59 protein-coding genes and 2 tRNA genes (2 of these 61 cut by a window edge) are annotated in these 57,671 nt (G+C 44.6%); 31 read left to right on the top strand and 30 right to left on the bottom strand.

Annotated elements, in window-relative coordinates:
• Window positions 1-1,162, top strand: partial view of a hypothetical protein gene (locus tag WC777_04240; protein MFA6024393.1) — the 3' portion only. It extends 320 nt beyond the left edge of the window; 1,162 of the gene's 1,482 nt are visible here — the last part of the coding sequence; its start codon lies beyond the left edge, outside the window; the stop codon is at window positions 1,160-1,162.
• Window positions 1,163-1,406: 244 nt separating this feature from the next.
• Window positions 1,407-2,477, top strand: a complete 1,071-nt coding sequence (locus tag WC777_04235) for a hypothetical protein (protein ID MFA6024392.1) — start codon at window positions 1,407-1,409, stop codon at window positions 2,475-2,477.
• Here the strand turns inward: WC777_04235 and WC777_04230 are convergent.
• Window positions 2,474-3,964, bottom strand: coding sequence for a TM0106 family RecB-like putative nuclease (locus tag WC777_04230; protein MFA6024391.1), 1,491 nt, complete (start codon window positions 3,962-3,964; stop codon window positions 2,474-2,476). The genes WC777_04235 and WC777_04230 overlap by 4 nt on opposite strands.
• Before the next feature lie 102 nt (window positions 3,965-4,066).
• Between WC777_04230 and WC777_04225 the strand changes: the two genes are divergently transcribed.
• The 3 genes from WC777_04225 (at window position 4,067) to WC777_04215 (ending at window position 10,713) form a co-directional block, all read left to right on the top strand.
• Complete coding sequence (locus tag WC777_04225) at window positions 4,067-7,159, top strand: type ISP restriction/modification enzyme (GenBank protein MFA6024390.1); 3,093 nt, start codon at window positions 4,067-4,069, stop codon at window positions 7,157-7,159.
• An 11-nt stretch (window positions 7,160-7,170) separates the two neighbouring features.
• Window positions 7,171-9,267, top strand: a complete 2,097-nt coding sequence (locus tag WC777_04220) for an ATP-binding protein (GenBank protein ID MFA6024389.1) — start codon at window positions 7,171-7,173, stop codon at window positions 9,265-9,267.
• Between the two features lie 66 nt (window positions 9,268-9,333).
• Window positions 9,334-10,713 carry a recombinase family protein gene (locus tag WC777_04215; GenBank protein ID MFA6024388.1) on the top strand — a complete coding sequence of 460 codons (1,380 nt, stop codon included), beginning with the start codon at window positions 9,334-9,336 and terminating at the stop codon, window positions 10,711-10,713.
• Between the two features lie 88 nt (window positions 10,714-10,801).
• Here WC777_04215 and WC777_04210 read toward each other — a convergent pair.
• The 3 genes from WC777_04210 to ssb all read right to left on the bottom strand — a co-directional run bounded on the left by WC777_04210 (window position 10,802) and on the right by ssb (window position 12,357).
• A tRNA-Gln gene (locus WC777_04210) sits at window positions 10,802-10,875 on the bottom strand.
• Window positions 10,876-10,915: 40 nt separating this feature from the next.
• Window positions 10,916-11,491, bottom strand: a complete 576-nt coding sequence (gmk, locus tag WC777_04205; protein MFA6024387.1) for a guanylate kinase — start codon at window positions 11,489-11,491, stop codon at window positions 10,916-10,918.
• Between the two features lie 398 nt (window positions 11,492-11,889).
• Complete coding sequence (gene ssb, locus WC777_04200; GenBank protein ID MFA6024386.1) at window positions 11,890-12,357, bottom strand: single-stranded DNA-binding protein; 468 nt, start codon at window positions 12,355-12,357, stop codon at window positions 11,890-11,892.
• A 105-nt stretch (window positions 12,358-12,462) separates the two neighbouring features.
• Between ssb and WC777_04195 the strand changes: the two genes are divergently transcribed.
• Window positions 12,463-13,680, top strand: coding sequence for a DNA methyltransferase (locus WC777_04195; protein MFA6024385.1), 1,218 nt, complete (start codon window positions 12,463-12,465; stop codon window positions 13,678-13,680).
• A 93-nt stretch (window positions 13,681-13,773) separates the two neighbouring features.
• Window positions 13,774-13,848: transfer RNA gene (locus WC777_04190), tRNA-Asn, on the top strand.
• Between the two features lie 1,712 nt (window positions 13,849-15,560).
• On the opposite strand, the gene WC777_04185 is transcribed toward WC777_04190, so the two are convergent.
• Both WC777_04185 and WC777_04180 read right to left on the bottom strand, forming a co-directional pair.
• Complete coding sequence (locus WC777_04185) at window positions 15,561-15,749, bottom strand: hypothetical protein (protein ID MFA6024384.1); 189 nt, start codon at window positions 15,747-15,749, stop codon at window positions 15,561-15,563.
• Window positions 15,750-16,139: 390 nt separating this feature from the next.
• A complete protein-coding gene (locus WC777_04180; protein MFA6024383.1) occupies window positions 16,140-16,355 on the bottom strand; it encodes a helix-turn-helix transcriptional regulator in 216 nt (71 codons plus the stop codon).
• 74 nt (window positions 16,356-16,429) lie between these two features.
• Between WC777_04180 and WC777_04175 the strand changes: the two genes are divergently transcribed.
• The 6 genes from WC777_04175 to WC777_04150 all read left to right on the top strand — a co-directional run bounded on the left by WC777_04175 (window position 16,430) and on the right by WC777_04150 (window position 21,979).
• Complete coding sequence (locus tag WC777_04175; GenBank protein ID MFA6024382.1) at window positions 16,430-16,693, top strand: hypothetical protein; 264 nt, start codon at window positions 16,430-16,432, stop codon at window positions 16,691-16,693.
• Between the two features lie 87 nt (window positions 16,694-16,780).
• Window positions 16,781-18,925 carry an SEC-C metal-binding domain-containing protein gene (locus WC777_04170; GenBank protein ID MFA6024381.1) on the top strand — a complete coding sequence of 715 codons (2,145 nt, stop codon included), beginning with the start codon at window positions 16,781-16,783 and terminating at the stop codon, window positions 18,923-18,925.
• Between the two features lie 111 nt (window positions 18,926-19,036).
• The gene (locus WC777_04165) at window positions 19,037-19,708 is read left to right on the top strand and encodes an ATP-binding protein (protein MFA6024380.1); all 672 of its coding nucleotides are present in this window, start codon (window positions 19,037-19,039) and stop codon (window positions 19,706-19,708) included.
• On the top strand, window positions 19,684-20,427 hold the full coding sequence (locus tag WC777_04160) for a hypothetical protein (GenBank protein ID MFA6024379.1): 744 nt from the start codon (window positions 19,684-19,686) through the stop codon (window positions 20,425-20,427). Before WC777_04165 ends, WC777_04160 begins: the two co-directional genes overlap by 25 nt.
• A 225-nt stretch (window positions 20,428-20,652) precedes the next feature.
• Window positions 20,653-21,144 (top strand): hypothetical protein, encoded by a 492-nt coding sequence (locus WC777_04155; GenBank protein MFA6024378.1) that lies wholly within the window; start codon window positions 20,653-20,655, stop codon window positions 21,142-21,144.
• Window positions 21,145-21,238: 94 nt separating this feature from the next.
• The gene (locus tag WC777_04150) at window positions 21,239-21,979 is read left to right on the top strand and encodes a hypothetical protein (protein MFA6024377.1); all 741 of its coding nucleotides are present in this window, start codon (window positions 21,239-21,241) and stop codon (window positions 21,977-21,979) included.
• Between the two features lie 544 nt (window positions 21,980-22,523).
• On the opposite strand, the gene WC777_04145 is transcribed toward WC777_04150, so the two are convergent.
• A complete protein-coding gene (locus WC777_04145) occupies window positions 22,524-23,345 on the bottom strand; it encodes a hypothetical protein (GenBank protein MFA6024376.1) in 822 nt (273 codons plus the stop codon).
• A 302-nt stretch (window positions 23,346-23,647) separates the two neighbouring features.
• Between WC777_04145 and WC777_04140 the strand changes: the two genes are divergently transcribed.
• Together WC777_04140 and WC777_04135 are read left to right on the top strand one after the other, a co-directional pair.
• Window positions 23,648-24,115: an SET domain-containing protein-lysine N-methyltransferase gene (locus WC777_04140; protein MFA6024375.1), complete on the top strand. Its 468-nt coding sequence runs from the start codon at window positions 23,648-23,650 to the stop codon at window positions 24,113-24,115.
• Window positions 24,116-24,136: 21 nt separating this feature from the next.
• Window positions 24,137-24,775, top strand: a complete 639-nt coding sequence (locus WC777_04135; GenBank protein ID MFA6024374.1) for an HAD family phosphatase — start codon at window positions 24,137-24,139, stop codon at window positions 24,773-24,775.
• A 34-nt stretch (window positions 24,776-24,809) separates the two neighbouring features.
• Here WC777_04135 and WC777_04130 read toward each other — a convergent pair whose 3' ends face one another.
• Window positions 24,810-25,682: a hypothetical protein gene (locus WC777_04130; protein ID MFA6024373.1), complete on the bottom strand. Its 873-nt coding sequence runs from the start codon at window positions 25,680-25,682 to the stop codon at window positions 24,810-24,812.
• A 318-nt stretch (window positions 25,683-26,000) separates the two neighbouring features.
• Here WC777_04130 and WC777_04125 point away from each other — a divergent pair, with 318 nt between their 5' ends.
• The 3 genes from WC777_04125 to WC777_04115 all read left to right on the top strand — a co-directional run bounded on the left by WC777_04125 (window position 26,001) and on the right by WC777_04115 (window position 27,827).
• Entirely contained in the window at window positions 26,001-26,315 is a 315-nt protein-coding gene (locus WC777_04125) for a helix-turn-helix domain-containing protein (protein ID MFA6024372.1), read from the top strand.
• A gap of 21 nt (window positions 26,316-26,336) precedes the next feature.
• Window positions 26,337-26,570 carry a hypothetical protein gene (locus WC777_04120; GenBank protein ID MFA6024371.1) on the top strand — a complete coding sequence of 78 codons (234 nt, stop codon included), beginning with the start codon at window positions 26,337-26,339 and terminating at the stop codon, window positions 26,568-26,570.
• Between the two features lie 246 nt (window positions 26,571-26,816).
• A complete protein-coding gene (locus WC777_04115; GenBank protein MFA6024370.1) occupies window positions 26,817-27,827 on the top strand; it encodes a cyanophycin synthetase in 1,011 nt (336 codons plus the stop codon).
• Window positions 27,828-28,139: 312 nt separating this feature from the next.
• On the opposite strand, the gene WC777_04110 is transcribed toward WC777_04115, so the two are convergent.
• From WC777_04110 to WC777_04070, 9 genes are all read right to left on the bottom strand, one after another.
• Window positions 28,140-28,367 carry an AbrB/MazE/SpoVT family DNA-binding domain-containing protein gene (locus WC777_04110; protein MFA6024369.1) on the bottom strand — a complete coding sequence of 76 codons (228 nt, stop codon included), beginning with the start codon at window positions 28,365-28,367 and terminating at the stop codon, window positions 28,140-28,142.
• Window positions 28,368-28,397: 30 nt separating this feature from the next.
• Window positions 28,398-30,179 carry a hypothetical protein gene (locus WC777_04105; protein ID MFA6024368.1) on the bottom strand — a complete coding sequence of 594 codons (1,782 nt, stop codon included), beginning with the start codon at window positions 30,177-30,179 and terminating at the stop codon, window positions 28,398-28,400.
• Window positions 30,180-30,259: 80 nt separating this feature from the next.
• The gene (locus WC777_04100) at window positions 30,260-31,024 is read right to left on the bottom strand and encodes a helix-turn-helix domain-containing protein (protein ID MFA6024367.1); all 765 of its coding nucleotides are present in this window, start codon (window positions 31,022-31,024) and stop codon (window positions 30,260-30,262) included.
• A gap of 32 nt (window positions 31,025-31,056) precedes the next feature.
• A complete protein-coding gene (locus WC777_04095) occupies window positions 31,057-31,644 on the bottom strand; it encodes a hypothetical protein (protein ID MFA6024366.1) in 588 nt (195 codons plus the stop codon).
• A 2-nt stretch (window positions 31,645-31,646) separates the two neighbouring features.
• Window positions 31,647-32,450, bottom strand: a complete 804-nt coding sequence (locus tag WC777_04090) for a peptidase E (protein ID MFA6024365.1) — start codon at window positions 32,448-32,450, stop codon at window positions 31,647-31,649.
• Between the two features lie 126 nt (window positions 32,451-32,576).
• Window positions 32,577-33,188, bottom strand: a complete 612-nt coding sequence (locus WC777_04085; protein MFA6024364.1) for a hypothetical protein — start codon at window positions 33,186-33,188, stop codon at window positions 32,577-32,579.
• A 25-nt stretch (window positions 33,189-33,213) separates the two neighbouring features.
• Window positions 33,214-34,506: an L-tyrosine/L-tryptophan isonitrile synthase family protein gene (locus tag WC777_04080; protein MFA6024363.1), complete on the bottom strand. Its 1,293-nt coding sequence runs from the start codon at window positions 34,504-34,506 to the stop codon at window positions 33,214-33,216.
• Between the two features lie 35 nt (window positions 34,507-34,541).
• On the bottom strand, window positions 34,542-35,231 hold the full coding sequence (locus tag WC777_04075) for a hypothetical protein (GenBank protein ID MFA6024362.1): 690 nt from the start codon (window positions 35,229-35,231) through the stop codon (window positions 34,542-34,544).
• A 62-nt stretch (window positions 35,232-35,293) separates the two neighbouring features.
• On the bottom strand, window positions 35,294-36,319 hold the full coding sequence (locus WC777_04070) for a hypothetical protein (GenBank protein MFA6024361.1): 1,026 nt from the start codon (window positions 36,317-36,319) through the stop codon (window positions 35,294-35,296).
• Window positions 36,320-36,458: 139 nt separating this feature from the next.
• Between WC777_04070 and WC777_04065 the strand changes: the two genes are divergently transcribed.
• Window positions 36,459-37,559, top strand: a complete 1,101-nt coding sequence (locus tag WC777_04065; protein ID MFA6024360.1) for a hypothetical protein — start codon at window positions 36,459-36,461, stop codon at window positions 37,557-37,559.
• Here the strand turns inward: WC777_04065 and WC777_04060 are convergent.
• Window positions 37,465-38,319 (bottom strand): hypothetical protein, encoded by an 855-nt coding sequence (locus tag WC777_04060; protein MFA6024359.1) that lies wholly within the window; start codon window positions 38,317-38,319, stop codon window positions 37,465-37,467. The genes WC777_04065 and WC777_04060 overlap by 95 nt on opposite strands.
• A gap of 74 nt (window positions 38,320-38,393) precedes the next feature.
• On the opposite strand from WC777_04060, the gene WC777_04055 reads away from it, so the two are divergent.
• From WC777_04055 to WC777_04040, 4 genes are read left to right on the top strand one after another with little or no spacing between them, the layout of a single operon-like run.
• Window positions 38,394-39,185: an ATP-binding cassette domain-containing protein gene (locus WC777_04055; protein MFA6024358.1), complete on the top strand. Its 792-nt coding sequence runs from the start codon at window positions 38,394-38,396 to the stop codon at window positions 39,183-39,185.
• A 29-nt stretch (window positions 39,186-39,214) separates the two neighbouring features.
• On the top strand, window positions 39,215-39,961 hold the full coding sequence (locus tag WC777_04050; GenBank protein MFA6024357.1) for an ABC transporter permease: 747 nt from the start codon (window positions 39,215-39,217) through the stop codon (window positions 39,959-39,961).
• Window positions 39,962-39,977: 16 nt separating this feature from the next.
• The gene (locus tag WC777_04045; GenBank protein ID MFA6024356.1) at window positions 39,978-40,391 is read left to right on the top strand and encodes an SRPBCC family protein; all 414 of its coding nucleotides are present in this window, start codon (window positions 39,978-39,980) and stop codon (window positions 40,389-40,391) included.
• Window positions 40,392-40,399: 8 nt separating this feature from the next.
• Window positions 40,400-42,061 carry a hypothetical protein gene (locus tag WC777_04040; protein ID MFA6024355.1) on the top strand — a complete coding sequence of 554 codons (1,662 nt, stop codon included), beginning with the start codon at window positions 40,400-40,402 and terminating at the stop codon, window positions 42,059-42,061.
• A 15-nt stretch (window positions 42,062-42,076) separates the two neighbouring features.
• On the opposite strand, the gene WC777_04035 is transcribed toward WC777_04040, so the two are convergent.
• From WC777_04035 to WC777_04025, 3 genes are read right to left on the bottom strand one after another with little or no spacing between them, the layout of a single operon-like run.
• Window positions 42,077-42,484, bottom strand: coding sequence for a DUF1428 domain-containing protein (locus WC777_04035; protein ID MFA6024354.1), 408 nt, complete (start codon window positions 42,482-42,484; stop codon window positions 42,077-42,079).
• A 23-nt stretch (window positions 42,485-42,507) separates the two neighbouring features.
• Entirely contained in the window at window positions 42,508-42,951 is a 444-nt protein-coding gene (locus WC777_04030) for an SRPBCC domain-containing protein (GenBank protein ID MFA6024353.1), read from the bottom strand.
• The gene (locus WC777_04025) at window positions 42,839-43,321 is read right to left on the bottom strand and encodes a metalloregulator ArsR/SmtB family transcription factor (protein MFA6024352.1); all 483 of its coding nucleotides are present in this window, start codon (window positions 43,319-43,321) and stop codon (window positions 42,839-42,841) included. The genes WC777_04030 and WC777_04025 overlap by 113 nt, the downstream gene beginning before the upstream one ends.
• 97 nt (window positions 43,322-43,418) lie before the next feature.
• Here WC777_04025 and WC777_04020 point away from each other — a divergent pair, with 97 nt between their 5' ends.
• Together WC777_04020 and WC777_04015 are read left to right on the top strand one after the other, a co-directional pair.
• A complete protein-coding gene (locus WC777_04020; GenBank protein MFA6024351.1) occupies window positions 43,419-43,991 on the top strand; it encodes a hypothetical protein in 573 nt (190 codons plus the stop codon).
• Window positions 43,992-44,021: 30 nt separating this feature from the next.
• Window positions 44,022-44,501 (top strand): VOC family protein, encoded by a 480-nt coding sequence (locus WC777_04015; protein MFA6024350.1) that lies wholly within the window; start codon window positions 44,022-44,024, stop codon window positions 44,499-44,501.
• Here the strand turns inward: WC777_04015 and WC777_04010 are convergent.
• The gene (locus WC777_04010) at window positions 44,396-45,040 is read right to left on the bottom strand and encodes a M23 family metallopeptidase (protein MFA6024349.1); all 645 of its coding nucleotides are present in this window, start codon (window positions 45,038-45,040) and stop codon (window positions 44,396-44,398) included. The two genes, WC777_04015 and WC777_04010, sit on opposite strands and share 106 nt — an antisense overlap.
• A 73-nt stretch (window positions 45,041-45,113) precedes the next feature.
• On the opposite strand from WC777_04010, the gene WC777_04005 reads away from it, so the two are divergent.
• Complete coding sequence (locus tag WC777_04005) at window positions 45,114-46,559, top strand: ATP-binding cassette domain-containing protein (protein ID MFA6024348.1); 1,446 nt, start codon at window positions 45,114-45,116, stop codon at window positions 46,557-46,559.
• 123 nt (window positions 46,560-46,682) lie between these two features.
• Here WC777_04005 and WC777_04000 read toward each other — a convergent pair whose 3' ends face one another.
• A complete protein-coding gene (locus WC777_04000) occupies window positions 46,683-47,327 on the bottom strand; it encodes a CxxC-x17-CxxC domain-containing protein (GenBank protein ID MFA6024347.1) in 645 nt (214 codons plus the stop codon).
• 63 nt (window positions 47,328-47,390) lie between these two features.
• On the opposite strand from WC777_04000, the gene WC777_03995 reads away from it, so the two are divergent.
• The 3 genes from WC777_03995 (at window position 47,391) to WC777_03985 (ending at window position 48,823) form a co-directional block, all read left to right on the top strand.
• On the top strand, window positions 47,391-47,819 hold the full coding sequence (locus WC777_03995) for an NUDIX domain-containing protein (protein ID MFA6024346.1): 429 nt from the start codon (window positions 47,391-47,393) through the stop codon (window positions 47,817-47,819).
• Window positions 47,820-47,915: 96 nt separating this feature from the next.
• On the top strand, window positions 47,916-48,176 hold the full coding sequence (locus WC777_03990; protein ID MFA6024345.1) for a cold shock domain-containing protein: 261 nt from the start codon (window positions 47,916-47,918) through the stop codon (window positions 48,174-48,176).
• A gap of 122 nt (window positions 48,177-48,298) precedes the next feature.
• On the top strand, window positions 48,299-48,823 hold the full coding sequence (locus tag WC777_03985; protein ID MFA6024344.1) for an NYN domain-containing protein: 525 nt from the start codon (window positions 48,299-48,301) through the stop codon (window positions 48,821-48,823).
• A 56-nt stretch (window positions 48,824-48,879) separates the two neighbouring features.
• Here the strand turns inward: WC777_03985 and WC777_03980 are convergent, their stop codons facing one another.
• Window positions 48,880-50,703: a hypothetical protein gene (locus WC777_03980; GenBank protein MFA6024343.1), complete on the bottom strand. Its 1,824-nt coding sequence runs from the start codon at window positions 50,701-50,703 to the stop codon at window positions 48,880-48,882.
• 89 nt (window positions 50,704-50,792) lie between these two features.
• Between WC777_03980 and WC777_03975 the strand changes: the two genes are divergently transcribed.
• The gene (locus tag WC777_03975; GenBank protein MFA6024342.1) at window positions 50,793-51,287 is read left to right on the top strand and encodes a YajQ family cyclic di-GMP-binding protein; all 495 of its coding nucleotides are present in this window, start codon (window positions 50,793-50,795) and stop codon (window positions 51,285-51,287) included.
• A 2-nt stretch (window positions 51,288-51,289) separates the two neighbouring features.
• Window positions 51,290-51,766 carry a peptide-methionine (S)-S-oxide reductase MsrA gene (gene msrA, locus WC777_03970; protein MFA6024341.1) on the top strand — a complete coding sequence of 159 codons (477 nt, stop codon included), beginning with the start codon at window positions 51,290-51,292 and terminating at the stop codon, window positions 51,764-51,766.
• Here the strand turns inward: msrA and WC777_03965 are convergent.
• The 6 genes from WC777_03965 to WC777_03940 form a co-directional block, all read right to left on the bottom strand.
• Window positions 51,763-53,940: a heavy metal translocating P-type ATPase gene (locus WC777_03965; protein MFA6024340.1), complete on the bottom strand. Its 2,178-nt coding sequence runs from the start codon at window positions 53,938-53,940 to the stop codon at window positions 51,763-51,765. The genes msrA and WC777_03965 overlap by 4 nt on opposite strands.
• A 9-nt stretch (window positions 53,941-53,949) precedes the next feature.
• Complete coding sequence (locus WC777_03960; GenBank protein ID MFA6024339.1) at window positions 53,950-54,165, bottom strand: heavy metal-associated domain-containing protein; 216 nt, start codon at window positions 54,163-54,165, stop codon at window positions 53,950-53,952.
• 11 nt (window positions 54,166-54,176) lie between these two features.
• Complete coding sequence (locus WC777_03955) at window positions 54,177-55,532, bottom strand: sulfite exporter TauE/SafE family protein (protein ID MFA6024338.1); 1,356 nt, start codon at window positions 55,530-55,532, stop codon at window positions 54,177-54,179.
• 39 nt (window positions 55,533-55,571) lie between these two features.
• Window positions 55,572-55,895, bottom strand: coding sequence for a hypothetical protein (locus tag WC777_03950; GenBank protein MFA6024337.1), 324 nt, complete (start codon window positions 55,893-55,895; stop codon window positions 55,572-55,574).
• A 288-nt stretch (window positions 55,896-56,183) separates the two neighbouring features.
• Window positions 56,184-56,957, bottom strand: a complete 774-nt coding sequence (locus tag WC777_03945) for an ABC transporter permease (protein MFA6024336.1) — start codon at window positions 56,955-56,957, stop codon at window positions 56,184-56,186.
• Window positions 56,948-57,671, bottom strand: the end of a protein-coding gene (locus WC777_03940) for an efflux RND transporter permease subunit (protein MFA6024335.1). 3,398 nt of this gene lie beyond the right edge of the window; only the last 724 of its 4,122 coding nucleotides appear in the window; its start codon lies beyond the right edge, outside the window; it ends in the stop codon at window positions 56,948-56,950. Before WC777_03940 ends, WC777_03945 begins: the two co-directional genes overlap by 10 nt.

Below are 57,671 nucleotides of genomic sequence, written 5' to 3'. Positions count from 1 at the left end.
ACAGATCGAATTGGAGACGAATGAACTTTTAAAACAAGATCTTGGGCCGTTTAAAATTGAAAAGAATGGTCAGGGTCAAACGTGGTCCAGTACGGACATTGATCTCACTTACTACGGTGCAAGGATAACAATTGTCTCTCAGAATCAGGGCTACCGTGGAATCAAGTTCGGACGCCACCGTCCCGAACTCATCATTTGTGATGACCTTGAAGACGTTGACTCGGTACGATCCCAAGAGATTCGTGACAAAATGTATCAAAAAATACTAGCGGATCTAATGCCAGCGGGACACAACCAAAGGACACGCTTCTTCTTTGTGGGAAATCTTATCCATGACGAGTCCTATCTTCTGAGGCTAAAGCACAACTTGGTGGATAAGGGGAACGAAGGTCTCTTCCTCAAAATTCCACTGCTGGATAAAAATGGAAAATCCCGTTGGCCTGAAAAATTTCCAGACAACAAAATGGAACAAGTCCGATTAAAAGTTGGTGGAACGCTCATGTTCAACAGAGAGTACCTGCTGATACCAAGTTCTGGGTACGACATGATCGTCCAACCAAAATGGATAAAAAGAGAAGATGAGTTGCCGAGTAGAGCTGACTATCACTTGGAGGAAATGGTGATTTCCATAGATCCTGCCTTTTCCTTGAAAGAAAGCGCTGACTTCACGGCCGTAGTAGCCGCCTACGTTTATATCGTTAAGGGGCGATACGAAATACATTTCTTACCAAAATATTTAGAAAGAAGAATTTCTGTACCCGATCTAATCCAAAAATTAAAATGGTTCATCGATAAATACGGTCAAAAACGTACTTTAACGATCAAAATCATCGTAGAATCCAACGGGGCGCAGGACTTGCTTGCAAGCAATATCGAAACGGCGTTGTTTGAGTACGGAGATGTCTCCGTATACAGGGAGAAGAACCTATCGACGGATAAAGTGGGTCGTTTGCAGGCTGCCACCTTCCCGATGGAACAAGGGCACGTGTTTTTCCCACAAAAGTACAATCATCCGCTCCGTCAGCTACTCAACTTCCACGAGGGATTGAAGCATGACGATTTGCCAGACGCCATTTCCATGCTCATCAACGTTACCCACCAGTTCTATGGTGCATTCACCAGAACGAGTGAAGGTGGGAACTTAATTCGCTTTAGGCACTAGCTATTCGCCGTGGTTCTGGCATCTATGTGTTGGGATTTAACCTGATACGGATGCAAAGCCATTCCCAACTGAGGTCGAGTGTTGTAGGATACGCACGCAGTCCCACAATCCATTCTCACACATATTTATATGTCAATTCAGTGCAAGCTGGGGCAACCTACTTGCCCGCTGAATTGACTCTGTGTGAGCCAAGAATGTGGGACTGCCAAGTCAGGTTGTCCCTTTTGTTTTTAAATCAAAAAATATGACTATCATCGTATCTCAATCAGGGAAGAACGCACAAAAAATACAGCAGTCCAACTTCGATCGGGAGGATCACCTGCAACGCTATATTTATGAGAATCCAAGCTCCATTCCGCTATACGACATCAAAGAAGATATTCAACTCCTAATCCTCATTCGTGAGTACCCAACAAACAGTGGACCTATCGACGCTCTAGGCGTGGATGCAGAAGGTAACCTCTACCTAGTGGAAACGAAACTTTATAAAAACGCCGATAAACGCACGGTCGTAGCCCAAGTCCTGGATTACGGTGCTTCCCTTTGGAAGAACGGGAGCAATCTTGCTCAATTCATTTCTGAAATAGATCACGCAAGCAAGCAATTTTTCAACATGCCAGTGGAAGATAAATTGAAAGAATTCTTCGGTTTCGAGCAAGAGGAGGTGGCAAATTTCTGGGACAATGTGAAAAACAACCTCAATGAAGGAAATTTCAAATTCGTAGTGCTCATGGATAAACTCCACCAGAGACTCAAAGACTTGATCGTTTTCTTAAACCAGAACAGTCAATTTGATGTGTATGCGGTAGAGCTGGAGTATTACAAGCACGATGCCTTCGAAATCATTATCCCGAGACTCTTCGGTGCCGAAGTAAAAAAAGACATAACCGTAAAAACATCGAGCGGGGCTAAAAGAGGCTGGAGCATGGAAGAACTCATGATGGATGCTAAACAAAGGTTGAACAAAAATGAGTACGACTGCTTTTTGAAAATTTATGAATTCTTGAAAAGGAATGCGGATGAAATGGAACTTGGAACGGGTGTAAAAGTTGGCTCCATCAAACCCAGATTCTCCTCGATTTCTCCAAGAGCATTCTTCACACTCGGCTCCGATGGCAAGGCGGTCTTCTATTTCAACTACCTCAGCGACAATACTCAAAAACAAAAACTGTACGAAGCGCTAAAGGAGGCAAATGTGACTTCAGTGGTACGGATCAATCCTCAGAGCTTCTCAGACCTCTACCTAAAAACAGACGAAGTCGTTTCCAACTGCGATAAGATCATCAAAGCATTGGAGAACTTCGCCCGAGCTTAGATGCGCTTAAAAAGCTCATCCTTCAATACCAACATGGCGATGCAATCATCTTCGTTATAGTCGAGGATGCGTTGCATCTTGTCTTGAGTTTGATCTTTGTACCATTCGTTGAACCATTGGATGGAGGCAGCCCCAGATGGATTGGCATCTCGCCATTTGAATCCTAAAAATTGAGCGAGTGTTTTGACGGAGTAATTGTATGTAGGCCACTCGGTAAATTTCTTCACATATTCATACAGGTCAATTGAAGCCTCGTTGTCAAAAAAGTGCTCCAATTCTTCCTCTGTAATAACACTCGGGTATTTTGCTCTTAAAGCTCGGAACTGTGTGCGCTCATACTTGCTGTAATAGTAAACGGCATAAGCGTCTGGCAAAGAACGGATGTATGCCCAGAATTCTTCCCAGGCCAAACGTTCATCAGCTTTACTCACTCCTTTTGCAAGGAAAGCGTGGAACTTTGTTTTATCGGGCGCATCCATACGTCTTTCAACCACTCCATGCAAATAAACAAGGTCTTGAGTGGGATCCGTCTCAATATCGAAGTAAAGCTCAATTGGACGCTCTGGCAGGGTAAAAGGTACAAGGATTTGAACTTCCTTCACTCCATCAGCCAAGAGCTGAGCCCTTCTGTGGAATTTCTCCAAAGTAGGCTTTCCAATGCCAGGTAAATCTACTTTCCCATTTGCATCAATGAAGTCTGCAGGGTCTAAATCTGCAAGTTCACGAACCGTAGTGGCAATGGCCTCTAAAGCATCTTGTTTGGCACGACCCAGTTCTGGAATAAGCGAAAGATAATCATCCTGTATACACGTCTTTTTACAGTCGGTGTACCAGACGCACATCTTACAAACGCTCCCGAGAGCGGCCTTTGTGTGAATTGAACCTTTTAGAATATTGCCAGCATGCATGAGGGCTTCTTCGTAAAATTCCCACCACGTTTCTTTTGCTTTCACTCCTCGAGCTTGATCGAGACGATATTCAACCAATTGACCAGTACTATCATAAATTTTTCCAAGGTAGTGAGTGGCAACCCCAAGCCTCCTCAATGCATCCGTGTAGAGTGCCAACTGAAGGGCATAGTGTTTTTTCAGTTTTCCTTCTTCAAAATCATCTCCACCCTCAACTCCCATTCCCGATTTGATATCAATGGCAACGTACTCATTGTTCGGTTGCAACTCCAAAAGGTCAGGTTCTCCTAAAAGCTCATCGACTTCCAAACGACCGTGATAGATAAGGGGCTCTTTCTTAGCCATCGCATCCAATGTTGCCTTTGCTCGGTCATCTTTTGGGACAACGGACAGATCCAAAACCGTACGCTCACCTTTCATCCCATCTAAAACTTGCTGTTCGTATTGAGTCCCTTTCTCCCAAAGAAGCTGAACAAATTCATTCGGATCATCCCTCAGATTTGGATTATCGTGGGCATCTCGCCATACCCGATGTGGGCAAGCGTTGTAGTTGTAGAGGTGGGAAGCGGTGATTTTCATTGAGTTGAGCTTAGCAAAAAAGGTCATTGTTGTGTAGCAAGACTTGATGCGCTTTAAATTCCAGATGATTTGATCTAAAGTACAGGAGCAAACTAAACCAACATGGCTGACTCAAATAAAATAATCCACGAGTATCTTGTTGAGATACAGAAAATACTCCAGTCTGGAGATGCGCGTGAGCATGCTTATAGGCCAGCCTTTCAAAGGTTGATTCAAGGACTGAAGCCAGAAATTCAAGTGATCAATGAGCCAGCCTACACGGGAGGTAACGCTCCCGATTTTTTATTCAAGAGCGGAGCAACTCCAGTAGCCTATGCTGAGTGTAAGGATGTAACGGTTGATATCGCCAATTCAGAAGTTCAGAAACAGGCAAACCGATACGTTGCAGCATTCGGAAGGATTTTGCTTACGAATTATTTTGATTTCCAAATTTTAAGTGAGGAGGGTGAAGTGGTTGCGATTTCCATTGCAGATAAAAACGGTGATCAAATCATAGCCAGACAGTCAGAATTTGAGCGTTTTGCGAACATTATTCAGGACTACATCACTCCGTTTCATCGCACGATTAGATCCGCAAGGAAACTGGCAGAAATCATGGCAAGTAAGGCACGAATTTTGAGAGATAATGCGCTGGCTTCTCTGACTGAAAATCCTGATTCGGACATTTACGCACAGTACAAAACTTTTAAAGAAGTACTTATTAGAGAGCTTTCCGAACAAGAGTTTGCAGACATGTACGCACAGACTCTGGTTTATGGCTTATTCGTAGCTCGATACTACGATTCGACAATCAAAACCTTTTCAAGGCATGAAGCTCAAGACCTATTGCCAGCCTCAAACCCTTTGTTGAAAAAATTCTTCGGACACGTAGCAGGTACGGATTATGACCCAAAAATAGCATGGTTAGTAGATAGTCTAGTCGAAGCATATCTGAGCGCAAATGTGTATGAACTGATGCATAAGGAATTCGCTACGAAGCAAAAAGACCCCGTCCTTCACTTTTACGAAACATTTCTGGCTGAATACGACAAAGGGCTGCGTAAAAATCGAGGAGTCTATTACACCCCAGAGCCTGTTGTTTCGTTCATCGTGAGATCCGTTGATGAAATCTTGAAATCTAAATTCAATTTGCCAAAGGGTTTAGCAGATACAAGTATGATTGACCATCAAGAGAAGCTTCAAGGCGAAGATGCTCGAAGAAAAGATGGGATTAAAAGAAAGAAAAACCAGATTCATAGAGTGCAAGTTCTTGACCCTGCCGTTGGCACAGGAACCTTTTTAAATGAGGTCATCAATGTGATTTTCAAATCTTTCAAAGGCCAAGAAGGTTTGTGGCCGTCCTATGTGAAAGATCATCTGCTCCCACGAATTCATGGCTTTGAGTTGATGATGGCTAGTTACACAATGGCCCATCTGAAATTAGGCGTGACCCTGAAAGAGTTGGGCTACAGTGGAGACGAAAGACTGTCAGTCTGGCTCACCAATAGCTTAGAAGAATCTGTTCACGAAGTCCCAAATCTTTTCATGAGTCAGTGGCTTACAGAAGAATCGCACGAAGCTTCAAAGATAAAATCTGAGATGCCAATCATGGTGGTTTTGGGGAATCCTCCGTACTCTGGTGAAAGTTTTAACAAAAACTATTCAGGTCACGATGTTTACAAGGTTGAACCTGGAGGTCTTGTGAAACTGCAAGAGAAAAACTCAAAATGGATCAACGACGATTATGTGAAGTTCATTCATTTTGCCGAGAATCAAATCCAAAAAACTGGTGAAGGAATCGTGAGTTTTATTACACCGCATGGTTATCTTGATAACCCAACTTTTCGAGGCATGCGTTGGCATTTGATGGAAACCTTCGATGAGATCTACATCTTAGATTTACATGGCAACTTAAACAAAAAAGAGAGAGCTCCTGACGGAGGAAAAGACGGAAATGTTTTTGGAATAAGAACTGGGACGGCAATATTGTTTGCAGTCAAAAATCAGAAATCAGTGAATAAAAAAGCAGAAGTATATCATGCGGATTTTTTTGGACGGCAGGATTTAAAATATGAACTTTTAGATGGAAATAGCTGGGCAGAAATGAAATGGGTACGAATAAATCCCAAGGCACCAAATCTGTATTTCATCCCTTTTAATGATGAAGTTAAGGAGAAATATGATGAGGGCTTCTCTGTCACAGAGCTGTTTCCAATCAATAGTGTCGGGATAGCAACTTTTCGTGACGACTTAACGGTGCACTTTGACAAAGAGGGCTTGGAAAAGGTCGCTGCTGATTTTAGATATATGGAGAAAAAGGATCTTATCGTAAAATATTCTCTTTATGAGACACGAGATTGGAGAATCGATGTCGCAGTAGAAAGTGTGAAATCAGATGAAGGCAGTATTTCAAAATTTTGTTACCGCCCATTTGATACACGCTATACGTTGCTAACGAAATCATCGAAAGGGTTTATTGCATATCCCAGGTACGAAACCATGTCTCATCTCATAGACAAAGACAATGTCGCCCTAGTTTTTGGACGACAAGGAAAAACTGCAAATATTGAGGAATGGGATGTAGCATTTATTTCCGACTCTCCAACAGATTTGAATATATTCAGAAGAGGTGGTGGTCAAACATTCCCACTCTATCTGTACTCTCAAGGGAGTGAACGCGTGACTAATATTAATCAAAATATTTTCAATAAAATTGTTGGAATCGCTGGACAGGTTGCTCCATTAGAAATTTTGGATTACGTCTATGGCGTACTACATGCCCCTCCATACAGGAAGAGATATCTAGATTTTTTAAAAATTGATTTTCCAAAAATACCTTATCCTAAAAATAAAGCGGATTTTCACATGTTTGCAAAAATTGGGAGTGAACTTCGTGAGTTGCATCTTCTCAAATCTAAATTATTGGATCAGTTAAGTACAACTTTTCAGATCACAGGTAACGACATTGTTGAAGACGGATATCCAAAATTTAAAGATAAAAATATTTTCATGAACGATAAGCAGTTCTTTGGAAATATATCTAAAGAAGCTTGGGGATTCTCTATCGGAGGCTATCAGCCACTCCAAAAATGGCTAAAAGATCGCCGTGGAAGATCGCTATCAAGAGAAGACATTGAACACTATCAAAGGATGGCGTCCGCAATTCATGAGACGATCCAACTCATGGAAAAAATGAATAAAACAGGTAGTTTTTAACAGTGTCTTGTATGGAGTTGATCAGAAAATTGCTGAAAAACAGGTTCTTCCTATTTTTTATATTCATCGGAGTTTTCATCGTATCAAATTATTATTTTTCAAAAAGTTTTTTACCAAGCACTCAGACTGAAGATCTTTGGTTTTATTCGGGAATTTTTATGGTTCTCTTTTCAGTTTTATTTATTGAGCCATATTATTCTTCACCAAGAAATGTAATCACAAATGTGATACCACTTTTATTGGTTTTTCTCTCTGTAGAGAGCAACTTTATCAATAAGCCCTTATGGTGGATAGCAGTTGTGATACTTTTACTAGCACTCTCTATATCTCTCATTTCAATTGGGCTTCAAGATGAGAATAAAAGTCCTGACCATATAAGAAATAAAACAGCAGATTTCTTAAAAAATCTGGCGGTTATAATCGGAAAGGGGAAAGTAATCTACTCTGCAGTATTTTTTCTTTTCCTATATGTAAATATAGATGCAGATGGGCTTAGTAAAATTTTTGCGGGGCAGTTCATGTTCTTACTTGTTTTATGGGGGATCATTATGGCTATAGACCCCAATGAGCTGACCAATACTTTTTCTATCAGAAGAAAGGTTAAGGATGCAGACGAAATCGGAGTTATTTTTGGTGTTCAGTCAAAAAAAATGTTTTTGGTAAGATTGCACGAGGATCGCAAATCCATAAAAAAGTTCGACCTGGTCAAATGTAAATACTCAATGCAAGCTTCAAATGAGTATGTTATGTCTGGAATAGTTTTTGATACCTACCTATTGAATCAAGAGAAATGGGCGAAAGTACTGCAGTTAGGAGAGATCGAGGAGAAAAGAAAGAAATCTGATAATAATATCGTTTATAAAATTACTAACGCCGAAGAGAAACAAGCCTTAAGTGAACAGCTGAATATACGGAACTTTGTCGGTGTCATTATAGAGGGGTCAGAGATTGGTCGGATACAGTTCGAGTATTCGAAAAAGGAGGATGACCTACAGGAAGGTGACCTGCTTGAGTTAAAAATTGGAGATAAAAGATTGTTTTATCAGGTTTTTGGTGGACTAACACAAAGAGAACATCTCGAGGGTAGAAATGAAATGGGATATATCAGAGGCGAAGCTATTCAATTAGGTGAATGGCAGTCATCTGACCTGTCTTTTCAAAAATTTGGATGGGTGCCACCGATCAATACACCTGTCTTCAAAGCTGATACTTCAAATATTGATGTGGCGGCACTTCAATACCCAGATTATAAGATCGGCATAATACCAGGAACAACGTTACCGTCGGTATTGGATCTTAACGAAGCTGTAAGTCATCATACGGCATTGTTAGGGGTAACAGGATCTGGTAAGTCTCACTTAGCGCGTAAAATCATTCGAGAGTTGTCTCAAGATACTAAAGTTATTTGTGTTGATTTTACTGGTGAGTGGAAAACAAGCATGTCTAGTTTGAATCCAGTGGCATTAATCGGCACGTCAGATCTGAGTCAACTTGAAGCAGATATCGCACAAAAAGAGACTGAGGCTAGCTCGAGAAATGCGGACAAAACCAAACTTTTAGAGTACAAAAAGAAGATCAATGAAAAACTTGGGGGCTATGTGAAAACGTTTATCGAGTCAAAAGATAAAATTGCACTTTTTGAGCTCCCTGAACTGTCTAATACGATGTTCGTTTTGGAATTCACTCAGTTGTTTTTAGAGGCAGTCTTCTCTTATGCAAAACAGCATCGCGGACAGAAAATATGTATTGTGCTCGAAGAAGCTCACACGATAATACCAGAGACAAACTTCCTAGGAGATTTAGGCGATTATGGTAGCAGTAAAGCACTTGTAAGTAAGATGAGTCAGATTGCATTACAGGGAAGAAAGTATGGTGTTGGATTGCTTGTCATTGCACAACGAACAGCAAACGTTTCCAAAACGGTTTTGACTCAGTGTAACACCGTCATTTGTTTTCAAGCTTTTGATGAAACGAGTTTTACATTTTTAGGAAACTATATCGGACAAAACTTGGTTAAGACACTTCCAAACTTGAAACGGTATCACGCCATCATTACAGGGAAAGCAGTAAGGTCAAATTTGCCTATGATCATTCAGCTTGAGGAATAGGAGTATTCGCTCTAGCTATCACGATCCATTGTGTCATCTATGTGGGTAGGCTTTAACCCACCTACCATGACAGATTTAGATGAACCCCTGAAATACTGCCTTTACGCCAGAAAGTCCTCGGAATCGGACGAAAAACAGGCGATGAGCATAGACTCACAGATTCATGAAATGATGCAGATCGCAGAGCAGGAAAACCTCACGATTGTTGAGGTAAAACAGGAGAGCAAAAGTGCCAAGGCAAAGGGCGTAAGAACAAAGTTTAACGAAATGCTAAAGGAGCTGGACGAAGGCAAATTCAATGCCATTTTAACATGGGCTCCAGACCGCCTAAGCCGTAATGCTGGCGATTTAGGCGATATTGTAGACCTTATGGACGAAGGCAAGCTCGTCAGCATTAGAACTCACGGACAAACCTTCATAAATTCACCCAACGAGAAGTTTCTACTCATGATCTTGTGTAGCCAGGCAAAGCTAGAGAACGACAATCGAGGGAAAAACGTGAAGCGTGGGCTTCGAGCAAAATGCGAACGAGGGAAAAGACCTGGAATCCAACCTTTAGGATATAAATTGTATCGAGATCCAGAAAAACTTTCAGCGGAAAGCAAAATAATCATAGATCCTGAACGTGCCCCGTTCATTAAAAAGATGTTTGACTACCTGACCATCAACGGTTTTAGCGGAAGACAAATAAACGACTTCCTTACGGACGAAGGGTTCAGAACAAGGAAGGGTAAAAAAGTAACACTCAGCATGACCTATAGAATCTTCAAAGATCAATTTTACTACGGTGAGTTCGAATACCCAGAAGGAAGCGGTAACTGGTACGAAGGAACTCATGAGCCGATCATTACAAAAGAACAGTGGGAAGCCGCACAGAAAGCCATTAAAACCTTTGAAAGAAAGAAGTGGGGCAGCAAAAGCTTCTATTTCAGTAAATTGTTCAAGTGCGGAGCCTGTAAGTCTGGGGTTTGTGGCGAAACTCATATCAACAGGCATGGAAAAAGCTACACCTACTACAAATGCACAAAATACGGAGGCACCAAGCGGTGCGATGAAAAATACATCCGTGAAGAGGAGCTTATTGAGAGCATCGCCAAGCTGGTAGATCAGTTCAAAAGCAAGGAGTTACGGATACATAAGAAAATAACTCGGGAAGTCCAAAAAATGAATGAACTGCATGAAATTACGATGGGCGAAGGGGCGAAAAAAATCACGGAACATGAATACATCCACTACATCCTGAAAAGCGGAACTCCAGTAGAGAAAAGGGATTTTCTGGCAACTTTGGCGGGGCAACTCTTTTTGAAAGAAGGGAAAGTTTGGTTCAAAAATGCAGAAAATGAATCAATCACCCCACTACAAGTGCAGATTTCTCCTAATGCCACTGCGCCTCAGGGGAACGGGAATTGAACCCTTTGCTGGACTCATGGGGAAAGATCACCCTAAAACAGGGGTGATTTTTCAGTCTATTAACGAAAATTCGAGTATCTATCGCCATAGCTACTCGGGTCATAGGCCTAAATCACGCACGTATTGGCTGGGGATGAGGGATTCGAACCCCCGGTGGCGGGACCAGAACCCGCTGCCTTACCACTTGGCTAATCCCCAATAGGCTTAAAAAGCATCGGAAGCATACAAAAAAGCCCCCTTAAGATCAAGCGATAGCGGCTTCGGTGTCGGCGATGAGTTTTTCGATCTCCCCTTCTACGCTCACAATCACGGTGTCGCATTCCTCGGCCCATTTCATTTCGTTCATAAAACTGAATCGGCGGCGCTCCAGTTCGTCTTCGGGCAAAGTGCTGCGCTTCAGAATGCGGTGGCGCAGCGTTTCCCACCCATCCACCGTCAAGAAAATGGATCGCAGATTTTCCTTGGGAATCAATTCACGAATCGAGCGGAGTCCCTGCACATCCACTTCACGAATCACGGTTTTTCCTTCTCGTAGCGGCTTCAAAATTTCTTCCTTCAAAGTGCCATAATAATTTTCGCCATGCACCACCGCCCACTCCAAAAATTCGTCATTTTCCATGCGGTGCTGAAACTCCTCCTTCTTTATGAAGTAATACACCTCTCCATCCTGCTCGCCCGGCCTCGGTGCACGAGTGGTACAGGAAACAGGAAACACAAATTCCGGATGATTTTCACGCAAAGCCTTGAGCACGGTCCCTTTGCCCGAGCCAGAGGGGCCAAGAATGAGAAAGAGCTTGCCAGCGAGTTGACTCAAATCGTTCAAAGGAGTATACTATTAAGATTTTTCTGATTCATTCTACAGGATTTGTTCTTTAAAAAAAGGGAACTGTGCAGGTAGAGAAGACTGCTGATCGGCCCTAGACTATGCCAAGATCAACGGTCCTCCCTCTCTGCTCCAACTCAAAAATAAATTCTTTGGGACAAAACAATTCTTCGGAACTGTTTAGCTCACGCCAGAGCTCAAAAGAATTCAAAAACAAAAATAAAAGTACGGAGCTTACGAGGAATTGGTCTTAAAGACTCCTCTCCCTGAATGGCCTAAAAACCACTCAACGGAGCAGCAGAAGTCCTTAATCCAATTATGCAAGAGCGCGGTTCACACCTCTGTTTGGCCTTTAGCGCCGCATGTGTCCCTTGATCCGCGCTTTTGATTTAAAACGGCAAATCATCCAAGGAAACCTCTTCTTCCACAGGAGCGGAGGCGACCACGGCGGAGTCATCTTGTTGACCCTTCACTGCAGAAGAATTGCTCTCTCGATCATAGGTCACTCCGGATTCCGGCGCACCCGATCGATCCAACAAAATCAAATTCTCTGCCACAATTTCGCTGCGGTATCGTTTCACGCCATCTTCCCCATCCCAATCCCGCGTCTGCATGCGACCTTCCACATAAAGTTTGCGGCCTTTTTTTACATAGGCCTGACAAATTTCCGCCAACTTTCCCCAAGCCACCACATTGTGGAATTCCGCCTTCTCCTGCTTTTGCCCCATTTTGTCCACCCAAGTGGAATTGGTGGCAACGGCGAAGGAAGCAACACTCTGTCCCCCACTAGTCTGACGCACTTCAGGATCACGCGTTACATTACCAATAATTTGCGCTCGATTGAGGGAGAAAGCCATAAAAAGGGGTTTAGGGTGAGAACAATTTAACTCGCCAATGGCTCAAGGATCAATACGAAGTGCTTCCACAGAAGCCAGATTGTGGTACTCTACCCATCACAAGTTATGAAAACTCCTTCAAAAACCTATCTCTTTCAAACCGGTCACGGAAAAGGACTCGCTAAAGCTGAAATTGAGGCGGTGGCCAAAAATTTAGGCGAGGGCAAAATTATTGCCGAAGTGGAGGATGGATTTGTGGTGGAAGGCAATATCCCGGATGCGCGCGCCCAATTGAACCGAATGGGCAGCATCGTGCGGATCGGTGAAGTCCTGCAAAGTGGCCCGGCCCACATGCCCCTGAATTTTGAGGAATGGGTGAAAAACGCCCTCGAAGAAAAGTTCAAAGGCTACAAGGGGAAAATGCGTTATGGCCTCAGCATGCATCCCAAAAACGAAGCGACTCTTAAAAAAATTCTCATCGGCGCCAAAAAAGCCGTAAAAGCGCTGGGCAATGTGCGCTTTGTGAACAAGGATTTTCAAAATCTCTCCTCCGTGCAGGCCTGGCACGAACACCTTTTGGAACAAGGCGCAGTGGAATTGCATCTCTTTAAAAGCATGGAAAACGAAGACGAAAAAGGCCGCTGGTATCTGGTGAAAACCTTGGCGATCCAGGATTTTGAATGGTATTCCAAGCGCGATTACGACCGCCCCGCCAAAGACGCAAAAAATGGGATGTTCCCGCCAAAGCTTGCTCAAATTCTCATCAACCTTGCGGAACCCGAACCCGGCAGCACTATTATGGACCCCTTTTGTGGAAGCGGAACCGTGCTGCAGGAAGCTCTGCTCATGGACTACGCGGCTTGGGGCAGCGATCTAGAAAAAGACATGGTGGAAGGCACAAAAACGAACTTGGCCTGGCTCAGTCAAAAGAGTAAAAAGGGCGAGCAATTTGAGTACACCGTGATCCAAGCGGACGCCGGCGCACTCAGCCCCAAAGACCTACCCAGCGGCTCCTTCACCATCGTGAGCGAAACCTGGCTCGGCCCCCGCCTCACCAAACTCCCCTCTCCCCAAGAGCTAGCGAAAATCCAAACCGACGTGGAAGAACTTTTCGAAAACTTTTTGGGCCATCTGAAAACGGTAGTGAAAAGGCCAGTGACCTTGGTGCTCACGGCGCCCTTTCATAAGGAGAAAAATGACCGCCACTTCCTCCCCCACTTGCCCGAAATTTTGGCCAGCCACGGCACCATCATTCCCCTGCAAGCCCGCGAACGCCCCAGCCTCTTCTACGAACGCAAAGACCAAACCGTCGCTCGAGAAATCTGGAAGCTAAAGATTGGCTAAGCCAAGGTAAAATTCATTTGCAGGAAAAAGCTCCCTTCGCTATACTCCCCCTTGCCTTTTATCGTGTGGCGCAAGCCGCCACAACACTTCCATTCCCCTGTAGCTCAGTGGTAGAGCAAGCGACTGTTAATCGCTGGGTCGTTGGTTCGAATCCAACCGGGGGAGCCATTTAGACTTGTACCCAAACATTTAGTAGGCCCAGCACTTCCCTGCTTTTTAGCAATCCCCATTTTAGCCAGTTCATCAAAGGGTTTTTGCCATTCGACCTCAATTTTATCTTTGTAAATAACGAGGTTCGAAGTAAGGGATAAAAGCAGTCCTTTTTTTGGTTCGAAGTCCATTTGAGGACTTAAAATCTCCTTGGCGTCATTGATGACTTGCAGCCGTTGCCATGCTTTTTCGAAATCCTCTTCCATTTCGTCAGCCAGCTTATCAAGACTACTTTTCTTTTCATCGACCTCTTTAAGAACATTATCAATAGCAAACTGAATACCAGGTGGAGGACCTTCAGGTCGGTTCTGCTTCCTGTATAGCTTATCCCTCTCATCCTCTAATTTTTCAATCTTGGCTTTGATCTCCTTTCTTGATTTGGCCTGGTTTTTGTTCTTATCAACCCACAAAGTATAGAGGCGCTTCCTCAAGACATCATACAACGCAGGGGAAATATAAAGGGTGCTTAATGCATCCTTGAGCGCATCAAGGACAAGATCAAATTTAATCGAGTCCTTCTTGGTATTGGCGTCCAAGAGGTGGGAAAACCTCTGCATATGCTCTACAGGAGTTGCATTGCTTACAATGGTGGAACACTCGGGACATGGATTTTTAGCAACAGAGAAGTAGCGATGCCCACAATGGGTGCATTTATAGCGGAACTTTTCTTCATAAATCATAGGAGCACGAGCAATCTCCCCTTTGGCGTTTTTGCGAGTATAAATGCCACTCACCGCCAAGGTTTTGATAATTTCGACAATATCCACGGCCTTATTAAGTTTGGCATGCTTATAACCATTTTTCTCCAGAATCATTTGAGCTTTATCAAACTCTTCTTGAGTAACCATCATAGGGTGCTGCCCTTCCCTCCATTCCTCCACACCTGACCGTTTATCACTCCAAAGAACTTTCGCCATATAGTAAGGATTGGAAAGCATATAGCGAATCGTCTGGCTTTTTGGGAAGTCCCTACGGCCATGAGCAATGTAAGTAAGGCCTATATCACGAGCATGATCTCTTAAGGCATCAATGGTATAGTTCCCCATAAAGAAAAGGTCCCAAATTTGACGAGCCTTATCAAAATTATCACCATCCTTTTCTACCCAATGATCACCTTTTCTCTCCCCTTTATTGACATACCCCATAGGTGCACGATGGGTCGTCTTTCCATCCCACTTTTGCTTCTGGAGGCCTGAAATTGTATTGAGCGCTCTTTGATCGTTCTCATACTTGGAGACCGCTAAAAACAGAGATAAAGTGAATTTATCCGTGGGAATGGTCGTAAAGACCTTATCTAGAGTACGAATCTCTTTGAGATGGCCATCTTCCAAAAGCTGAACTAAAGCTCCGTTATCAATGGCATTTCTGGAAAGACGCGTGAGATCAGTGCACAAAAGGACATCATATTTATTCCTTCGAAGTTCTTCTAACATTTGATTGAACTGTTTCCTACCTGGTTTTTTTGCCGAGGCATCTTCTCGATAAAAATTCTTTGCAGGATCGGACTCCAGTTTATACAAATCTGACTCTAATTTAGTTTCTTTTTCAAAATACCTACTTAAATCTCCTTCCTGTCTTTCAATGGAATGGATCTGTTTTTCATCGTGGTCTTCCGATGATCTTCGGATGTAAACGGCAGTACGGAGAGGCATAAGGTTTATGACTATATTTTAGCTGAAAAATCAGCAGAAAACACCTAGAAAAGCATCTAGGTTACCTCCAATTTCAGCCAATTCTTTTTCAGAAAACTCCACACCATAGTCTTTGCGAAAGACTTTAGATAGATCAGCCAAATAATCCTTCTTATCTCGATAAGGCTCAAAGCCTCTTTTTTGTATTTTACTTATATTCCGCGACATAAAATCACTAACATAAACTTATAAGGTTTAGTTAGTGGGTTCAGTCGCTAGCTGTACTGCGTAAGTTGGGCAGACCTATGTACTTCGGGATTTCTTTCAGGAACCAGGGGATGCTGGCCCTTACTCGTCTTCTTTAGCAGTACATAGATATGCAACATTCAGCTCATACCGAGGTATAAGCCTATCAAGCGAATCGCTTTGCGTACAACCGCGCTGGTCCGTGACCAGTTCATACGGTGGTCCAGTCCATATCCCATGGAGGTTCCCACCTAAAGAACATTAACCCTATATAAAAATATCCGACACATGTCAAATAAATGTTGTTTTCGTGTCCGTTACTTTAACGATACGAAACTATAAAAAAGGCGCCCAGCAAGAGGTATTAGCCCTTTAGAATTTAAGTAGTCTCCAAAGTGGCACATCAAATCCATTTGCTAATTTTTGTAGTGCCACGAGCCCAAGATTTGGTGGGTTTCTACCTTCAATCTTTTGAATATATTTCAAACTGATCTTTGAACGACTAGCCAACTCTTCTTGAGTAAACTCCCTTTCAAGACGCAGTTCTCTTATATGCTTCCCGAATTGAATTACGATGTCTTTTGCCACAAGATCATCTTCCTTGGAACACCTTCTATTGAGAACCAACGATCGTTGGTGTTTACTAAGGGCAATTCACCGTTATGGAGAAACAAACTAAATTTGAGGGATGGTGCTACGAAATGCTTATCAAACTGATAGGAGTAGTTGGGCTATTTTGCTTGTTATTTTGGTGGCTACCTCTTGCTGGGAGCATTGGATCATTTATACGTTTGGAGGTCAAAGAAGGATTATTGTCCGCTTTGGTATGTTTTCTAGCTATCGTATGGTGGAAAGGTACAGAACAGCTTTATAAAAAGCTGGGTATAGAGACAAAAGAGCAAGTAGGCATAGGAATTCATAAGTAAAATACGCCTTCCAGCATCAACATTCATCTCCTCTACTTTTAGTGTAATGCGTGGTTTACTAGGGCAAGTTATCAACGATAAATGGGCGTGGACAAGAAAACAGAGTTGATCGGTAAACTTGAGGCTATCACTAAAGAGCCAGGGTTTATTCATACCCTAGCGATTTTGTTAAAGAACGACCTTTTCTTTGATCCCAATGAAGCGGCAGACATCGACTGGAGGGAACGGCTAAGTTTTCAGGAGCTTAACTTCCTCCTTGGATTATTTATCAAACATCCTATAAAAGTAAATCTTATAACCAAAGAAGAAACAGCTAAACAGGCACAAAGAATATATGAGGCCTTCCGTGATCTTCACACTGAACTCAATAGCTATATCCCAGAGATTCTAAAAGAGGATATTGAAAAAACTAGGCAGATGACCGATAAAGAGAAAAAGGATCTGATGAAAGAAAAATTTGGATCTGGAGAGATAATGACTGAAGCAATTTTCTATGGAAATTCAGGTGCATACGATTTTGAGTATTGGGAATTCGCACCGAAAAAGTATAAATACGATGAACTATGGCTTAAAAAAAATCGCGGCATTGAAATGAAAAAGATGGCTCTCATATCTCAAAAATTGAAAAAACTTTCAGAACAAAAAAAGTTAGGGCTTAAAAAACCAGCTTCCTTTGAGGAGTATTGTCATTTCATTCTAAATATTTTCACTTTCAATCGAACTGACTTGTTAAAAGACTTTGACGAGAAAACGGTGACCGCCTTTCTAGAAAATTTTTCTATTAAACCAGGGATTGAAAACAAAGGATTTTTAAGTATCGGACAGTACAATGTGATGGAGTCACATCCCATAATTAGGCTAGATGATGACAAGTTTTTCTTGCCAATAAGTTTTAGTTTAGCTCAATCAATATACGAAAGCCCCTTTTACTGGATGGCAGAAGACAAGGTTTACAAGGACAAGTCCTTTGAACACAGGGGTTCAACCAATGAGGAAATAGCTATAGAACGGTTAGAAAAGATTTTTGGAGTAGAAAATATTTATAGAAATGTAAAAGTCAAAAAGAGTAAGAAAGAAACAATTTCAGATATTGATATCCTGGTTCTTACAGGGAACAAATCAATAATCATACAATCTAAAGCAAAGAGACTGACGGAGCTTTCAAAAAAGGGCGATAAAGAAACATTAAAAAAAGATTTTCAAAAGGCCATTCAAGATGCATATGATCAAGGTGTAGTTTGCAGAGAAACACTACTCTCAGGGACAAATAAACTTATAGATGAAGATGGTAATGAATTAAGTCTAAAAGAACCGATCGAAGATGCTTATATTATTTGCTTAACATCGGATACCTATCCCGCCATCACTCATCAAGTAGACGTATATTTACAGAAGAGTGATGAACTGCCTTATCCAGTTGCCATAAGTATTTTTGATCTAGATATATTATGCTTCTACCTGCAAGATCCATTTGAGTTTCTCTACTATCTTAGACAAAGGATAGATCTTTCAGAATACTTCAGAGGTACTTCTGAAATTGCTCTATTGGGATGGCATCTTAAAAGAAAACTATTCAGAGACCCCGATGCAGATATGATATTTGCAGATGAAAGTTTGGCTCAACTCATAGATGCCAACTTCCCTGCCTTAAAAGGACACCAACCCATAACCGAAGCAACAGAACGATTACACCATTCTTGGTATAACAAGGATTTTGAGAAACTTATAGCAGAGGTTAAAAACTCACAAATTGCTGGCTTTACCGATGCCCTCTTTTACTTATACGACCTTGCAGGAGATGGCGCGGATCGACTAATTGAAGCTATAAATTCCGTGAAGATAAAAACAAGGATCGATCCTCAGATACATGATGTGACAATGATCTTTGAAGAGGGGAAGAGCGGCGTGAGTTTCATTTGTATGCCAGATAGCATAGGCACTTTAGATAAACATATTTTAACTCATGCAATGGCGAGAAAGTACAAAACAAAAGCTGATCTATGGCTTGGGATTGGAAGCTACGAAGGAAGTAAACGGATGGTGGATAGTCTCGTTTTTAGCAAAGAAAAATGGATGCATGACGAAAATTTGGAAAAAGTAGAAAAAATTGCACTTAAAACAGGTAAGCCTATGACAGTACAAGACAAGAAATTAAAAAAAATCGGGAGAAATGATGCTTGTTTTTGTAATAGTGGAAAAAAATACAAAAAATGCTGCTTAAATAAAGTCTAAGTCTTGCAGGCACCTTGGAAACTACAGCAATTCTAGATTACTTAAGCGTCACAACATGTATTTGTCAGCCTGGAACAGTTTGGCTACAATGCCAAGGTTACTTATTCTAAAATGCCCCTGTCCGAATTCAATGACGACCTAAAGCAGTTTATTTACCTTGGTCAAGAACGAGTTAATGTAGAATTCAAGGCAAATCTAACCTGGGGCAATGGACAAACGAACAACTTCATTGCGAAAGCGATGATGGCTATGTCAAACAGTAGAGATGGAGGAGTCATAATAATTGGCGTTGAGGATGGAACTTTCAATCCAGTCGGTTTATCACAGACAGAGGTAAATTCTTATGAATATGACACAATCGGCAGATACATGAACAATCATGCACAGCCTTCAATAGATTTCACTCTCGAAAAAGGACAAGTTACTGAAGCAGATGGCACGGAGAAACTCTTCGTTGTAATTCAGGTTCAAGAAGCAAACGCATTACCAATAGTGTGCACAAAAACCGTATCAATAAATCCAGCAGGTGGTGCACATCTAGGGAACTTAGCCTTGCGGGAGGGTGCTGTTTACATACGTTCTAAATCTCCAGTAGAATCAAGGGAAATATCGGGGCATAGAGAATGGAGGGATTTTGTTGACCTCCTACTCGATAGACATCAAAATCAGCTTGTGTCGAAGATCCCCTGGAAACTACTTGATGCTGCCACTCAAACAGTGGCGGATGCGGATCATTTTAATCAACAACTTGAAGACCTATGATCGATACAAATGAGTTGCTAAATACAATTAAAAGCAAAGGCTACTGGAAGGTGCTAGTTCGCCCAAATAAGTTTGAATCTAACCTGATAAGCTCACTTGATGTAGCTAAAAAAGTAATTGATGAAAACAAGGTAGACTTACGTGGATGGGATTACCCTCATGTGGATCGAGACACATCCGCGGCAAGCGAAGATAGCATACATTCAAAATGTAGCTCGGAACGCGGATCCGAATATGAATACTGGCGGTATTTTCTAAGTGGGCAGTTTGTGCACTACTTTGGAACCAGAGAGGATTGGCTGATTGAGGAAGAAGATGCTGAAGCGATTAGACAACGCTTTCATTTCGGAGTCGAAGAAGGCACAGAGCCTTATAGGTTTTTGGACGTTCTTTCAACGCTGTACAGGCTTAATGAAATATTTCTGTTCACTTCCAGACTTGCCCAAGCTGGCTACTTAGGCGACTCCCTCCACTTAGAAATTGAGCTGATTGGAGTCAAAGACAGAACCCTCTTTTTCTGGAGTAGGGATCGACATCTTAGGTCAATTTATACATGCGATTTTCCCAGTGATAAAATTACATTCATTCACGACATCACCAAAGCAGACATCATAAGCGACCATGCACGCTTCGCTTTAGAAGACGCTTTGAAACTTTTTAGTTCCTTCAACTGGAGAACAGCCAGCAAGGAAGTTTTTCAAGAAGATCAAAAGAAGTTCCTCGAAAGACGACTCTCCTAAGTATGTTCCTTCCCAACATGGGAAGACTTATAAGACATCGGCTAACTCTTTCCGCATCAGGTGAGTTTCCTCCTTCCAGGTGCTATGCCTAAGAGCACGAATAAGGGGCTCCTCTACTATTCCAGGGTAAACCATCAGTGTTCGAAGTAGCGCCTCAAGTCGGGAGCCATTTAGTTTTGCAGTTCAAACCAAATCCTCTAAAATAACCCTGTTTAAAACGCCTTAATGAAAACAGCTCTTCTTTCCGTCTTCCTTATTACCTTACTACTCATAAGTGGCTGTGGGTCCTTTGAGGACAATTATCAAGCTGACGCAGACCTGACGAGAATCGCAGATTTCAACTATTATGTAGAAGCATTAAAAAAATATCATGAAGAAACAGGAAGTTACCCTCTAATGAAAGAATATGCCACAACACCTGTTTATTCGATCATAATCGAGGGGGAAACTCCCGAGTGGGTACTTCAGAGTGGTGCCGATGTGCTTTACATTGAAGACGATGAGCTCCTCAAAGAGCTCCAAAAGACTCTTGGCGACGATTTTGAACTTCACTACGATCCACAAAACTACGCAGAGACCTCTAGACCAGTTTTCTACATTTACTCTCTCAGTAGTATAGGTGCCGGAATAACGGTTCATCTTTACGAAGAAATTCCAGGCAGTGTCAAAGTAGACGAACACTACTACAAATTAGAGGAGTTTTTGCCCTTCAATTAACCTGTAGCAAAGTTCTAATTACTCCCAATTTGGGGAGCTGAATGATCGAACTTTTGCTACACTGAACCCAAGTAAACACTTAATGATCCTACAAATGAAAAAAATATCTCTTCTTCTTTTAACCACACTACTATTTAGTGCATGTGAACCAATCCCAGCAGGCTCTGTTGAAAATGATCAAGAGTCAACAGAAGAAGTGAGCCAAATCGAAGAAATAAACAAAGTTAAATCAGAATTTGATGGCAGATACAGCTTAGAACACATTGAATCAATAATATACGATGACCAGTATTGGAACGGACCACTTTATGATGACACACAAAGAAAACGATTGACGAATGAGCAACTGGCAGAGTTACCAATCAGCACAAATTATTTCTTTTCACCCGATCTTCAATCGATTGTATTCAGCGAAAATTACAGCAATATTTGGCAGCATTACAAAGTCGAAACAAAAGAAACAACTGATTTGATTTCATTCTATGAAGATAGTTTTGTGACTCCATTTGGATACAGTCCAGATGGAAAATATATTGGTTTCGCAACATTTAACTATAGTGAAGATTATCCACTTGAAACCAAGCTATTCATATTGAAGCTAGAAAATGGTGAGGTCACTCACAAAATCAAAGAAGATTTAGCGATCGGCTACGACCCCACCTGTGACCAATGCCCACACATGATCATCGATTGGAAAGATGAAATAAATGTTGAGTACCCAAGCAAAGAAATCACTCAATATCTCTGGAACGGCCTAGGCCTAACCCACTTAAGTCTAGATAGTATCAGGCTACTTTTCCCCGAGGAAATTCAGACATACCAATTAGCAAACTAGTTCGAATTGCCTCCAGCTTGGGGAGCCATCATCATTTTCAGGTTACAAGCACGGTTAACGAGTACAAATAGTTGACGCACCAAAAGTAAAGAACTAGCATAATCCACACAAATAATAGTCAAACCATGACTCGCAGAGCAGAAACATATTTCAACAAAAACCTCCTAGAGCTCCTTCTAGTCAACCCGCGGAGACTTTTTGTGGAATAAATCATTCTAAAACATCAAAAAGGTAAACCGCGGTAAATACCAGCGGTTTTTTTTTACAAAACATTTAACCCCCAAAATCATGTTAGGAGGAACAAGAATTTCACAATTGATACAGCCTGAAATAGAACCAATTGAAGCCCCTCTCCAAAGAATTGCCAGATCCCGCTCTGGATGTAGTCGAGTAAAGTGGAGTCGGGTAAGAAGTGAAGTTAAAGAGGTAGCTGACACATATGGTTTCGTCGTCACCAGTGACCGATTTCATCCAGAAAGACACCCTGATCAAGCAATAGCCCATATTGATGGAGTAGATTGGGGAAGTGAAGGGCCTTATAAAGTTAGATTTTACATAGACGAAACTCGTAGACAGGTCGAAACTGTGTTTGAAGAAACTCCTTAAATACATAGGGAGATACAAGCAGCTCTAATTGCCTCCAACTTGGGGAGCCATTTAATTTTGCAGATCAAATATCCTCAAGGGGCCATCGAACACTATCGTAGCCAAATTGATCACCCATCGAGTATTGAAAATGGTACTGTTTAATCGCCTCCATGTCTTTGGTCTTGAAAACAGGTTGATATTCACTCAACCATTTCGCACATAGTTTTCTTGTCTTATATGCAACGATAGACTGAACCACCCGGAGGAGCCGTTCTCTTTCTATTTTCGAAAGTCCAACAAGTTCTTCTGCAGAGAGGAGAATCTTTTGTTTACCTTCCCTATTCACATAGAAATCAAATAATTCTTCATCCATTAAATCAAAAGCCTCATCAACAATGAGCCAGCCATCAGACTTGAGTGATACATACGCCTTAAGAAAGGCTTGAGCTTTCTTTGCAGTAATGCGAGTTCCCTCTTCCATTAAATTCCCCGAAACAAGTAAAAACTTAGACCCATCAAAGCCAGGTAAATCTTCATCCTGATTTAATACTTGGACAAAAGACTTCGCCTCTTCCGACTGCAGATGCTTTTGAATACTCAAAGTCAAATCTCCATAAGGATCGTAAAGCAAACCAGATTGCTTATTTTTAATGAGTTCTAAAACAAACTGCATCAAAAAAGTGGACTTGCCCTGACCAGACCGACCGAGAAGCAATAAAGGAGCCTTAAGCTCTTCCGAAGAAAGAGTGAGCCCCTTACCGAGGTGAAACTCAAACATATAGTTATAGGTAAGGAAACGAATTGTACAGCCACATTAACATAAAGCCATTGTCTTGGCAAGAAGCCACAAGAGCAGTTCTAATGGCTTCCAACTTGGGGAGCCAATTATTGAGTGATGCGCTATACTTTCGCCATGATCCAAATCCGCCAAGGAAAAATCGAAGACTTCAAAAAGCTCACCGTACCGTGGGCTTGGAATCCTGAAAGCGAGTGGCAACAGGAAGCTCAAAAGGATTGCATCAAAGGGATTGAAGAAAGTACTGAAGGGAAGCCGGTCTTTCTACTATTCATGAAATATTTATGATTGAAACCAAAAGCTCAAATATCCATGGCAAAGGAGTATTTGCTACTGAAAAAATCCCGGAGGGAAAGATGATTCTCGAAATCGATGATTCTCACATTATTGGAGACCCCACAGCAGTTCCTGAAGCTGAGCATAATTATATCGATTCTTTCGACGGGAACGACATCCTATGGATGGAACCAGAACGATACATCAATCATTCTTGTGAACCGAATGTTTACTTAAAAACTATTGATGGAAAACGAAAGGTCCTCGCAATGAAAGATATCCAGGCGGGTGATGAACTGTTCTTTGATTATCGTATCGGAGGATATGGAGAATTCACTTGGGAATGCCACTGCGGAGCTTCAAGCTGCAGCAAACTTTGTCATATCGATTTCTTCAAACTTCCGTCAGAAAAACAAAGGGAATACCTTCCCTACTTGGACGAGTGGTTCTTAAAAAAGTTTAAAGATCGCTTTTAGTGATTTTGCTATACTCACACCATGAAATTCAAAACAATCTTCTGGGACAATGATGGAACCCTTGTGAACACTGAAGTTCCATTTTTTCTAGCAACACAGAAAGTACTCGCGAGTGTTGGTATAGAATTAACCGAAGAGTGGAATGCAAATGAATGCTTGAAGAAAGGCAGAAGCAGCTTTGAACTTGCAGAGGCTGCGGGCATAGACGAAGAGACTATTCAAAAGTTAAGAGAAAGAAGGGATGAACTTTACTTTAAGGAATTGAAGAAAAATGTCGAAGTTATGGAAGGGGTCATTCCTACCCTAGAGGAATTGTACGGGAGAGTGCCAATGGGAATCGTTACAACGAGCCCACGGATGCATTTCAACCAAATCATGAAAGCAACAGGCTTAGGGAAATATTTTGACTTCACTATTTGCGGTGATGAAGTGGAGCAAATCAAACCCCATCCAGAACCCTATCTTAAAGCATGGAGAATAAGTGGCTTTAAAAAAAGCGAATGCCTAGTGATTGAAGATACTGGACGAGGGCTAACTGCTGCAAAGAGAGCCGGCCTCCCCTGCTTTATTTGTCCAACAGCATACTCCAAAGGAACCGATTTCTCTCAAGCAGATAAAGTGATCGACAATGTCAGTGAGATCTTAGAATTCTTCAACTAAGACAAGTCTTTGAGTTCATGAAGAAAGCAAAGTACTAGACATGGACATAGACCACCGTATCTCCCCCCCCAGAGGCCTCTGAGTCAGAGGACAATGGATGTACATAAGCCGATTGGCCATTACTGTCGAACAAGGATCGAATCAACGGTGAGCGCAAGCGAACACCGGAATCATTCTCAACCACAAACCCCATCCGAACCATTAGAGGCAAATGCTCAGCAATTTCTTCCGGAGTTGCCTCACCAAAATGAACTCGTCGCAAAAAAGCCCCCGCCTTATGCTGGGTATCATAATTAGCAACGCTTTTAGGAATAAAATTACTATCTATACGCAAGCTAGAAACCAAACCCTGACTGAGGCCATGTTCTTGCTCATCATAGTCCAAGGAAAAACGAGTACTACTGAGTCTATGACCCAATCTAAAAATAGATTCTGTACTGCCTGCGATTAACTCCACAAAAGAGGGCACCATTTCAAATGGCACCTTCATCCCTTCTCTAAGGATTTCACCTACAAGATCATCCGCCAGAAAAGGCCGTTCAATAAGATAAGGGTCAATTCCAAGTGCACCCCTATAGTCAAGCATCAAAAAGACAGGATGTGCCTCACAGACCAAGGTTTTTCCCTTAAAAATATCCAAATCAAAAAAATATGGATTTTTCCTTAAATAACCCGCAAATTCCCCAACCTTAACAACATGTGGACCAACCATTTTTGAGCTTAAAACCGATTTGCCGGCACCATACGGACCAACAATCACAATAATCTTCTGTCTAAGGTCAGAAATTAAAGTTTGTAGATGAGCCTCTCTCTCTTGTTCAGCGGGATCTAAGCGAAGAATATCCACTACTCGAGGGAAGGAGGCCTTCCAATCAAAGGTTCTCACCAATCCATCTAAACTCCCCATGGCTCAAAGGCATAAGATTATAGGAAGATACAGAACCACATTTTCAACAATAAGGCAATATCGTATCCTTCTTATCCTTGGGCATGAGTGCAACTTTTTCTGTAGTCAGCTCCACACGCTACAAGCACGCCATCATTGACATTAGTCAAGTTACCCGGTACGATGAGCTAGCTTTCAAAATAATTATGGATTTCATCAGTCAACAAAACGTTTCCACCCTCCTACTTCTCGCGCTTCTACCAAGCTCGCGGGAATAATTTAAAGTAAAATTTAAAAACATTAAGTCCCGCAAGCTCCGCGGGATTTTTCAAATATTTTATGAATACTATAAGCATCCAAAATCAAAGCTGCCCCAACGCAATGTGCCCCCAAGCATGTGTGGTGGTTCACAGCCAAAAAAAGAAGCGTTTCAAGTGCACCATGTGCAATAAAACATGGGTAGCTCACAAAAATGGAATCTACTTTGGGCTAAGGTCGGAGCCACAAGTCATCCAGCGGGGCGTCCAACTGATGGAACACGGCATCAGCATCCGCAAAGCGGCTCAGTACCTAAACATCAGCCCCAGCACCATCCAACGGTGGAAAGAAAGGCTGGCGCACAGGGAAAATCTTACTCAATCAGAAATTTATTAACTATCTTTAACCCAAAATATTATGACACACGAACCTAAACAATCAGAAGGAGCTGAGATCGAAGGAACCACACCTAAAGACCCAACGATAGAGGGTCCTACTCGTCCGGAAGAGTTTTTTACAATGAGCGGAATCACCATAAGGGGAGATATTAAAACGGCTATTCCTTCCGTATTTGTGAATCCAGAAGGCGAAGAGGAAGATGCAGCTAAAATGAGAGAGCTTGCCTCTCGCGGCAGCACGCCTCATATCTAGTAAATATAAGAATTGCTGTAACCTTTGTGACAGTCCACGGGGGGGGGAACCGAGTAATAATTACAACAAAAGAATGGCGTGCTGTAGGGTACTACAGCACGCCAGCAGCCATCATTTCTTTCTTTCAGCCAATACTTTGACTCGCTCCAGAGCTTTGGGATAGTTGACCTTAAAATAGTCTTCCATTTCACCGTGCAAAAACCCTACGATATGTATAGAGTTTACTGGTCTTACCTGACTCGTTGAATGAAAAAAGAAACGCCCTACCTAACCGCGCTCATACAAAAGTTGGCTCCTAAAGTGGGCGCGAAAGTCATTGTTGAACCGAAATGGAAGATTGTGGCACAAATCCGTTACAGCAATGGAGTGAATCGCTATCTTCGTTTCTATACGCTGGACCTCAATCCTGTCGGCGCGTCGGATATTGCAAAGGACAAAGGCTTTGCGAAATTTTTTATGCAAAAAATGGGCTACCCGGTAGCCAACGGTAAAGAATTTTTTAAACCTTGGTGGGCAAAAGTAATTGGAAGCAAAGACACGGCCAAAACGGCCCTGAGCTATGCGAAAAAAATCGGATATCCCCTCATCGTAAAACCAAATTCTTCCAGTCAGGGGCACGGAGTCACCTTGGTGCATAATTCAAAAGAATTGCTCCGCGCACTGAACGACGCATTTGAAGATGATCGGGTCGCTATTGTGGAAGAGTATAAGCCCGGAAGGGATTACCGAGTGGTGACGCTTGATGGCAAGATCATTTCTGCATACGAAAGGGTTGCGCTTTCAGTAACGGGAGACGGACAAAAAAATATTAGTGAACTGCTGGTAGCTAAACAGAAACTTTTTAAAAAGAAAAAACGAGACACGCGCATCAACCTTCGCGATCCACGCATCTTAAAAATGTTGAAATCGAAGGACAAAAACTTGAGAACCGTGCTCGCCAAGGGTGAAAGCATAACTCTACTCCCAAACTCCAACCTCTCCACCGGCGGCGAATCAAAAGATGTAACAGCCACCATCCATCCAAAATTCAAAAAAATCGCGATCCGTCTGACAAAAGACATGGGTCTCCGGATAGCCGGCGTGGACATCATGGTGACTGAAGGAGAAATTACCGAAGCTCCAAAAAAAGACGGCTATTATATTATTGAGATCAATGCCGCCCCCGGACTCGACCACTATGTGACCACCGGGAAAGCACAGGAAAAAATCGTGGAAGCCATGTACCTCAAAGTGCTGAAGGCTATGAGGAAAAGATAGCCATGCAGTGCTAATTGCCTCCAGCTTGGAGAGCTACTTCACTGCTTCAAATTTCTATAAACATCTTTCCTGTGCCTCACCCGAAGTACAACTAAGACGACCAACTGGAAGCTTTGAGGGTCTAATCGAAAGACAACTCTGTAATCCCCTACCCTAAATCGATAGGTATCGATTTCAAAACCCTTGAGTTTGCTAGCCATCTTTAAGGGATCGCTCATTCGAGAAAATTCATCCACTTTTTTCAAGATGCGCTGAATCAACGAATAGTCCAACCCATCCAAATCTTTCTGTGAACGCTTGGTGTAAACAACCTTATAATCCATACTTTTTCATTAACTCCTCGCTAGCGACATAATTTCCTTTTTTATAGTCAGCCCAAGCAGATTCTACAGAGTCTCCAAAATCTTCTTGCATCAAGGGCTTTATAAGCAAAGCAGCCCCTTGAACTTCGGAAACAAAGTACTGAGTCTTGTATTGATCTCTCCACGCCTTGGGAAGCGTCACTTGCCCACGGCTCGTTGCTTGAAGGATTTTAGACATTTTGTATGAAAGTAAGTAAATCTGAATTCATTATATCACGACACTCACAAGAAGGCTAGGCCTAACTATTTTTGCCTTCGTGCTACAAATGTCCATGAGCAAACAAAAATGAAAACCGCTAGATACGAAAGTAAGGTCCCAAGCCAAATGCCAAAACTGGAAAAGGTGAGTGAGGCGACCCACGCATAAATAAAAAATCATGCTCAGATTATACTTGAATGCAACCCCTCAATACACCATTTGTGAATAACACGAGCCACAGTAAACTTTTTCCAGTCTGCCGGGAGCGTAACTGCTCATCATGGAAGCATGGCAGAGATCACAGTTGCGTGGCCAAAGGGCCCGAGGGTTTTTCCAAGAGAGCAAGTGCCGATCCATGCACTCGAGGCATTTGCTAGAGCTCTCCACTCCAATCTTCCCCGCCAAGTTTTTCTCTTGCGGGACCGTGCGGTAGGCCTTGTTGCATGCTTCACAACGGAGTGCAGCGCTGGGGCCATCTCCGCGCTCGACTTCCTCTTTCCAGCGGTAGCCTTGAGCCAGGGCAGTCTCTTTGGTGAGCGGGAAATAAACCTGAGCCAAAGTCTGGTTGTACGCATAGGTGCTATTCGCAATGGGGAAAAATTCTCCCCACTCCCCCGTGGATTTCATGTGTTCCACGATCCGTGCCTTCAGCTCCGCATAGCGCTCAGGCGAATAGGCTTTGTTGAGAATGCAATTGCGTTTGCGGGAATGAAAACTGATGCATCCAAAACTATCGGAAAGATAAAAGGTGCTGAGGCAGTAGGAATTGTTGGGCCCAGCACAGCTGCACACGCCAAACTTGGATTGGTAATTGCTCTCCCCTCCCGTCACCATTTCGTAGCACAATTGGATCTCTTTGTCGTGGCAGGTGAGATCCATGGAATCTTTCACCGTGACGCATTCCGTTAAGTATTTTGAATCTTGGATGTCGAAAGAATCAAAACAGACCTCCGCGTTGCTGGCACTGCTGAGGTAGTCCCCCGTAGAATTCTCGCAATTCAATAAGTTCAGATTCCGCTTGGGCACGCTTTGATTGAACGCCATGAATTCCTCCATCACGGCCTTGGGATCTTTTTGTGCGTATTCTTTTCGAAGTCGCTCATATTCTTCTTTGCCAACCGCTTGATTTTTAAAGTGATACTCTTTCTCATTAAGATCGCTGCACATGAAGCAGTTTTTACAATTGCTGCAGTTGGCCAAATACGCAGAAGCCGAGCAGTTTCGGCAGTTGAGCAAATGATGCGCGCTGTAGCAGTTTTTACAATTTGTGCTGTAGGCCACCAACTCACAGTGATCCAAAAAGTGGCTGTGCATGCAGTCACGGCAGTACTGACTTTTGCGACAGTAATACGAATCTTCCATAAAATAACTACCCGCACACATGTAGGCATTTTTAGAATAGGCAATAAGCGAGTTGAACTCCGAATTTTCGTTGTTGAGTTGAAGGGTACACGCCTGTGGCACCACCGTGAGCAGCTCGGCAAACTGTTCAAAGAATGGCCGATTGAAATCGTAATCCCGGCCATACGCTTCCGGATCCCAGCGGTCGCTCCACCAGCAGTCCGTACAGTAAACCGGGAAAGGTGCATCCATATCATAGAGCGAGAAAACGCCCTTTTGGCAGAGGTCACAAGTGCGCTGGTACAAATGCGACTCGTTGCGGTACGCAAGTCGGCGTTGCAGGCGGCAAGCCGGGCAGTGCGTCGGTTCAGAAACCTCTACTTTTTGATAAAACGCACGGTCGCTGTCCGTGATTTCAAAGGGTTGAGAGCAGTGGTGACAGGTATTCATAGAATGCATTTAATGGGCCCCATCATAAGACAAGCAAAAAGAGCCGCAAGTTTTAAAGCAATCAGCGCCCAACAAACCTGTTATCTATTCCCAAGTTGTTGGGAAAAAGCTTTGAACTGGGCGCGCTGAATGTCGGCAATCGACTTAGATTTCACCAAGTACGCCTGAAGTTCCTCATCTTCAACACGGGTGAAAAAAACATAATCACTCTCATCGTTCAAAACCACGAATTTGTCCTTAAAATCCAGATTCAAATAGTTAATCTCAAACTGGAATCGATCCTTGTCCACCAGCCTTGAAAAATACTCGGAATAATCCCCCCAGGTGGTGAGAATCGCTTCACTTTTTGCGTGTTTCACCCGTTCATCGCGGAAGTTGTGCCCGGCCTTCACCCCACCTATACGAGGAAACAAGGATTCACAATCTCCAAAGTCCAAGCAAACCCCGTACTCATGCTCCGCCATAAACATAAACGCCTCATCGATTTGGTCTTTTGTGTACAGGGGTTCAAATCGTTCCACCGCATCGTTTCCCATCTTTAAAAAAGGCGCCATTTGTTTGAGGTCGAGCGCTGTTTTTCGCAGTTTTCGTTCTTTGCCACTGAGGTCTGCCACCAAGGCTTTGAGGGAAAGTGCACGAATGCCCTCTTTATCGCGAGCCACCAATTTGCGGTTCATGAGCTGTTCCACCGTGCGATACACCCCACTTTTGGAGAGCCCGGTACGAATCACCAAATCCCAGGTGCTGACCGCCGGCTTTTTAAGCAAACTCAGGTAGACCATGGCCTCCATTTCACTCAGGCCCGCTTCCAACAAGGTTTTTTCTAAGGATTTATTGAGACTCATAGGTTGAGGTCTAATAATGCATTGTATACTGCTTATTTCTCTTGTCCAGAGAGCGGCCAATGATCCCAATTCTTTCTACTTCGAAAGTTTTTGCCTGCAATAGGTCCAATTTTTGCATTAGGGCTGTGTCGGCGAACGACGGCAGCAACTGCTTCCCAAAACGCTGTAAGTAAGGTTTCCACTCTTATAACAGAACTCTCTTCTCGAGGGACTTCAGGAAGAACCGCATTGTAATTTTCTGATAGATTGGGGTCCGGGATGCGTGAATAGGGCAGAAACTCTTGGTCAAAAGCATGCCCGGCATTAAAGCCAAGCGCCAGACCATCGACTTCAACAGCAACCGCCGCAAGATCTCTTCGGAAAGCATCTCGAGCTGTGACCAAGGCTTCATCATGAGAAAAAGCAAGTTCCAACATGGCCCGATGCGGATACCAAATATACCCACCAAAATCAGGTCTTTTGCCCAAAATCCCATCAGGCTCTCTAAGAATATGCCCTGAACAAGTGAAACCCGTGTCCATGACAAAGGGTAAATCCCATAGAGCAGGAACCACCTCTCTAATGGGCTCTTCAAGGCGCCCAAGCAATTTCCCATAAGCCGCTCGTCTTGTGTTTTCCATAATTAAAATAAGCCGCCATTAAATCATCTTTCATGAGTGTCATCAAGTTGGGCTCAGCTAACCCCCTCTCTAGGAATCTGGCGTTCACAATACTTGCCTTTCTCATACCAAACCTGACTTGCTTCCGGCTTTCCAATAACTCGATAGTGATTCCCTTCAAAAATCACCGCACACGCATCGGGAACACCTAAACATTTTCCTTTAGACCGTTGCATGATTTCTTTCATACCCTTGGTACGATATTTGCAATCTTCCCTCTCACTTCCAAAATGTGGGTTGTGAATACCTTTCAAAAAACCAAGACCACGCACCCTGATGTATTTCGTTTCTTTTGAGTTATAAAAATGAAGACTGTCGCTGATCCCATACTCAAACCAACAAATGGAGCCTGCACTGACACCACAAAGAACCTTCCCTTGTTCCCAAGCGCGCTTGAGCATTTTATCCACGCCTAGCCTACGCCACTTCTTCATCATCTTTAGTGTGTTACCACCTCCGACATAAATGATGTCCGCCCAGTCGATCTTGGTTTGGATCCCTTTAGGGCTAGATTTTTCTCGGACAAGTTTCAGCACATCCACTTCACAGTTGAGTTTGCCTTCATAATTTTTCCTAAAAGCCGCTTCGTAACCTCTTGAATCACTACTCGCAGTCGGTATAAAAAGCACTCTCGGGGCCTTTTTACCCGTGAGCTTCACAATCTCACGATCAATTTCAATAGGGGTGTCAAACCACATATCAAGCCAACTGCCTGCACCTTCGCCGCCTTCTTTGAGATAACCACCAATCGTCACTATTGTTTTCATGAACATATCCTAACAATTTTGCTATACTTTCGCCATGACTCAAAAACTCATTATCCTCCGTGGACCTTTAGGAGTCGGCCTCACATGTTTCGCCATTCCAAACGAACTTTCTGAGGACAATTCTCTCTACCCTTCAAAGGAAGTAGAGAGCCTTCTAGAGATTTGATCACATAGATAGTCAGGCGTTGGAGCAGCATCGAACTGGCGAAGAATAGATGCCACCGCAAGGGGAGACTGACCGCTAAGATCTGCTCCATCCCAAGTCTGTATGGCATCCAAGATCGCCCGGCGACGCAAATAAGTTTGATGGACGACTGCATCCAGATCTTCCAAAAGAGCTGGCCTAAACTGCACCGGCAAAATATCTTCAGCTGCTGCTGCAACAGCTTCAGCTAGGGCCTGCGCAAGGGGACTTTCTGCCCCACTAATAAGATCATCACGAAAAGAAAGTATTTCCCAAAGAACAGGAGCATTCTTCCAATCTAGCCCAGTAGGTCCAGAAAGAAGCCGAGCTTTATCAATGAAACGAATAGCTTTATCGGCGTTTCCCCTAATAAGATCAAAACTATCAACTGAAGAAGGAGCCCTACGGTCCGATGTAAGTTTTTGGGCCTTGAACTTGTCTCCGCTGAAAAGCCATGCTCTAAGTCGCAACAGTTCTTCTGGAGTCACCTCACGCTTTAGCCAGTCCTCATAAGGAGGTTCACTCGGCTCAGCAAACTTTAATGTATAATCCATAAAAATGGGGGGGGTTGTTAGGTGATTAGATGAATGGTATCAGTATAAATCACTGAGCTTGAAAGTAAAAAGGGTGTGAAGACTGGGCATTAAGAAAAGGATATTGCTTAGATAAAGAGACACCGCGCAAAGTTCCTCCGACCCTTTGCATCTCTGCATTCTCTCGTTCAAGATCCACTCTAAATTCTACACGGACATCACCCAAAGCACCTACACTATGACCTCTGAAAGTACCTTGAATGTGGTGAGGAAAAGCCTGAGTTGCACTTTCACCGATGGCGTAAAGTCCAACCTGACCAGCCTTTGGATGGACAGTTGCACGGACTGCGCGTGCACCGGCTCGAGCCAATGCACCATCTGCTTTTACAGCATCATAAGCTGCAATATATTGCACAGCTACCTCCCAAGACCTACCCAAAATCCACTGTCTCAAGTCCATAGCCTCGGGATTGCGAGCAGCGAGCACCTCATCGGGGATCGCACTAAAAGCACTTCCAACCGTAGCTACAGAAAGTCCACCTGGAAGAGGCGTATAAAGAGCGAGACTGCGTTGCATCATACCCACTTGATCCCTAAGTGCTTGATCACCAGAGTCCAAGGCATCCTGGATGCGCCGCTGGTGTATCGCCATACTCTCTTCAATGCCTGGAGAATAGTAATCAGCTTCATCAAAAAGAACCACTTGGTCACTTAGACCCATTCCTTCAGCCATAGCTCTTATAGCCTCGTAATAACCCTGCCCCTGCGCACGAGTAAATCCAATGGCATCTGCGTACTTGGTCCCGTCACACGCCACAAGGACGCGTGCCCCAGGTTCATACACAGCTTCAATGGCCTTTGCGATCTCGTAGAAACGAAGGACCGAAGCATACTCTGAAAGATCTACTTCCGTTCCAGTCTGAGCAAAGGTCTTCAAAGGATTCAAAGCCTTATAGCAGAAGAAACTAAGAATGATCTCTACAGGGCGTTGAGCACGAATAGCATCTTCAATACGAGCCATAAACTCTGGTTTACCCTCTTCAATGAGGCGTACAGAACCCTTTCGGTAACGAGCCAAAGAAAGAATACCAAGAATCTGCTCTGCTTGAGCTCTCACACGATCTTCTTCAACGAGACTGGCTCCAATGGGATTGCGTTTCCTGACTACCTCTGCTCTTTGTTGTGCACTTTCTTCTGCTTCCACTACAAATCTTGAGAGGTCTAAGGTCCCCTCTTGGATGTCAATAGGAGCCAGTGCATCATCAGGATCAAAGGGTCGACTGAAACGATGATCGCTGATGCGAGCATCGGTACCGGTGGTGGTGGAAGGATTTTCCATAAAATAAAATGAAGTGAGTAAAAAGTGAGTAAAGGTTAAGTTCTAAATTCAGGCATTTGATCCAAGGGAACTTCAGTAAAGGCACTACCTCGAGTATCCCGCACATGTCCAGGAAGATAGTGAAGAGTAACTGTAGTTCCTGGCGCAACTCCTTTGACCGCATGAAGGTTGAATCCCAAGTCAGGAGCAGAACCTTCAGGACAATAAGCAGAAGCCATGATCCCTGGTCGATCAAAAACCACTCTTCTAGATTCTTTTACCGTACGCCGTACCGGATCCACTACATCAAACATACGTACTTCAGCAGCCCCACGAATCAACTCCTCATGCATAAAACCAGCTTCATGCCCGTGAGGGACCCAAGCAAATCCATTGCCCCACAAACCCAGCACTATTAAAGTTCCTCCATGGAGGTTCCCTCCAGGAAGCTCCGTAGGTTCCTCCATGCCTAAAATCACTCGGCCAAAAACTCCGTCCCGCATTTGAGGAATATTTAGTTGTTCCCACTGATCCTTGAGTTGCCCAGATACTCCACCTAAAACCGCTCTAACCTGTTGGAGTTCCGCTTGAACCATTTCAACAGGAAGCGTTGGATCAATAACAGGTAGCTGAGCAGCAAAATGTTCAAATCCAGGACGAGACATCCTCAATCTTGCTGGATAATCAGCAGGATGCAGACGGTCTAAAGTACTAGATAGATCGGAAGCCGAGGTAATCAACTCCATAATTCAAGGATTAGTGATAAGAAAAGTATATATTAACATGAAATTTATATAAGTCAATAGCATTATGCTTCGCCCATTCTTGCTCGAGCGAAAACCCTATTTCGAAGCACTAGACTCAACGGAGTTTCGGTTTTCATTAAGTCTTGAATTGCCTCTTCAATAGAGCGCTCAGATCCTGTTTGAGGACAAAGTCCCCCACTTTGAGGATAAAATGTGCCTTCAAAAGTAGTACCACTGGCCACCGCCCTCCCGAGCATGCGAGCAAAGATGGATCCATCTGCACCATAATCCATATGGTTTTGTCCACTGACCCAAGAGCCCCAGCCCGTAAGAGCCACCACAGGTTGAGTAAGGACTCTGCCTCCTCGACGGATGGTATCTCTGCGAGTAGCGGCGATCTGGAATCCAGGCAAAACAGCCTCAGCGTCTTCTAAAGCATCCGCAGGCACCACCCAATTGTGGAGAAACAACAAAGGCACTTGAGATGGAAGGCCTGCTTGTAGCCATTCAGGGGCACCAGGCGCAAATTCCACTGGATAAGCACCAATGTGACTACCTGTTAAAGCCTTTAGAGGGAAGTCAAAACCTGAACATACCTCTTCCAAAGGACACTGACTTGCCAGATCACTAGGGGCTTGAATGGCTTCTACATCCATTCCTTGCCGCAAACCGCGTGCCAAGGTAGCAGCAGCCACACAATTCGCCTGATGACTCATACAATTGAGAAGACCTGCCACTCGGGCGCAACGAGGGTCTCCCTTGTGCTTCATAAGAAGTAAAAACCGGAAAAGATCCACCATCTTAACAACTGTAGGGTGGGTATTGAGTCGGGACTCTCCTGTCTGAGGATCTATGACCCCGACATCCAAATATGAACCTGAAGCCTCAATAAAGTCTGCTTTGAGCATCGCAGCCATTAAATCATCCACGGAAGTGGTGTGCGCACTGAGCGCAGTGATCGCTAAACCATCTTTAGAATGAGGAATGTCATGGAAGGCTAGATCAGCATATTCCTGATCTTCTAGACCTTGAGTGGCGTTGATGGCGAGGACTTGTTTCATTGAAAATAAAATAGAAAAGGTTGTCATATTATAATGTTTTGACATCATTGTCAAGTTATTTCACAATAGACAAATATTCTTTGCCCTATTTCCAACTTGGAGAGTACAGGTGTTTGACAGTTATGGACGGACAGATTAAAATCAACCGCCTATTTTGCCTTATCACTTGAAAACTTACTTTGACCGCCAAATTGACCTGGACAGCAATCGAGAGCACCTTGCAAAGACAATGCTTATAGAGGGTATCCATCCCAATAAGACTCAGTTAGAGATAGCAAGGAACTTGCCAGCGGTACATGGAACCACTATAAATAGGCTATTGAGCATAATCCGTGATGGAGTGCTCTATTCCCATCGCCGTTTAAGAGAAGTTCACCCGGAAATTGTTGAGGACCGGTTGAATAATGCAACGGACCAGTTAGACATCAGTCTAGGTTTAGATAACTATGTTTTTTTGGGAGTGGGGAGAGTCCATCCAGCCGATGTTCAGCCCGCATATCTTCTCTTTCCCAATTCTATAATTGATGAAGAAAATGCAGTCATCAATATGAGAGAAATCGTGCATCATGGAGCACTTGTTTCTCCAGAGGCAATCCAGATAGCGCAAAGAACGGCTCCAAACCTAGACCCAGAAAATAGAAATACACAGGCTTCACAAGCATTCTTTTCCGAGTCTCTAGATAGCAGATACTTTAGAGAGGTATTCGCAGCATTTCTGGCACGATGGACTCCGACTCGATTAGAGTACGCGTTTCAATCGTCGTTCCCAAATACACCCATTGTAGGGGGCAGAGCAGCAGGCTGGGAAGGACCCCAATTGATAATCCCTAATGAAATTGCGGTGCATCGAAGTTTTGGAATCCTTCTCGTGGATGAATCGGACGATGCTCTGAGAAGAGTGGCAAGCAGCGGCTTTCCAAAAGAAAGCATTTTTCGGATGACTGAACTGCTCGCTCGTCATAAAAGAAAAGGAGACCCTGTGGAGGAATATCACAAAAAAGAAGGACAACGGAGATACCCATTTATAAACATGAACCTGCAAGAACTAGCTGGAAGAGAGCTGGGCCACCAATCAGAAAGTTTAGAAGCAGCACTAGAGAGTACCCAAAGGAAAATCCAAGCACTGCTAAAACCCCAACGCCATCATCGTTGACCACCTCGCCAAACAAAACCTACAAACTCAGCTCTCTCTCTTCAAGTTCTGCGCCACTATCATATGGATTGCTATCTTGCACGGTGCATCCCTGTGTATGTGGGGCACTTTTAAAGTCAACCGTCCTGGCCATTTCATCTATGCCAACCAGTTCGTAATAAGTATTTTCCTCCTCAAGAACTATGCGCTCCTCCCCTGTTTCTATATTCTTGACGACTATTTTCCCATTATTATTGCTTGAACCAGGACCACAAGAAATACTAGGTGATTTTTCGCTAGAAAAAGTAAAAATAAGCTCACTGTAATCCGAGAAAAACAGTGCAGTAGAGGGGGCCAACGGTTCCAGCTCACCTCCAGTACTGTCTAAAGTATAATAAAGGTATTCAGAGCCTCCATCGGCACCACAATTTGAAGGGGGCCAGGCACTTTCCAGAACGATTTTTCCGTCATCCTTTGACCAAGCAATGGGAAGATATATGTTTTGACAACCACCCGCTTTGGCAACAGGAATCCACGAAAACTGATCTTCAGAGCTATAAATATTCCTAACTTTTTGAGAGGCTAAATCGACCGTGTAAACATTGTAGACCCATGAATCACAGTTGCTTCCTTGAAAATACTTGTCTGTTAAGTAAGTACTAAAATTTGTCGCGCTTTCCGCACACTCGCTGATCTCACTATAAACAATTTTTTGGGCATTATTAGAAACAATAGAGTTTAAAAGAATGAACCCTTCGTTTGCTTTTATGCTTGTGTCAACAACTTCAGTTTTTAGTTCTTCGAGCGGCTCATCAACAACTTCAACAACTTCAACATTTTCACATCCCAAGAGCAAAGAAACAAATAGGAGGCTGGCAAAAATCTCTTTTTTCATAAGGGAAAATTAGCACATGGGCCTTGCCCCACACAAACGAATTCATTAAGATGCTTAATTACTAAGCACCTCCTATGATTCAAGTAAAAAATCTGTCTAAAAAATTTGGGGATATTGTGGCCGTGGATGACATTTCATTTGAAGTGAAGTCCGGTGAAATTTTTGGATTCCTCGGCCCAAATGGAGCGGGAAAATCCACAACTATTAAGATCCTCACCACGCTACTTTCCGCCAGCGAAGGCCATGTGTCGTTGAATGGTCACGATCCGGAAAAAGATCCGGACGCGGTACGGCGCTGCTTTGGAATTGTGTTCCAAGATCACAGCCTGGATGACGAGCTCACCGCCTACGAAAACATGGAATTGCATGGCGTGCTTTACGATGTTCCCGGCTCTATCCTCAAAAAACGGATCGAAGATTTGCTCGGCTTCGTGGACCTGCTCGACCGCAAAAACGACCTCGTTAAAGAATTCTCCGGAGGCATGAAGCGCCGTCTCGAAATCGCCCGTGGACTCATGCACCACCCCAAAATTATTTTCCTCGATGAGCCCACCCTCGGACTCGATCCCCAAACGCGCAATCACATGTGGACTTACCTCAAAAAATTGAATAAAGAAGAAGGGACCACCGTGTTCTTCACCACTCACTACATGGAAGAAGCAGAAAAAAACGCCCAGCGCATCTGCGTGATCGACCACGGAAAAATCATTGCATCCGGCACGCCTGGCGAACTCAAAAAACAAACCGAAACGGAGTCGCTTGAAGAGGCTTTTCTTAAACTCACCGGAAACAAGATCCGTGAAGAAGGCTCCACCACCGCCGACCGCAACCGAACCATGGCCCGCATGTGGGGCGCCCGTAAATAACCAGGCCCTTTCAAGTACCTTATACAACTATGAAAAAAATCTATATTCTTTGGCTCCGGGAAATCAAACGCTACCTGCGTTCCAAGTCGCGCACCATTGGTTCATTGGCACAACCTCTCCTCTATTTACTTGCGCTCGGCTACGGTTTTGGCAGCGTGTTTCAACAAGCCGGAGAGGGAAACTACCTCAATTTCCTTGCCCCAGGAATCATTGGTATGAGCATCATTTTCAGTGGCATGTTCTCCGGAATGTCCGTGATTTGGGATCGTCAATTTGGCTTCCTTAAAGAAACGCTCGTGGCCCCCACCTCTCGCCTCAACATCATGATGGGCCGAACCTTGGGTGGTGCCACCATCTCCGCCTTCCAAGGAGCATTGGTACTGGGACTTTCCATCCTCTTTGGATTCAGACCCGAAAACTGGCTCGGCTTACTCCCCGCTCTTTTGATCATGTTCCTCTTGGCTCTGCTCTTCACCGCACTGGGAATCATGGTGGCTTCTCTTTTGGAGGATATGCAAGGTTTCCATCTCATCATGAACTTCCTGGTGATGCCTCTTTTCTTCCTTTCCGGAGCCCTGTATCCACTCAAAGGATTGCCAACAATAATGGATGTGCTCGCTAAAATCGACCCTCTGTCTTACGGAAACGACGCCCTACGCGGCGTACTTCTGGGTACCAGCCACTATGGCCTCAGCCTCGACTTAGCCGTGCTCTCCGGATTCACTGTGGTCTTCTTAGCACTCGGGACTTATTTCTTTAAAAAGATTCAGATTTAATTCTTACAATCTACCCATGGAAAAAATCTCCATCCAAGTTCACATCAAGGCCCCACTCGAAAAAGTGTGGGAGCACTACACAAAGCCAGAATCCATCACAAAATGGAACTTTGCCTCTGACGATTGGCACTGTCCAAAAGCCGAGTGCGATTTAAGACCGGGAGGAATCTTTTCATCCCGCATGGAAGCTAAGGACGGAAGTTTTGGCTTTGATTTCTCCGGAACCTTCGACGAGGTCAAAACAAACGAGCTCCTCACCTATTCCCTAGGCGACGCGCGAAAAGTGGAAGTTCATTTTGAGGCGGAAGGAGCGGGAACAATTGTGACGGTCCTCTTCGACCCCGAATCCGAAAATTCGCTTGAACTGCAACGAAACGGGTGGCAGGCAATCCTAAACAACTTTAAAAAGTTCACCGAACAACTTCAGTAAAATCATCCATGCAGAAAACATGCAAAAATTGCTCGCAAGCCTTTGAAATCATGGAGGAGGACAGGGCTTTTTATAGTCGCATCGATGTGCCGGAACCGACATGGTGCCCTCCATGCCGTGAGATGAGACGAATGGCCTGGTGCAATGAAGGCATTCTCTACAACCGAAAGTGTGATCTCACGGGCAAAGCTATTGTCAGCGAATTTTCTCCCAAAAATCCGCGGAAAGTTTACTCCGTTCAAGCATGGTGGGGCGATGATTGGGACCCTCTCACCTACGGAAAAGATTTCGACTTCAATCGACCTTTTTTTGATCAGTTTCGCGAGCTCGAATTGGTGGTCCCCCACCAATGCGTGCAGATAGAAAGTGGCGACATCAATTCCGAATACACTCATCAAGCAGGTCAAAATAAAAACTGCTATTTCATTTTTCACGCCACTTTTGCCGAAGATTGTTATTACGGCTACGGCGTTAAAAAATCAAAGGACTGTGTGGACACGCATTACTGCCACGGATCAGAGCTCTGTTACGAATGTGTGGATGTGAAGGACAGCAATGACTTAGCATGGTGCCAAGACTGCACCGGCTGTTCCTCCAGTTCCTTTTTAAGGGATTGTGTGGGATGCATGGATTGTTTTATGTGCGTGGGTTTGCGAAATAAAAAATACTGTTTTTTGAACGAGCAACTCAGTGAAGAAGCGTATAAAAACCTCATCAAAGATTTAAATACGGGTTCGCATCAAGAAGTTCAAAAATACTTAACAAAGTTTAAAGAGCTCCAGGCCAAACACCCATTCCGCTATCTGCAAAACACCATGGTTGAAAACTGCCTGGGGGACTATCTTTATAAGTCCAAAAATGCACAATTCTGTTTTGACTGCAGCGACATTGAAGACTGTAAATACTTGAGTCAAATTCAACTCCACGCCAAGGACTCTTACGACATCTATCAATTCGGAATCAATATGGAGCTGTGTTACGAAAGTGCAATGGTGGGAGCAAATGTCACTAATGTTCGCTTCAGCCACATCGCGGTCGGCCAAGTTTCCAATCTCACCTATTGCATGCATTGCCACCGCAGCAGTGAAAATTTTGGCTGTTTCGGTTTAAAGCGAAACAAATTCTGCATTTTAAACAAGCAATACTCCGAAGAAGACTACTTTAAACTCAAAACAAAGATCATTGAATACATGAAACAAACGGGCGAGTGGGGCGAGTTCTTTCCCATCAAAAACAGCCCTTATGGCTACAATGAAACCACCGCACAGCTTTTTTACCCCACGACAAAAGACCAAGCGCAGGCCAAAGGATTCAACTGGGAAGACGATTTACCCGGCACCTACGGCAAGGAAACGCTCACTCAAGTCCCCGATAAAATCCAGGATGTGACCGATTCCATTGTGGAGGAAATACTTGCGTGCGAATACTGCAAGAAAAACTACAAAATCACGGCGCACGAACTCAACTACTACCGCAAAAAAAATATCCCCCTACCCCGAGCATGCTTCAATTGCAGGAGACTGAATCGTCATGGAATGAGGAATCCACGGAAATTCTGGCTCAGAAACTGCATGAACGCCGGCTGCACCCAGTCATTCCATTCCACAATCTCACCGGATCGTCCGGAAATAGTGTTTTGTGAAAGCTGTTATTTGCAAAGTGTGTACTAGCGCACCAAGGCGTCATTATCACTTCTCATAATGCACAATAGAGCGGAAGCCGGCGTAAGCCATGCGGCTGGGATCCATGGGCATTTCGAAGTCTTCGCCCATTCCAGCGGCCATTTCCGGGTCGGCCATCACCTTCGCATTCACGGCATCACGATCTTCGCGAGATTCGTAGATCACAAAAGCAAAAATCACCGTTTCATCCGGCCCCGTTTTCATGATGTCTGGGAAAGCGGACAGTTTCATTTTGCCCCCATCTGTGTGTTCTTCGGCAAAATGAGGGTTCAAATCGTCTCCCACGCATTCATAATAAGCCAGCGCTCCGTGCTTCATCCAGATTTTTCCCGCATTGGAAGCCATAGCTTGATACGCCGTCAGTTTGTCTTTTGAAATGGGCAAGACATAGCCGTCAACATAAGGTGTCATAGGAGGAGGGGTTATGAATAAGTTTATGCTAGCAAGACTTCATCCAAATTGCCAAGTCCCATCGTGAAGCCTTCTTTGAAGCCCATCTCGATGATTTTTTGAATGTCTTCAAGCTTTTGGAATTGGATGGTGACGACGACAAGCGTGGTCTCCCCTTCATCCTTAAATTCATTGCGCCAATGCATGGAAGGCAAAGCATCGGTCATGTTTCCGGCTTCATCCGCGAATCCATCGAAGAGTGAAAAACTATTTTCGGGATCGATGCTTTCATAACTAAGCAAGCACCATTGCTTCTCTCCATCGGGACCTTCCATATAATAGTGACACTGCCCGCCTTCCCTAAAATCAAAGGTTTTAACAATGGCCTTCCACGGCTTGGGCGCCCACCATTTTTCAAACAATTCCGGCGTGGTCCACGCTGCCCACACACGACTTCGTGAAGCGGCAAAGCGGCGGGTGATGGTCATGGTTTTCTTTTCAAAATCAGTTTCAAAAGTGGGTTCAAACATGGGGAGCGGGGTTAGTGAGTAGAGTATCGAGGGCCTCAAAGCGATGCCGCCAGGAGTCCTCGTATTCTTTAAGATAGTTGCGAACGACTTCAATACTTTCGGGTGCCAGGCTCACGATTTGTTGCTTGCCTCTGCGTTTTTTGGTCACAAGTTTTGCAGATTCCAGAAGCGCGATGTGCTTGGCGATTCCGGCAAAAGACATTTTGTACGGCTCGGACAGCTCCCCAATCGACATCTCCCGCACAGAAACGCGTTTTAAAATGTCCCTACGCGTCGCATCCGCAAGCGAACTGAAAAGCAAATCGATATCGGGAGTACATTCAACCATACAGTTGAATATTAGCGGGGCGAAGAAGAGCCGTCAAGATAAAATGGCCCGCCCTTGACACATAGACAAATCCATTCTTTTTTGCTAAGATGTGATCATGACTGAACCAAAAAAACCAGGAGAAGGGACCATTCAGAGTGTCTCCGCCCTTCCTCCCCCTCAAGAATCAGACGCGGAGGTTTTGGATAAATTGGCTCAGACCAAAGAAGCTACATCTGGTGCAGTAGGTGAGAGACCGGCTTGGTTCAAATGGGAAATCGACTTAGATCCAACCCTTCTTAAGGAACTGGAAGAACAATATGCCCTCGCGGTGAAGGGTTATAAGTCGAACTACCATCCAGACACCGTTTCAAAGGAGGATTATTTGGCAAATAAAGCCATTGGCCTACTCATGGATAACTTTTACATCATCTGCTTTGATGATAGGTGGCCAATAGCCAAAAACCTGAATGACCTGTTGACGGGCGGAGCTATAAATCTCCCCGACGGAAGTACCATCACCACCTATAAGGACCTCAGAACTCTGATTAGGAACTCATTCATTACAGTAGGGCTTGATATTGAAACGGGCAAAGCATTCGGAATCGGCGCTAAAAAAAACACCTACATCCTTCCCGTATTTTTCTATCTTCGCAAACTAGGGGTACCAAGAGAAATGTTGATATACTAAAATAGCCACAGTACCCTTAACCCCCACCCTATGGCACGCGTCAGTATTTATCTTAACTTTCCCAGAAATACCGAAGAAGCTTTTAACTTTTATAAAAGCGTTTTTGGAGGGGAATTCACCGGAGGCATTCATCGTTTTTCAGAAGTCCCTGCACAAGAAGGCGCCCCGGCACCCGCGCCCGAAGATCAAAACCTCATCATGCACATTGAGCTTCCACTTTTAGGGGACGCGGTGCTCATGGGTACGGATGCGCCTGAATCCATGGGCTTCAAAGTCACTCATGGAAACAACCTCTACATCAACCTAGAGCCCGACACCCTTCCCGAGGCGGAGCGCCTCTTCAACTCCCTTTCCGAAGGTGGAAAAGTTGAAATGCCTTTGCAAGAAATGTTCTGGGGTGCGCATTACGGTTCTCTCACCGACAAGTTCGGCGTGCTCTGGATGGTGAATTGCGCGAAGAAAGACACGGGATCCAGCCAAGCGCTCAAGGCGGACTCGCTTTGAACATAACCCGCCAACTGCACCGTTTCCCCGGGAATCAAAGCAAAGTGGAGGTGTTTGCGTTCTCCATCGGTTTCATTGGTGTAACCCTCACCCAGCACGCCCAATCCCTGGCCAAGCAAAAGCGCATCACCGACGGAAACCGTGACCGAGCCCATATCCAAATGCCCATAAAGCGCCAAAACCGGCGCTCCATCAAACCAATACTGAGCCACCACCACTCCCCCATAGCCGCTCACGGTGCGAGCCAAAACCACTTTCCCATCCGCAATAGAAAACACCGGCACCTCGCCGGTTAAATCTCCCGCCTCAATGTCCACTCCCGTGTGATAGCCGCTAAATCGCTCGGGCTGCACGGGTGAATTTTCAGGCGTGATGTAAGTTCCAAAAGATTTGAGTGTGATGCCCGTTTCAAAGTTTTCGATGGGGTACACCAAGGATACCTCGGACGGCGGTTCTTCCACCGGCGGCTCTTCCACTGGTGATTGCTCAATGAGGGGGCTTTGAACGCAAGCCGTTAAGAAGATGAAAAGAAAAAGTTTTTTCATGAGCTTATTGTAGCACAATTGCGGGTTTGACACTCTGGGCGTATGCCGTTAAAATCCAGCCTCCAAAAGCACTATGGCAAACACCATTATAAGTTTCGATGAAGTCACCTTTGGCTTCGATGAGAAAAAACCTCTGCTAAAAGAAGTGAGCTTCAATGTACGGGAAGGAGCAAAGATCACGCTCATGGGGCAAAATGGAGCCGGGAAAAGCACCATTCTCAAGTTGATCACCGGTGACCACAAGGCCAGCCGTGGCCAAGTGAATGTTTTCCCAGGCTATACCATTGGAACCGCGCACCAAACCATGCGAGCCAAAGACCGCGAGCTCACCGTGGAACAGTTCTTTCAAAATTGTTTCAGTGAAAAAAAGTACGATATCGGAAGGCGCATCGACGAAGTGCTGGACATCGTAAATCTTAAGGCTCCTCACGATCGACTCGTGAAGTCTTTTTCGGGAGGTCAACAAGCCCGTCTGCTCCTTGCCGCGGCCCTCATCCAAGATCCGGACCTCTTGTTGCTGGACGAGCCCACCAATAATTTGGACCCCGAAGGAATTGCTCATCTCACCTACTTCCTGCAATGCTCCCCAAAAACCTGCATCGTGATTTCCCATGATGCCGACTTTTTAAATGCCTTCACCGAAGGCGTTTTGTATTTGGACATTCACACAAAACAGGTCGAGCAATATGTGGGCGACTATTATGCCGTGGTGGAACAAATTAAAGCTCGAATCGAAAAGGAAAACATGAAGAACGCTCAGCTCGAAAAAGAGATCCTTGCGAACAAAGAACAGTCCAATGCCTTTGCACACAAAGGAGGAAAACTGCGCCTCGTCGCAAAAAAAATGCGCGATAAAGCGGCGGAGCTGGAAGAGTCCATGGTCGATGTCCGGCGCGAGGACAAAGCCATTCGCCCTTTCACCATTCCCGCTCAAGAAAAACTGATTGGAGAAATCCTAAAAATCAGCTCCGTCACTTCATTCAAACACCATGAAGAAGTCACCAAAAAAGTAAGCGTGTCTCTCCACAAAAACCAACACCTCCTGCTGTCCGGACCGAACGGCATTGGGAAAAGCACCCTCCTCGAAGCCCTTGCGAATGGGACCGCTCCCGGCGCACAAATCGGAAAAGATGTAAAAGTGGGATATTACCGCCAAGACTTTTCAAATTTGGATTTTGAAGATACGGTTTTGAACACTTTGAACAAAGCTACCAACTCCAAAACAGAACAGGAGATCCGTGCGCTTGCCGCAAGTTTTTTGATCACCGGTGACATCGTTCACCGAAAAATCGGCAGCCTATCGGAAGGCCAAAAAGGACTCGTGGCCTTTGCACGGCTTGTGCTTGAGGCACCCGGCCTCCTCATCCTCGATGAGCCCACCAATCATATCAACTTCCGCCATCTCCCCGTCATTGCCAAAGCACTCAATGACTACGAAGGCGCCATGGTGCTTGTGTCGCATGTGTGGGATTTCGTCAATCAAATACGAATCGACCACATCCTCGACTTGGAGAAATAAGCTTATCGCCCCTGTTTTGCGCGCTTCACAGCCTGCTTCTCTTTTTTAGAGCGCATGGGAAGTTTCTTTCCTTTCTCGCCACGAGTTCCAAAACCTTTTGCCATATTTATAATAAGTAAAGATTTAAGCCCGCCCCGTGCGCTCCGCTCTTTTCACTTGAGCTCGAGTGGGCTTCTTTTTAGCCGCCGGCTCTTTCTTGGCAGCCGCTTTCTTTTTAGCAGGTGCCTCAGCAGGAGCCTCATCGACCTCTTCAAGCATATCATCCTCTTCCATGTCTTGAGTAGCCAATTCTAAGATCCTTAAAATTTTATCCATCTTTGCGTTCAAAGTCTTGAATTGCTCCTCAGAAATTTTAAATCCGGAACCGGTGGAAGCGGGAGTGGAAGCCTGTGCCATTGGGCTATTCTGCGCACCCATACAACGATGACAGTACACCGGTCTTCCAAAAGTAGGTTTAAAGGGAACCTCACAATCACTTTGACAGCTGCTACAAGTGGCGGAGTAGAGTCGTTTTTCGGAGCGATCTTGACGATCCGAGCGATCTGGGCGATCAAAACGATCCTGACGGTCCGAACGGCCTCGAGATTCAAATCGTGGCTCTCCTTCATTTTCTTGCTTACGGAAACAGTCTCGACAAAACACCGGTCGGTTTCCTGTAGGCCTAAACGGAACTTCACAACGGTCCCCACATTCCGCGCATTCCGCTTCGTAAAGCGTTAGCTCTCTATCTCGACTGGGTCGTTTTTCTTTATCAAACTTTTTGTACATGGGACTAGGTTTTTAAGTGACAAGCGGCTTACTATAGGGGAGAATATCATAAAAGTCTATCAAATGATTGAATTCGGTGAAAAAATTCCAAACCAAACTTACCTGGAACGGCCCGGAGCCTATGCAGTGATCCTTAAAAATGGCCTCTATGCCATCGTTCAAAATCCAAAAAGTTGTTTTCTTTTGGGTGGAGGAATAGAAGGAGACGAAACTCCGGAAGAAGCCCTGCACCGAGAGGTGTTGGAGGAAATTGGAATGAGCATCCGCATCGATAAAAAAATCGGTATCGCCACCCAGCACCTATTTGCACCCGAAGCAGACCTTTACATTTCCAAAGAGGGGCATTTCTATCAAGCCACTCTTTTGGATCAAGTGAGCGAGACCAGCGAGACCAATCATGAACTCCTCTGGCTCACAAGGGAGGAAGTCCTTGAAAAACTCTTCCACGAAAGTCATAGGTGGGCCATTGACGCAGCCTCTATTTTAGCGTAGTGTCAAACCCTAAATAGGACATTTATCCTATATCCTATAGCTAAAGCATTGCGGAGGCTGAGGGAATAACGGTGGTGCAAGCCACAAACACATTCTATGAAAGGTATTATCAAAAAGTTAGACGAAAAAGGGTTCGGTTTTATTTCAATCGAAGGACAGAAGGACATCTTCTTCCATGCCAACGATTGTGGAGAAGGCGTTTTCACGACCATGAGAGAAGGTGATGCCGTTTCTTTTGAAACAGCTCAATCCGACAAAGGACCTAAAGCGGTCAAAGTCGTTCTCGAAGATGGGATGGAAGCAGCAAACAACAATGACAACTTTGCTTCTGAAGCAGACGAGTCTGAAGCGGCTTAATTATAAGTCAGCCAAAGCAAAAAAATCCCCGGGATTAAACCTGGGGATTTTTGTTTATTGCGGATATTGATAGCTAAATTTGAGAAAGTAGAGTATACTAATAGTGTTAGAGTAAAATAAAAATGAAAACGAGAGAGAACAATTACGCGTTTATAGACGGTCAGAACCTCAACTTAAGCATTAGGGAACTGGGCTGGAAACTGGACTACAGGAAGTTCCGGGCTTATTTAAAAGATAAATACCAAATCTCCAAGGCCTTTTTATTCATAGGCTTTCTTGAAGAGAACGCCGACCTGTACAAAGCCTTAACCGAAGCCGGTTTTACTTGTGTGTACAAACCCACACTGGTGCACAACGGAATCACCAAAGGAAACTGCGATGCCGAATTGGTTTTGCAAGCCATGGTGGAATCTAAAAACTATGAAAAAGCAGTGATCGTGACCGGTGACGGCGATTTTCACTGTTTGGCCAAGTATTTAATACAAGAAAAAAAACTCGGCAAACTGCTGATTCCCAACCAACGCGCCTACTCCGCCCTACTCAAGCGCTTCCCTTCCGAAAGCTTGGCTTTCATCAGTGACTTGCGCAAAAAGTTGAGTTACCAAGCCGAAGCCACAAGCAAATTTAAAAAGAAGAGAACCCAGTAAGGACCGACCCTTAAAAGGCGCTCTTCGTGATGATTACGAGAGGAGTGTACCCGATTTTAGCGCTCAGGGCAAACAAATGCTTGAAGATCCATCTCCGCAATGCGTGCCTTCATGAGCTTGAAGGTTTCGCGTTTTCGTTCAGGATCCACCTCTTCCTGCGCCCTTAAAAGATCGAGCATGTTTTGTTGAGGCTTGGCTTTCACAGTTGCAAGCAAGCGGTCGAGCACCTCCGACTGCCCTTGAAGTCCCTGTAAAAGACCGAGCAAAGTTTTATTTTCACTGGCCACTTCTTCCTCAGAGAGCGGCTGCACTGAGTCAGGGTTCAACAGTTCATTCAAGCGTTTCTTAAGACTATTTATAAGGTGATACATTTTTCCATAAGCATCATAGTAAGCTTCCGTTTCAAAGTCTGAAGAAAAACTCTTGTCTCGCAATTTCCCCTCAATGGCCAAAAGTTCATTTAATATTTTACGCGGATCTTGCTGCTCGGGCTGGATGGAAATACGGCGGTAAATATCCCAAATACTGTCATAAGCTTCCTTCATTTTACACAGCACATAAAGGTCCACATATTCCTTGCGAGCTGCCCGCCTTTGACCGGTAGCCAAGCCCTCATTAATCTGATCCACATGAGTCTGCGCCTGTTGAGCAAAACCAAGATCCGGCTGATAATGCACTCCCTCCATGGAATTACGAAATTCTTGAACCTGAACATCCCACGGCATTTTCACTTGTATGCGTTCACGCACTCCCTCAAGCGGATCTTTTTGCGCGGCCAGCACTTCCAGTACCTTAACATGGTCCTCGCCAATGTATTTAGAAATGGATTCAATGCTTCGTAGACGAAGACCAAGAAATTCAAGTGCTTTCTTGAGTTGAGATGGTTTGCTACTTGGATTGGGCCGCCCGCGAGAATCGTTCACATCCGTACACGCTTCCAGTTGTTTGAGTAACTTACGCTTATTATCATCTTCAACATGCTCCAGGGAGTCCACGATTTGAACCATGGTGGCAAAGAGTTGTTCCAAGTCTGCTCGCCGTTCTGGATTTTTCCAAAAAGCCAAATGGTCTCGTAGATTCTGAATAACACCCTGAATCCAGGTGAGTTTTTCAATCTCCTCTTCATAGTTGTGACGAATATGATGAATGCGTCTCTCCGCTCCGCGCAAATCCGTACTGAATAAAATTTTCTGTCCTCCAATCGTCTGAGTCCCAACCACCATGCCCTCTCTCTCCCCCGCTGATACGCGCATCATACGGAAATAATGCAGATCTCCCAAAGTGGCCTCCGCTTCATCGGGACGACGAATGGGTTCAAGGTGTGTCAGGGCGCTTTTCACATCCGGAATGGCTCGAGCACGCAGAGTGAGTTGATCTTCCAAAGGCAGTCCCTTTTCATCCACCGGATCTGCAATACCAAGATTGCGGAGCAGTACAGGAGTAATGAGACGCGCATCTACCACCAAAGCGGCAAGCACTTGCTGAGCCGTCATACTTCGGCTTATCAAAACTCGATCAGCAGGAGCCGTGAGCATTTCTTGCGCCGTTTTCCAAAAAGTACGCGGAGAAGCAGCAAAATCAGTTTTTCCTCCAGCACGACTTCTAGACCAAGCACGGTTCCCAGCTATTTGTGCCAAGCGTGTTCTTATGGATGCTTGAAATAGATTTGCCAACTGAACCACCTGATTATCATTCTCTCTAGGCTTACCATCTCGATCAAAGAAAACTTTTTGAAGTTCCTCTCTCCCGCGCGCATCTCTTGAATCAAAATCATGTGCAGGATTAAGTGCAACATAGCGCGCATATTCAGCCCCATCATCTGGTAGAAAGTGTTCGAAACGCGCGGATGAATCTGGAAATGTTCGTTTACGGGGTGCCATAATAAAATTAGGAGTCAGCCTACCCCTACTCGGCAAGTTTTGCCAAGTGAAAAGATTGGTTTATACTAGAGTCCTCTCAAGAAAAATGTATGCCCTCCGACTCCTCCATGGACATCGTCAGTCAGTTTGACCTCCAAGAGGTGCGCAATGCCTTTGAGCAGACCAAAAAAGAGATTGCGGTTCGCTTTGATTTAAAAGATCTGCATATTGAACTGGAGCTCACCGATGAAAAAATAAGCATCACCGCGCCCAGCGAGATGTCGCTGGAAACCGCCTGGGGTATTTTGCTGCAAAGAATGATCAACCGAAAGCTTTCACCCAAGGTGCTCAAGAAAGGAGATCTCGAAAAAATTGGGGGCAACTTGGTACGGTACGAAATCAAACTCATCAAAACCTTGGATCAGGAAATGGCCAAACAAATCTCCAAATTGATTCGCGACAAATTTCCAAAAGCAAAGCCCAGCATTCAAGGGGAATCCGTGCGAGTGAGTTCAAAATCCCGCGATGAACTCCAAGAAATCATTGCCATGCTCCGCGCAGATAAAACCCTGCCGCTGCCGGTGGATTTTAATAATTACCGCTAAACATGAAAGCACTTTTTGCCGCCGGATGTTTCTGGGGAGTTCAATTTTATTTCGACAAACTGCAAGGTGTGGAGACCTCGGTGGTGGGCTACACGGGCGGAGACCGACCCAATCCCTCATACGAACAAGTCTGCTCGCACGCCACGGGACATTTTGAAGCGATTGAAGTAAGCTACGATCCCAAGAAAGTTTCTTACGAAGCCTTGGTGAAATATTTTTTTGAAATTCACGATTTTGAGCAAAAAGACGGACAGGGCCCGGACCGTGGGCCTCAATATCGTTCCGCCATTTTTTATGGAAACGAGGAGGAAAAGTCCATTGCCGAGCACATCGTCCAAGTCCTGACGGACAAGGGATACTCGGTTGCAACACTTCTCCTCCCCGCAAAACCATTTTATGCCGCGGAGCTGTATCACCAGAACTACTACGCCACCAACGGCCACGCCCCTTACTGCCACCGCTTCAGAAAAATATTTTAGAGTCGATTGAACTTATCAGGCCGGAACCGTTTTAAGAGCAAAGAATTTGTGACCACAGAAACGGAACTGAGCGCCATGGCCAAGCCCGCAAGTTCGGGGCGCAAAACTAAACCAAAATCCGAAAACAGTCCGGCCGCAATGGGAATACCAATAACATTGTAAATCAGAGCAAAAAACATGTTTTGTTTAATTTTTCTGACGGTGGCATGACTCAATTTAAGGGCAGTAACAATATCCCGAAGATCATTTTTTACCAAAACGATGCCCCCCGTTTCCATGGCAATATCCGTACCACTCCCCATTGAAATACCCAAATCTGCCTGAGCAAGCGCGGGGCTGTCGTTGATACCATCCCCCACCATGGCCACCTTATGCCCCAGAGCCTGAAGTTTCTTTACTTCATTCGCCTTATCTTGAGGAAGCACCTCTGCAAGAACATTTTCTATCCCAAGGGTTTGAGCTAAAGCCTTCGCCGTCCGCTTATTGTCTCCGGTGATCATAAAAATTTTCATCCCCATCCGTTTAAGCAGAGTCAAAGCCTCACTCGAACTTTCTTTAGCAACATCCGAAACCGCCACCAAGGCCAGAACCTTCTGCTCATTCGCCAGGATCATAACGGTCTTTCCTTGTTCCTCCAAAGGCATGAGGACCTGTTCTTTAAGAGAATCAAGCTGACCAATCTTTTCCAAAAGTTTTCGGTTTCCAAAATACAATTTCTGCCCATCCACCGTGCCCTCCACTCCATGCCCGGGGATAGCTTTAAAGCTTTCCACCGCGGCCAGCTCAACATTTTCTTGTTTTGCATATCGCACAATCGCGTCCGCAAGCGGATGTTCCGAATTCTGTTCCAAGCTGGCCGCCCACTTAAGTGCCTGATCACGACTCCCCTGCAAAGGAATCAAATCCGTGAGTTCGGGTCGCCCCTTGGTCAAAGTTCCTGTTTTATCAAAAACAATCGTGTCGACGGCTTTAGCCGCCTCCAACGCTTCCCCACCCCGAATCAAAATTCCATTCTCAGCACCCTTCCCCGTTCCCACAATGATGCTGGTGGGCGTCGCAAGTCCAAGCGCACAAGGACACGCAATCACAATCACAGAAACAAAAGCCAGCAAAGCCCTGCTCAACTCCGCCCCAAGCAAAAGCCATACAATAAGGGTGAGCAAAGCGACCCCAATCACTGCGGGAACAAACCAAGCCGAAACCGCATCCGCAAAAGCCTGAATGGGAGCCTTGGACCCCTGTGCGTCTTCCACAAAATGAACGATTTGTGCGAGCATGGTGTCTGCCCCAACTTTTTCCGCACGGAATTCAAAACTTCCGTGACCATTCATGGTAGCTCCAAAAACTTTGGACTCCGGATTTTTTTCGACAGGAATACTTTCTCCCGTGAGCATGGATTCATCCACCGAAGAGCTGCCCTTAACAATCACTCCATCCACAGGGATTTTTTCACCGGGACGAACCAAAACAATATCCCCCACAAGCACTTCTTCAACAGGAATATCCACGGCTACTCCTTCACGCAAAACCCGCGCGGTCTTGGCCTGCATCCCCATGAGTTTTTGTATGGCTTCTCCCGTCTTACCTTTGGCCTTGGATTCCAACCATTTACCAAAAAGCACAAAAGTAATAAGCAAAGCCGCGACTTCAAAATAAAGTTCTTCTGCCCCCGATAAAAACTGATAAACACTATAAAAATAAGCGGTCGAAGTCCCAATCACAATCAAACTGTCCATGTTGAAGGACTTCATCTTTAAAGTGGACCAAGCCGACCGATAAAATCCGGCTCCAAGCCAAAACTGAATGGGTGTGGCCAAAAAGAAGGAGAGCACGGAAGCCCGCGGATCAAACATGGAATAAAGCATGGGCAAACTCAAGACCAAGGCGAATAAAAATTTCTTTTTATACATTTTCATTTCCTTTTCCGCTCGTTTTTTTTCGGCATCCCTATCCTTCTCATCCGCCACAGTAGCCTTGTAACCGGCGGCCTTAACCGCCGATAAAAGCCCCTCCACTTGCACCTTATCAGAATCAAATTCAATCCTCGCGCGCGCCGAAGCAAAGTTAACATTGGCTTCCTCAACGCCCGGCGTTTTTTTTAGTTTTCTAGTGATCAAAGCCGCACAACTGCTGCAGTGCATCCCATCAATAGAAAGAAGCAATCGATCCTTCATAAAAATGGGTTAAGAATGGGACTCCACACGGTACTCCTCTCCCAAAGCTTCAATTTCCTCCGTCCACGCGGCCAAATCAAAGTTTTCGTCGTGTTCCACGGAGACCACCTTCGTCTCCAAATTCACTTCAACGGTTTGGATCGCCGGGAAATCACTGCTCACTTCTTTAACCGTCGTGGCGCACGAGTTACAGTGCATGCCGGGAATAGATACTGTTGTTTTCATAATAAAAAAGTTTAAAGATTAGAAATAACTTTAACATTAGTGCTCACCATGCCCATGGAGCAGGTGATGATGAAATCTTCTTGAGGATCTTCAATGAACCCGAGCGTAATGGTGGTGCCGGGGCTCAAATATTCCCCAAAACCAAACTTCGGTACCGTGATCGCAGCCGCACAGCCATAAAGATTGTCCAAAGACTCCACTTCAATTCGTGTGGGGGTACCGGCGGCAATCGTCACCGAGCTTGGGGAGTATCCATACGCAGACGCCTGCAAGTGAATGACTTGAACTCCATCCACCATCGTCACGGCATTTTCCTGTTCTTCCACACTGGACTGGGGCAAAAAAGCACTCATGTCCACGCCACTGAGCACCAGTCCGCTTTTCAAGTTGAAAAGAGCCAAAACCAGGACAAGCGTCCCGGAAAATCGTAGAAAAAGTCGAGCGGTTCGGCCTTTGGCATAAGAAGAGATTGCACTGATGCCGAGCAAAGCCGGCAAAGTCCCCAAGGCAAACACAAACAGCGTCAAAGCTCCTTCCACAAAACTGCCGGAGGCCAAAGCGGAAATCTGTAAAGATTGCGTGAAGCCGCAGGGTAAAAAGAAGGTCAGCGCCCCCAAAAGCAGCGGTGCAAAAGGATGCGGATGCTCAGAAAGTCCGGCAATCCAATGGGTGAACCACTTGGGCGGTCGTGCAATAAAATGATTCTTGGGGAGAATCTTTAAAATGGAGAGTGCCAAAAAGAACATGAGCAGGGCCACCACAATATTAAGGACACCCGTCACAGAGGGACTGAGAGTAAGAGATTGCCCGAGCAAACCAACCAGTCCACCCAAAAAGAAGTAGGAAATCAATCGCCCTCCGTTAAAAGAAAGCAGCGGTTTGAATTTTTGCCAACGCGTAGCTGTGGGGTTCAGTTCGTTGTGTTTGGCCGCCATGCTGAGCAAGAGCCCACCCGTCACCGCCAAACAACTGGAAGTTCCCGCCACAAGACCGAGTACAAACACACCACCCAAGTCCGCAAGGCCTGACGCACTCGCGCTAAAAGAGAAGAAGTCAAAACCCTGCAAGACTTTATAAAGAGCAAAAATCAAAACCAAACAGGCTCCAATTTCAAGCCACTTCTGGTCCTTCCCCTCCAAAGCCTGCATGGATTTCTCCGTGAGTGAATATCCGGCTTCTTCAATGGCCGCTTCGAGGGCGGCGGAAGAGGGAGGATTCTCTGAGTCCGTCTTCACCACCGTGAATCCACTCCTATAATTGGAGTGCACACTGAGCACTCCCGGCACCTTTTTAAGCTTTCGTTCAATCAAAAGCTCACAGCTGGCGCAGGTCATGCCTTTAACATAAAAATTTTCCTTATTGTCCATATCAAAAAGAATTAAGAATAACAAACCGCTATTCTCATTCTAGAGCCGGAGCACAATGGTTTTGGTCGGCGATATTTTGACCAAGGGCGGGGCCACAGATGAAAAAAGTTCTCCTACGGCCCAAGGAACCGTGCTTTCAAAATCTTGCGCGGGCAAAGCTGGAACAACCGTATATCCGCTCAAAGCCAAAAGGGGCTCTTCATCATTCATGCCCACAAGACACTCACCAGTCAAACAATCCTCTTCAGCCCATCCCTCGTGCTCCATCGCTCCCCCATGATTCATATCATCCATACCCAAACTCATGGGACAAAACGCACCCAGGGAAAGGGTCAAAACCAGAAACAAACTCAAAGCTTTCATGAACTGAGTATACACCTTTCATCGCTGCTGACTAGGACTAACTCTGGTACTGCTCACAACACTGCAGCTTTGAGAGGGCCAGGTATCTTTCAGACAACGGGAGCCTTTATGTTGTCTTCAAAACACCTGGCCCTCCATCCCCAGTGTTGTAAGTGTCACAGTCTTAGTGGTGAACTTTTCTGGGAGGGGCCTGACGAAGCCGGGCGGAAAGCGAAGCGCTTCCGGGGCCCGCTCCGAGGAAGGGCGCTCTCAGAAAAGTTCTAGAGTCCAAGGTCTGTGAGCAGTACCCTAACTCTTCAGTCCCGTTCCACGATTCAAAAGATGAAGGTTGAGGAAGAAAAGAGCCAAGGTGAAGACGCATAAAACGGCGAGACTTGCCCAAACATTCATTTCACTGAATCCAAAGAAACCGTAGCGGAATCCATCCACAATATAAACGATGGGATTGAATTTGGAGATGGTCTGCCAAAAAGGAGGGAGCGCATCAATGGAATAAAATACACCTCCCAAATAAGTGAGCGGAGTGAGCACAAAAGTCGGGAACACGCTGACATCGTCAAATTTTTTGGCAAAGAGGGCGTTCAAAAATCCGGCAAAAGAAAATAGAGCGGAACAAAGCACCGCAAAAAGAATCGCAACAAAAGGATGATCCAAAGAAATGGGTGTGAAAAACGAAGAAACCAAAAAGACAATGAGCCCAATCAAAATTCCTCTCAGCATCCCCCCCACACTATAACCAAGCAAAATCACCGCATTTTTTGTGGGAGACACCATCAGCTCTTCCACGCTGTGCATAAACTTGGTGCCAAAAAAGGAACTCACCACATTGGAGAAGGAATTGCTAATAACCGCCATCATAATAAGCCCGGGCACAATAAAAGACGCGTAGGGAATCCCATTCAGTTCACGAATTTGTGCCCCAATGAAAGCTCCAAAAATAATAAAGTAAAGAATTTGATTGATAACTGGAGGCAAAAGCGTTTGCACCCAAATGCGCATGAAACGGGTCACTTCTTTTCGCACAATAGTGGTGAAGGCAATCCATTGACCTTTTAAATTCATGATTCTGTTTTTAAGAGATCTAAAAAGAGTTCTTCCAAAGGATTCATTTTGGGCCGAATATCTAAAATGTCCTTTCCTTCCGCCTTAAATTTCTCCACCAAGGACACCAAAGAATCTTTTGAGCCAAGCACCACTTCTTCCTCTTTACCTCCACCAAAAGAAAAGATATAGGTTTTTTTCTCCATGGCTCCAATCAAGGCTTTTACATTCCCCTCGCGAATGATTTTTCCGGCTTGAATAATGGCCACCCTTCGACTCAACTTTTCCGCTTCTTCCAAATAATGCGTGGTGAGCACAATGGTTTTTCCACTCTCATTCAAGTCTTTCAAATATTTCCACATGCCATGACGAAGTTCAACATCCACCCCGGCGGTGGGCTCGTCCAAAATGAGGAGATCCGGATCATGCATCAAAGCTCGGGCAATGAGCAAACGGCGTTTCATCCCGCCAGAAAGCATGCGTGAAGGTGTGTTTCGTTTGTCCCACAGTCCCAAATCACCAAGAATTTTTTCCGCACGGTTCATGGCCTCTTTGTGCGGAATACCAAAGTATCCCGCTTGAGTCACCACAATGTCCAAAACCTTTTCAAAAATATTAAAATTGAATTCCTGAGGGACCAAACCAATCCGTTGTTTAAGGGCGGACGCATGCTTTTCCCTTTCCAATCCATAAATACGCACTTCCCCATCCGTTTTTTCCACAAGCCCCGCAATC

It is taken from the genome of Candidatus Gracilibacteria bacterium (genome assembly GCA_041661045.1).
In the GTDB taxonomy this organism is placed as follows: domain Bacteria; phylum Patescibacteriota; class Gracilibacteria; order UBA1369; family 2-02-FULL-48-14; genus 2-02-FULL-48-14.
Note: the sequence above shows the minus strand (reverse complement) of the source record. Positions and strands in the feature narration are given on the sequence as shown.